The sequence below is a fragment of the Paenibacillus sp. FSL H8-0260 genome (assembly GCF_045040625.1).
Taxonomy (GTDB): domain Bacteria; phylum Bacillota; class Bacilli; order Paenibacillales; family Paenibacillaceae; genus Paenibacillus_AQ; species Paenibacillus_AQ odorifer.
The window spans coordinates 5,016,659-5,074,329 of record NZ_CP150298.1 but is presented as its reverse complement, the minus strand read 5'-3'; the positions used below and the strand labels follow the sequence as shown (position 1 = coordinate 5,074,329).

The window sequence follows — 57,671 nt, the reverse complement described above, 5'->3', positions numbered from 1 at the left end:
TATATAATACGCTTCACCTCAATGCTTCCAAACACAAAGTACAGTTTGACCATTAAATGTATATCTGTATATAAAAGAAAAAACACTCCTGACAATGGAGTGTTTTATTATTATTCAAATTTATTTGAAGTCCATGTAGCAATTCCATTCATTGGACATGCAACAACTAGCCAGTTATCAGATTCTACTCCCACCTGCCAACATTCATACTTCTCATGAAAACCAATAACAAATAGTATGCTACCTGATTCAAAGCTTATAATTAAATGTGGAGTGCTGTCTCCCAATTGTATATCTATAATCTTTTCACGTCTCACCTTTATGATCTGACTGTATTTTTCTTCCTCAGAAACATCTGCAATTTGGCTTTCATTACTAGGGTATTGAGAGGGAACTGAATCAAATATAGTCCACTTTGATTCAATGTTCAGGTACAGTTGACCAGCTAAATCATCGAACTCGTTCAGCGAAGTCCCTATTTTCTTTATTCATTCCGTTCCCCAGCTCTTTTCATCAACGTATAAGCCCGAATCATTACACCATATCTTGGATTTGTTGGTGTTGGCTTTTCGCTTCAAATTTCGCGTTTTGGCATTTTGCTCTCATCCATGTACAGCAGATTCCAGCGGTGACCGTCCAGGTCGGCAAATCCTGCGCCGTACATCCAGCCGTCAGTCTCACTTGGCTTGCCAAAGATGTTTCCTCCAGCAGCCTCTGCTTTTTGGACAAAGGCATCTACTTCTTCTCTGCTTTCAGCACCAATGGAGAAGATTACTTCAGCGCTATGGGAAGTATCTGCGGTTTTTGAACCAGTAAATTTCTCAAACGCCGCATCCGGGAACAGCAGAATTGTTGTTTGACCTATAACAAGCTTAGCTCTCTCGTTACCAACACTCACCGCTTGGAATCCAATCTCATTGAAAAAGGCAGTTGACCTCTCAACATCTTTGACTGGCAGGTTAATCCAAATCTCCTGTGACATGGCTGTAGCCTCCTAATATATTTTCATTCCTACTATACTCTACTTCTGGCAGCAGAAGCGATCTCTTTCGCATCTCACCTTTAGTTGAAATACTCGATAGTTTTCTCAATAAATGCCTTGGCCGATTTTGTCAGAAAACGGTCGGACCGATGAATGATCTCAAAGTGACGATATGGCGGATCGTCTGTAATTCGGATGCAGCGTAGTGTTGGTTCATTCATTGCTTGGATCAAACGGTAAGGCAGCAATGTTCCTCCGACGTTGGCTTTCACCAAGCTAATAATGGAAGTTGCCGAACTGGTCTCCATGATCGTATTTAAGCTGAATCCATATTTTCGGCAATAGCCATCAACCAATTCTCTGCCTGTAAATCCTTCGGGGAACATCACAGTTTGGATATTACGCAGTTCCTGGATTACAATCGTGCTTCGTTCAGCCCAATCATGATTCTCAGAAACGACAAGTACATATTCTTCACTGCACAAGGGAATGCGTACAAGCCGATCATCTGGAGCAGAGGTGATCTCGATCCCGATGTCTACTTCATTATCCAGTACTTGATTCAAGACGTAGATCGAAGAGATAAGCTTCAGCTGCACCTTGGGGAATCGCGTATGAAAATTCACGAGCAATGGGGTGAGCCGATAGTCCAGATCGGAAGGGAGAACACCAATTACCAACCGACCTCGTTGATCATTGCGTAATTCAGCTAACGCATCCTGGGTATTCTGTAAATGCCGAATCATCTGTACACAGTGCTCCAAAAACAGATTTCCTGCTTGAGTCATCACAATCTTTTTGCCGACTCGGTCAAATAAGGGAACTCCGAGTTCATCCTCAAGCGCGCGTATTTGTTGACTCAACGTAGGCTGAGATATGCCAAGCTTCTCAGCTGCTCGTGTAAAATGAAGCTCCTCACACACAGCAATGAAGTTTTCCATCTGACGAATCTCCATATGAATGACCTCTAATCATTGGTTTTAGTAATCATTTTAATAGAAACAATAGTATTGTTCAATCATTCTAATGATTCTATACTTAATCGTGCACCGCCCAAAGATCTGTTATTAACAAAGGGTCATGGGAGAATGCAACGATACTACCATGAGGTGATTCATAATGAAACTTTTTTATATCGTCTTGGCGCTTATCCTGGCTTCACTGAATTTACGGCCACCCATTACATCCATTTCTCCTCTAATGAGCATCATTCAGAATGATCTGGGTATAAGCGGGATTACCGCCAGTTTGTTAACCACACTTCCGGTATTATGCATGGGCATATTTGCTCCGTTCTCCGTACGATTAAGCAGAAGGTGGGGAAATGAGGGCGCAATTGTTCTGGCTTTAATCCTCATTGGGTTAGGTACGGGATTACGATGGTTTGTTGGTACAACTCCTTTGATGATGTTCACTTCTTTTCTTTCCGGTGTAGGAATTGCATTGGCAGGGCCGCTGTTGTCCAGTTTTATTAAGCAGTACTTCCCTGACCGAGTGGCATCCATGGTGGGTATTTACTCTACAGCGATGGTGATGGGGGCCAGCATTAGTGTGGGACTATCGGTCCCGCTGCAGCATACGCTGGGTGGTTCGTGGAGAGGCTCGATGGCTGTATGGGCATTACTCGCAGCTATTGCATTGCCGATTTGGTTAAGATTAGCCTGGTCTGCGCGCACAGATCGACAATCCGGTAAAATCTCGAGTGTACTTAATGCACCACTTCCGGTGAACAACAAACGTGCCTGGGTGCTGACATTATTCTTCGGGCTGATGGCAGCGATCTTCTATTCGTTGACCGCTTGGCTTGCGCCAGCAATCCAAAGCCAGGGGTATAGTCAAGAGACGGCCGGCAAAATCCAAACTTTATTTACCTTGATATCGCTGCCCTCTACTTTGTTCATTCCGATGCTTGTACATCGTTACCAAAGACGTGTATTCTGGCTTGTCGGGTGTGCAATATTAGAGTTGACGGGTGTCTTGATGCTGAACCTATCCGTTAGCCCCTGGCTCGCGGCGATTCCTCTCGGTATTGGGGCGGGTGGGCTGTTCCCGATTGCACTGATGTTGCCCATTGATGAAACAAGCAATGCTCAGGAAGCCAGTAGCTGGTCCGCAATGACCCAATCTGGTGGCTACATTCTCGGAGCGTTTGGGCCGCTAGCGATTGGCTGGCTCCACGATGCAACAGGCAGCTTCGTTCAAGCATTCTATGGTTTGGCTGTAATCATCGTGCTTCAGATTATCGTTCAAATGGCTATAGGAAATAAAAAAAGTTCTCCATCCATTTCTCGTCTCCATTAAAGGTTTCGTGTGATACTTCATGTTGATCAATTAGTGAAGTTGTGCTTGCATGGACCTATGAACGTACGTGGTGTAATTCAACTAGCAGGCAGGATAATGGAAATGAACTGTAGAAAAAAAACTATAAATGAAAGTGACAAAAGTGGAGAATTCTACCGACAGTTGAATAAAGCGCCTATGAAAATTCAACCACCGCTTGATAGGATTGCGTTTGAGGAAATGCTATGCTGTTTTCGACAGTGCGCACTGTACATTTTGTTTTATTGGAGGTATACAATGCTCGACTTGCGTAAAATTGGAGCTTATATTTCGAAGCTTCGCAAAGACCAGGATTTGACCCAATTGGAACTTGCCGATCAACTGAATGTAAGTCATCAAGCGGTATCGAAATGGGAACGGGGCGACTCGCTACCGGATATCGGAACGCTTCCGCAGTTTGCGAGGTTATTCGGCAAAACGGTAGACGACATTTTAAATGCAGGAGACAACTCAGAAAATCGGGAGCACCAGCACCTAGGAACGATAGTTGAGGAGATCGCAGAGAACAGGCCGGACCAAGTTGCAGAGATGGTCAATACCGGTGAGATGAAGGTGGAAGAGCTTGTAGAAGTAGCACCGTTTGTAAAAGCAAGCGCTCTGCATAAGGTTACAGAACGATTAGACAGCAGCGTCCTTAAGTTAGACGTGATCATGCGGCTGGCTCCGTTCCTTGGAACAGATACATTGGATGAACTGGTTCGTCAGGCAGAAGAGGGCGAAATTGTGTGGAATGCCATTACTGGACTCGCTCCGTTCGTCAGCAGCGACACATTAAGCCGACTGGTAGATAAATCGATTGACGGTTCCTTAGAAGTGCACAATCTTGTTGGAATTGCCCCGTTTCTTGAAAGAGAACATGTAGATCGGTTGGTTCAACAAGCAGAAGAGGGTAGCTTGAGCTGGCATTTCGTTCAAGGGCTGGCACCCTTTATTAGCAGAGAAACGTTAAGCCGCTTGGTAGACCGGGTTGCAGATGGCACTATTGATGCGAACCGGATCATAAGCCTCGCACCTTTTCTGGACAGGGAAAATCTCGAGAAGTTAATTAGTGGAGTCGAAGCTGAACATCTTAGCCCAGATCTGCTGGCAAGCCTTGCTCCTTTCGTCGATCAAGGGACATTGAGTAGAATGGTGACAAACTTATTAAATAAAGTAAAGTAGACACGTATATCGGAGATTGGTGATGCATAGGCAATGGCGTTAAGCTAACGGGAAACGCTAGTTCCATAAACACGATAAAGGCAGCCCGTCAGTAAATGTGATCGGCTGCCTTTATTCAACTAACGGGCAAGTTACCTTAATAAACTAAGTGGTGGATAAAATATAAATATAAGAGTTCTCTCCCGAACTATTAGAAAAAGTCATGGTACGATGTCCTTATTCGGTTGTTTCAGGGGGAGTGAGGAGAACATGTTAAATACTCATGATGTTGCAATAGAAGCATTAACTTGTTATTCGATTACTTATCAATCAATAGCTCATATTGGCCAAAATGCAAACACCATTTATAAAGTGACAGATAAGGAAAGTAACTGCTATAGTTTGCGGATACATCTATCAAAAAATGATTCGATGGAAAGTATTTGGTCTGAGGAAAAAGTCATTCATTCAGAAATGATTTGGCTGGAATCATTAATAAATGATACTGATCTGGTGTTACCGTCACCTATAAAAAATAACATTGGTGAATATGTTACTAAGATAGCTGACATGAACTGTACATTGGTAAAATGGGTAGAGGGTGAACAAAAACAATTTGTTCCAACAGTCAATGATGCCGAGTGCGTAGGTGAATTGATCGGAAAGCTTCATAAACAATCATCTATTTGGAAGGTTCCGCAATCATTTACTAGACCATCCTTTGATAATACTAGAATTTCACAATCATTAGAAAAGCTCAAACAGCTTGCTGACGGTGGTGAGCTCAATAAAAATGATGTGGAAATTCTGCAATTGGCCGGTGAGCGTGCAATTTTAATGATGAACGATATAGAAAGAACACCTGGCAACTGGGGGATAATTCACGCAGACTTGATTCCAGGTAATTATGTGTTTCATAAACAAGAAGCTAGAGCCATTGATTTTGGAGCTTGCGGGTTCGGATATTATTTATTCGATTTAGGTTGGGCACTTTCTTATATCCACCCAGCGTTCAGAAGCCAGTTGCTAGAATCATACGCCAAACAATTCGGCCTGCCTCATAACTATGTTCAACAGTTAGAAGGCTTCTTTGTAGCTGCCCAACTCGAAACAATGAATTTTTGGCTTGGGTTGCCTGAATCTAATGAGTGGTTACCCAGTCACATTAGTAGATTAGCAAGTCGGGAATTTAAGTTATATGTAAATAAAAAAGAATTTCTTTTTAGTGGGACTCCTTACTGGGAGTAAGTTGTTCCACTAACGGGAAACGTTGTCTCAAATCACGATCAGCCAGCTGCGTGATCAGCTGCCCTTTGCGCGATCTTGATCGTATCGGACCGTATTGCAGCTATTCCAGCATATGGGTTCATATTGCGAAGGTTTCGGACTGTATAGCTCTTATTGCCCTTGATTTGCGTAGAAAAGAAGTACATTTGAGCGAATAGCTGCAACTGAGTCCGATAGTGTGGCAAAACGAGCTGAATTGTGGAAATAAGAGCAACTGAGTCCGAACAGTTGGTGAAAAGAACGCCGCCTGCCAAATTTGCTCCTAAACGTGCTACCCAGTGTTTAAACTAGCCGCCTATAGCTCAACCTAGCTACACCGTGCGCAGAATTAGCTACCTATAGCCCAACCTAGCTACTCCGTGCGCGGAATTAGCTACCTATAGCCCAACCTAGCTACTCCGTGCGCAGAATTTGTTACCTGTTGCTCAAACTAGCCGCCTATGTCTCGAAACTAGCTGCCTTTTGCGCGATCTTGATCGTATCGGACCGTATTGCAGCTATTTCAGCATATGGGTTCATATTGCGAAGGTTTCGGACTGTATAGCTCTTATTGCCCTTGATTTGCGTAGAAAAGAAGTACATTTGAGGGAATAGCTGCAACTGAGTCCGATAGTGTGGCAAAACGAGCTGAATTGTGGAAATAAGAGCAACTGAGTCCGAACAGTTGGTGATAAGAACGCCGCCTGCCAAATTTGCTCCTAAACGTGCTACCCAGTGTTTAAACTAGCCGTCTATAGCTCAAGCTATCTACACTGTGCGCGGAATTAGCTACCTATAGCTCAAGCTAGCTACTCCGTGCGATAATTGAAGGATGGGCAAAGGTGAAAACGTTTATTGGCTTATAACGCACCAATTAAACCTTGGAAAGAAGCTTAATATAAACAAGAAGGCAGCCGATCAACACGATCAGCTGCTTTTGTTCATCTAAGAGTAATTTCTCAAATAAATAAAAGCATCCTTGACTTTCCCCTGCACGGGAAACTGTATACTCACTTTATGTTATAGATTGGAGATGATATTTTGTTCAAAATTAGTGCATTTTCTAGGCTAAGCAAGGTATCCTTAAAAACACTGCGTTATTACGACCAGATTGGCATACTAAGGCCGAAAAAAGTGGATCAGGATACGTGCTACCGTTACTATTCCGCAGATCAGCTCCTTGAGCTCAACCGAATTTTAATCTATAAGGAATTGGGTTTTACATTGCCTCAAATTAAACAGCTGCTTCAGGAAAATATTTCATTAGAAAATATTCAAGGCATGTTTAAGCTGAAAAGAAGCGAAATCCAGCATATCATCGATACGGAACAAGCTAAACTCGTCAGGATTGAGGAACGTATGCAGCTTATAGAAAAAGAGGGGCAATTCGAAACGGGTCAAGAAATCAGAGTCAAAGCAGAGGGTGCTCAATTGTTTCTTTATCAGAAAGCATGCGGGAAAGAAGAGGACATTCCGGATTTGCTTCGTCAATTTGATCAGTTTATAACGACGGAAAATCGTCAATTCATTCAAGGCCCTCAGGTTGTTTTGTGGAAAGAAGTCGAAGGAAAAGAGGATGAGTTTGAGTTTGAAGTCGGGTATTTTTTAACCTGTGAGCTGCGATCATTTCCAGAACCGTTTCAGCTACGGACTCTTCCTCCTGAACCGATGATGGCCACAATGGCTTTTCATTCAAATACTAGTTTTGATTGTGCGGCCTGTGTTCATTTAGCTAAATGGATTGAGAAAAACAACTATCAGATCAAGGAGAACGAACCGGGCAGGGAGTTATATTTACCGTTATCTCCAGAACGAGATGCACAATTCATAGAAATACAAATTCCCATTATAAATAGATAACAGAAGAAGTGGAGTGGGGGAAATTGAAAAATAAACGGATCATTTATATTCTGGCACTGGCTGTTTTTCTGATTGGAACCATTGAATATATTATTACAGGAGTTATTGAGATAATTGCTGTGGACTTGGGAGTATCTACTTCTGAAGTTGGATTATTGGTGACTGTGTTTGCCCTCTCTGCAGCCATTGTCGCTCCGGTTTTGATTGCATTAACGATCAATGCAGATCGCAAGAAACTACTAATGATCACCCTAGGTGTGTTTATTGCCAGCAACGGACTTATGTTTGTAGATCTTGCTTATGAAACAGTACTATGGATACGTATTATCCAAGGGGCTAGCGGAGGAGTCGCTACCGTTGTAGCCATGGCAATAGCGACCCGACTCGTTGAAAAAGAAAAAAGGGGCAATGCCATCGGTATCATTTTGATGGGGCTTAGCAGTTCACTAGTGCTTGGTGTTCCTGTGGGCACATTTTTTAGTGAGATGTTTGGATGGAGAGTGCTATTTGTTTTAATCGGATTATTAAGTATTCTTCCATTACTTATCATCTATAAAAAGGTTCCGGCAATCAAAGAAGAGGAAAAGGTTACCCTCAGAATGCAGCTCTCTATTTTAAAAAATCCAACCATTCTGATGGCCTTGGTTATTACGTTATTTTATGTCGGCGGCTATTCTACACTGTTTACTTATATTACGCCTTTCTTGCAAGCCACGTCCTCTCTTTCCATGACCGAAATTAGCGGTGTTCTGTTCCTGGCGGGCATTTGCAGCTTTGTCGGATCAAAGCTGGGCGGACAACTGGCAGATGCAAAGGGATCGAAATTCACCATTTGTCTCGGGCTCCTGTTACAAGGGACGACACTGCTTTTATTCGCTCTAGCCGGAGTCAATTTGTTGGTTTTAATCTTGGTTTTAATGATTTTTATGTTAGCAACGTGGAGTATTTCCCCGGCCCAGCAACTATATCTGGTTACTCTGGCGCCTCGAAATCCGGACATTGCTCTTAGTGTAAATACTTCGTTCATCCAATTTGGCTTTGCACTGGGATCTGGATTAGGCGGGTTAGTCATCAGTCGTACCTCTGTCCTATATTTGAATTGGTTGGGTTTTGCCGCTGTATGCATAGCTTTACTTCTTGCTAGCTTACTATTTAAAAAAATGAGCAGTAGGACTAAAACTACTATGGTTTAAATAAGAAATGGATTGGAGAACGACAAAGAGAACTTTATCGCCGAATTTTTCCAGAGCCATCTGGGACTGAGTATCAGCATTCCAATTTAATGGACAGAGCTGATGTTGAGTGTTTATTTGATTACTGTCAGATATTAGAAGCGATAACCTCGAAGAATTTATTTTTGAAGTCGAAACACATGTCGATTCATTATCTGAACTTTAAGCTAGAGTGAAACGATATCTTAATAAAAACAAGAAGGCAGCCGATCAACACGATCGGCTGCTTTTGTTCATCTAAGAGTAATTTCTCGAATGAATAAAAGCATCATTGACGTTTCTCAGCACGGGAAACTGTATACTCACATTATGTTGTAGATAGGAGATGACACTGCGTTATTACGACCAGATTGGCATACTTAGGACGAGAAAAGTGGATCACGATTCGTGCTATCGTTACTATTGGATAGTTCATGGCGGGAAGTTTGTCGGCCAAAAGTATTTTGGTGTTCTTGTCCGCGAGGGGTTCAAGGGTGCCCAGAGCGGCTAGCTTGTAGTAAAAGTACCGGATTCTATATCGTGGAGTCAGGCTGCTGTCAGCTGCCAGCTAAGCTAAGTGTAACTCCATTTACGTTACCGATCCCTAGGAAAGTCCAGCGAGAGAAAGTCACTGCCGCCAACCCCCACCAATGTTGGTCCTGCCTTTATTTGCGGGGCGCTCCTGAAGACCGGCTATGATGACCCGGATGTAATTCTGATTAAGGTCCATGCCGATGCAGTCCAATACTGGAAAAACAGGAACCTGGCTGAGAAGGTGATGCAAATGTTCAAGCGGATCACCAACCGGGATTCATCTGTAGGTCTCATTTGCTGTGCAGCCGGAAGAAATAAATGTCACGCCTGAGGCTACTCAAGTGTTATATCTATAGAAACAGAAGAAATAGAAGAAAGGAGACCAACGTGGATTCTATGGAAGAGAAGATTAGGAGAATACAGGCCGGAGATGCCCGCCTGTTCTCAGATGTAATCAAGCTGTACCAGCAGCGGATATACCTCTACTGCTTCCGGATGCTGAACAGCAGGGAAGAGGCGGAGGATGCGGTGCAGGATGTCCTGATTAAGGCCTATCAGAATATCGGGCAATACAAGCCGCAGGCGGATTTCGTATCATGGCTCTACAAGATCGCGTACCACCATTGTCTGAATCAGTTGCGGCGGCAGAAATTTCAGTTTCAATTGCGCAAGCTGCTCTGGCAGGAGGTTGCGGTGAACAGTGCCGAACAAATGGTCGAGGACCGCCTGTTCAGCGAGCCAGTCTCGACCGCCCTGGGGAAGCTGAATGTGGAAGACCGGAATTTGTTGATTCTGCGTATTTATGAAGATAAATCGTTTGCGGAAATCGGCGAAATTCTGGGTGTCAGTACGGCTACCGTACGCAAAAGATATGAACGGACCAAAGGCAAGCTTAAAAAGGTGTTGGAGAGAAAGGAGAAACAACTATGGACAAGAGTGAATTAACCTCGGAGGAGCGGTTTCTGAAGCACGGAGACCGGTCCGCCAATTTCATCCCCGTTGATGTTCATGAACAGGTAATGACAGCGCTCGGGCTTGGCGGGATCTTACCTGCTGCAGAAGAGCAGACCCCTCTGCAGACACTTCCGTCAAACGAAGGGGCTCCTAACGTTATGCGCAGGCTAAAGACAGAAGCCGGAACGGGGCGGAGCCGGAGGAGAATCCTGCGGATTCCGGTGCAGGGCTGGGTGGCGGCACTACTTGTAATGGTCTTGTTGGGCGGCGGTTATACCCAGTATTCCGGTGAACTCCGGCAGGGGGCCCAAATTCAGTACAAGGTGCTGCCCTATAAGCCACTTCTGGCAACGAAATCAGGTGGAATGATAGAGAAGCCGAATGAACCCTTGATTCCCTGGCCGGCCAAAGCGCAGCTGAGCAAAGAGGATGAACTCTACAAGATGAAATATGCAAAGGGCTACAATGCCATTGAGAAGTTGCTGCTTCCTGGAGAGTATGCCACCTATGTTATCAAACGTGAAGACGGGAAAGAAGAATCTCATCTTGGGTTATACTGCCCGCCGATCATAGTCAAGGACTATTCCACTTATAAGACCAGTGTTGAGAAGCACCACGCTCCCGAAGTGAAGCAACCGGGATATATGCCGGATGGGTATACCTTGGACGAGGCGTTTATCAAGCCTTCTTTTATAAAGGTCGAAGATGACAAGCAGTTTAAAGGCGAAAGCGAGATAGACCTAGGAGACAACTTCCGGATGACTTGGAAACGGGAGAAGGCGGAGAATATTGCCTATGATTCTTCTACACTTGTGTACAAGAAGGGGAAGATTCAGGTGAGAATCAGTGCCTCACGTGTTGATGAAAAAGCTACACCGGTAGAAAGCCTGCTGTGGACCAAAACGACAAAGGTGGAGAATATTGATATTGGCGGCAAGCAGCTCATTTATCTCGAACCTTCCAGCAACGAAAAGATTGACCTGGGGTATAAGTATAGACTAGTCTGGTCTGACCCGGAAGCGCAGATCATCTATAATGTGTCGGTTCGCCAGGAGAAATCTGAGTTGACCAAGGATGAGGTCATCCGTATTGCTGCCAGTATGATGAATTAAACGAACACAGATATTACGCTCAGGACTGTTTCGCTATCTATGATAGCGGGACAGCCCTCGAGCGTTTTTTGCATATGCGAAGCACTGCATATTCGTGAGATTTTATAAGAATTCTTGCATTGCTCTCATATGAACTTCCGATTCATATTATTAATGTAGCAATGTAGCAAGATAATGCAGATTATAGCCTCTCGGAATAAGGAGCAGCATGGAGGGGCTAAACCAGAGAAAGTGCATAATTAGAGCTGGAAAAGATGGATTATGAAAACCAGTTTCAAAAAAAGGGCAAACCTCAAGTGGGTACAGTGTGCTATACTGCTGCGCAATGTAACACTCGAAGTCTGCCCTCTATACATAAAGACCGTCTTCAGTGGTTCAAGTTTGTCCTCTATGTATAACGACAATCCCGCTGTTCTGTTTTCCAGTACAAGTGTAACACGACTGAAAATCAACGAGGAGGCTGAATAACGATGCGAGGCTGTATCAGCAAACGAAAGAATGAAACCTATGCATACACGATTGAACTCGGGAAACATCCTGTTACACAAAGGAGACGGTAGCGCCTCAAAGCCGGTTTTGCAACATGGAAAGATGCTGAACAAGCCCTAGTGCAGGCATTAGCTCATCTTGGACGGGGAAGTTACGTAGCGTTCCACTGCCCCAGCAGCAAAATTCAAGTGCTTTATGAAACCAATGAAAAAAGTGGTTGGTTTGACTGCGATAACCTCAAAGAATTTATTTTTGAAGTCGAATCACATGTCGATTCATTACCTGAACTTTACGCTAACGTGAAACGATAACACAATAACGACACACAGGCAGTCGGTCAATGGATCGGCTGCCTATGTTCAACTAACGGGCAGAATACTTCCAATATGTGGTATTCTAAGGTATGGGATTTGAACAGGGGGGAGCCATGTTGACGGAAATAAAATATCCAGTTAAGAATCCATCCAGAATTGGAACTATTATAGGCATGATTGCTCTTATATCGAGTCAATCTATTCTTGGATTGAGATTATGGAATCAGAGGGGGGTATTCTACACTTCGTTAACTGTGGTTCTTTTGTGTTTAGTTTTATTGTTACTCACATTGTACAGAACATTTTTTAAGAAACCAACGGAGTTATGCCTATCCAATGAGCAAATTATATTAAATGGAAATATGATTAATCCAAAGGATATTAAAGTGATAATGACCAGGGGGTACTTTAAACCTGTTATTGGGATATTACCTTACAGGAGGAAGATCGTCCCATTAGATATGGCATTTAGGTATTCAAAGGATGAAGATAAAGGTATCTCGGATTTAGAGAGTTGGGCAAAAATGAACAATGTTAAGATGGTCAATAAATCGTTTCAAACGTGGATATAAGTGTATTCAAAAGCACTATTCGGCAGTTAAATGCGGTATATATAGTACGATTATCCATAAGAGATGAGGTGCCTTTATCAAGAAGAAATATGCTTTTCTAATCGTTTCCATATTATTATTTGTGATGGCTTATACAAAACCAAGTAGTCAATATTATGATAATTACCTCCATAAGGTTCACGGTCTTAAATGTGACAGTTCCGAAAGCTCAAATTGCTTTCATACTATTAATGACTTGAAATCATCAAGTCTCACACATCAGATTATTTTTATGACAGCAGAAACAAAAATTTTTGGAGAGGCAGATAACAAAATACGAGTAATAGGTATTTTCAATCATTTTTTTGTGATAGAAAATCGTCTTCATCCTAAATCAGATAATAACAATAATATCGAAGTTCCGTTAAGCTAACGGGCAGGATTGTTTAGAAAGTCCCTGATTGTATTTACCTATGCTTACTGTTAATCTAAACAATAGAGATGCTAACAAAGGAGCATAAACCTTATCATGTGGAATACTCTGTAAAGATTAACAATTTGAAAGGATGCCTGAAATAGTGATTACACTATTTTATTAGGTGTGCTTTTCTTTAATCTTACAGGGTGTGCAGGGAAAGGTGTATCATATACCCATCCTGCGGATACCTGATGGTATTCGCTTTTATTCGTGGGAAAACGCATCTCTATTGATTCCTACCTGTTTATCCTTCTACTAGCGAGTGGAGGAACTTTATTATGCGATCGAAATTAGTCTTAATTGAGGGGATGCCAGGATCTGGCAAAACAACGACTGCTCAGCTCGTTCATGAAATTCTTACGGAAGTGAACATTACATCGCAGCTTTTTTTAGAAGGAAATTTGGAACATCCTGCTGATTATGATGGAGTCGCTTTCTTTAAGAAAACTGAATGGGATGAATTATTGAATACCCATAAAAAGTTTAAAGATTTGTTGAGTAATCTAATGATTCAACAAGATAACGATTACTTCCTAGAATATCGGAAAATAAAAAGTGAAGTCTGGTCAAGTTTTCCAGATGAATTGCATCGCGCAGTTTTTAAACATGATATTTATGAATTGCCGCTAGATCAGAATAGGAAACTTATAACAGAACGATGGACGAAGTTTGAGGATCGTGTTATGTATGGCGCAGACACCTTTATTTTTGATTGTTGTTTTATACAAAACCCTGTAACAATAGGCATGATTAAACATGCTGCGAAGAAGGAAGACGTTATAAGTTATGTTATTGAACTGGCAACAATTGTAGAGCGGCTGAATCCATTGTTGATATACGTACAGCAGAATGATCTTGATCATTCTTTCAGAAAGGCTGTAAAGGAAAGACCTCAGGAATGGTCAGAGGGATTTATTGAATATTACACGAACCAGGGGTATGGAAAAACACAAAATTATAAAGGGTTAGATGGAACACTGCAGGTTCTTAAAGCAAGAAGGGAACTAGAAAAAGAGATTTTTACCAGATTAAACATTACCAAGATAAAAGTTGATAACTCTTCTTATAATAAAAACGATTATAAGCAAGTTTTAGAGGGCATTTTATCAGAATATTATAAATCAACAAACTAATGAGAGATTGGATTCTAGGGATTGCAGGCTGAAAAAGAGGCAATCTATAAAGCTTACGGGAAACGATAGCTGAGGTGCATTGCCATGGCAATGCTCCTTTTTTATTTGTTGAAGTAACGGGCAGGATTGCTTCATCAATTGTCGAATCCTTTGCTTGAATATTTCTATAAGGGGGCGATGGAAATTAAGATACGAGAAGTTGTAGCAAATGATTATGCTGAAGTTGTTTTTTTATGGAATGATGTACTTGGTGTTCGCAATGTTAATATTGAAAATTTTCGAGTTACTATGGAAAACATGAATAAGGCTGGGAATTATAAAACATTCGTTGCATTATTTGAAAATGAAGTGGTTGGTTTTGTCACTATAGTTCAGGCGTTATCCGTAGGGTCTTCGAATGGTTATCTACATATTCAAGGGCTTGCCGTTAAAAAGGAATTACAGCATAGTGGGATAGGTACAGAACTACTAAGACACACTGAGAATTATGCTAAAGAAATGGGAATATCAAGTATTATTTTATGTAGCGGATTTAAGCGAACCGACGCCCATGCTTTCTATGTGCATAATGGCTATGACAAAGATTCATACTGCTTTGATAAGATTATTAAACTTGACTAATTTTGAATTAATTTACCGGGAAACGATAACTCAATAATGACACACAGGCAGGTCAGCGTGGGATTTATGTTGTTTATTCAGGAGGATTTTTGATTGTGGGTTATGAACAGGATTTTAAAAAAAGGGTACATGAAGTTATTAAACAGAAACAACTATGTTCAGTTATGAATGACACTAAGTGGGGAAACTTACAAAGTGATGTACTAAATAAACTACCTTTTACCCCTCCATATCAAGCTAAGTATGTCTTAGACGATATACTTTATCCAGAGAACTTCGAAAACGACGTCTGGTATTTAGGGGATTGGATAGAAGGACTTTCACCTTTTTTTTCTGTAGAATGGATACGGGTTAGACCAAGGTATCAGAAGCACAAGGGGAATCTGCTTCCTCCTGAATTAATTGACATAAGTAAAGAATTTCTTTCGATTTTACATGAATTAAGAATTCCGTATAGAGAAGAAAATAATACATTTTTCATTTATGGATATATATCAAATACAGACTCACTTTTCAAAGGTAATCAATTAAGCTAACAGGAAACGTTAATTTAATAAAAACATGTAAGCAGCCGCTCAAACAACCGGCTGCTTTTTCATTTAAACTTGGTTTGATTCCGGATAAATAAAAGTTGCAAAAAGGAAAAAGATTGCTACACTAAATTTAAACGTTATTTTAAATGTCATTTAAATTAAAGGAAATATACTTGGAGGTTGCGTATGGAGACAGACAAAAAGTTGGAAACAAAAGAGAAGATTATGCGTGCCACACTGGAGTTGACCAAACAAGAAGGCTTTGAAAGGATCACTATAAAAAAAATTGCAGAAGCCTCAAGCACGAATGTCGCTCTAGTTAACTATTACTTTGGGTCCAAAGAAAACTTGTTTAGCGAGTCCATCAAATTGATATTGAACAGCTTTCAGCATACCTTTGCCATACTTGACGATTTCTCTATATCCTCACGAGATAGATTGAGGCAATTTTTACTGGATTATTTGCAAGTGATCCTTCAATATCCCGAATTGCTCTCCAGAATCATCCTGATGGGCAAGACCGTTTTCTCCTCCCAGCATGAATATGGATCATTTTTGAATCTATTGGGGTTTCCTAAGATACAAAATACTTTAAGAGAGTTAACCGATGAGCAGCAGCCAGAGCACCTGATGACCATGACGATGCAGATTTTTGGAGCGCTTTTTCTACCGGCACTTATGAGTCCTATTCTAGAAACAGGAGCTTCCGTGAAGATAGCACCTATAGAGGAACAGATTGACCTGCTCTTTGCAAGATACTTTCATTAATAAACTCAGATTGAGGTGATTAAATGAATTTTTTAAGAAAATATTGGCAGGATATAGGACTATTCATTGGCATTGTTATATGCATGTATCTTCTAATGAATTGGGAAACAATACCGCGGATAAACAGCATATTATGGTTAAGCTTTGTGACGATCCTTCTTCATCAATTTGAGGAATACCGCTGGCCAGGGTACTTTCCAGGCATATTCAATATAGCCCTTTTTAAAAGTGAATCCCCTGACAACTATCCATTAAATAAACAGTCGGCAATGATTATTAATGTGGTCATCGCCTATGTGTTCTACTTGCTCCCTGTATTCTTCCCGTCAGTAGTATGGCTGGGGATGGCACCTGTTTTAATGGGCTTTTTCCAAATCATTTTCCATGGAGTCGTCATTAATATAAGAGCAAAAAGCATGTATAATCCAGGATTAGTCTCCGCAATTTTTGTACATTTGCCGGTGGGGATCTGGTACATCAACTACTTATATGAGCATCATTTAATAACCCTCTCAGACTGGATTTGGAGCGCAATTTATTTTGCCATAGCTGTTTATATTTTAATAGTGAAAGGAAATACATGGATGAAAAACAAAAACTCCATTCACAAATTTTCGCAAAAGCAATTATGGTCTTTTCATAAGTAGCTCCTCATAACCCACCAGAAGGTTCAGTTGGCCTTTAACTAAACACAGAACATTAATCCTATCGTTACTGGAGGTTGATGCACTGTGTTTTTTTCTGCGGATTTCTTCGTTTGCTTCGCGCTATGAAAATGTTGAAGTTAATATTCTGTTGAGGATCTCATCACTATCTGTTTACGATTCAGAGTTAGAGTTAGAGAAGGCCAAGCGAAAAAGGAGCTTTCTCATGAACACAGATCCTAAAGTGCTTATTGTAACTTCGGCATTTGGAGACGGGCATCTCAAAGTAGCAGAAGCGATTGATCATTCTTTTAGACGTAGAGGGATCAGCCGGATTGTCACCTTGGATCTTTTCGCTGCAGTCTACCCTACTCTGAATGAGCTGTCCCGCAGATTCTACCTGAACAGCACAGGTTATACTCAAGAATTTTATGGATTAGTGTACAAGTTGACGAGCAAGATGAACCCAGACCAGTTCATGGGCAGATGGATTCATTCTATGGGCAAGCGGAAAGTGCAAAGGATCATCGACGAGATCGGACCGGATATTATCATTCATACCTTTCCTTATTTGGCCGCTGCAGAGCTTGCATCAACAAAGGGGAGACGGATCCCCCTTTTCACTGTCATGACGGATTATGTGGTTCATGGCAGATGGCTTCATCCACAAACCACAAAGTATTTTATCGCTACGGAAAGCATGAAAGCAGAACTGATGTCATTAGGTATTGCTGAAGAAAAGCTTGTGGTTAGCGGGATTCCGATTCGTGAAGCTTTTGAACAGACTCAGGAACGTGAAGCCCTTTTACGTAAGCATGGACTAGATGGAAATCGGCATTATCTATTACTTGCGGCAGGGGCTTACGGCGTGTTGAGTGATATTAACCATTTAATAATAAGGGCGCTGCAGCTATCAAACTTCGATGTAATGGTATTGTGCGGGAATAATCATAAGCTCCAGATGGCTACGGAAGAGCTTTTTCAAGGGAATCCTCGGGTACATATACGGGGTTATACAGAAGAAATGCAGGAGCTAATGTGCATATCCTCCTGTCTGTTGACCAAAGCAGGGGGGATTACCTTGACTGAGGCGATGGCTCTAGCACTTCCTGTAATTGTCTATCGTCCGCTCCCCGGTCAGGAGGCAGGCAATGCAGAATGGTTGTTTGAGTACAATTTAATAGAGATTGCCCGAAACGGGGAGCAGTTAGTAGAGCAGCTTCAGAGATTGGAGCATCTGGGGTACAGGGATGAAAAGGTGCAGGATATGAAGAACTTTTCCCGGAAATCAGCCGCGGATGTTATCGTTACTGAGGCTTTAGAGGTTATCAAGCTGCGGCAGCCGTCTGTTTCAGCTGTAAAATCTATGATTGTTGAAGGGCAGGCGAAGACGATTCGTGGATATTATTAGCAAGGTAGGAAGACCACGCGTTGTGGGCCCTCTAATTGGAGGCTGGCTCGGAAGCTCGGGGAATGAATTGCTGCCTTTTCAAGTAAGCACCTGTTTATTTGATTATAATTATTTATTACCAGATAAAGGGTCGATAAGATGTTATTATTTGTATGGGTGAATTTATTGAAAATGCTGCTTTATTGTCATTGGGGAGGTCAAAATGTACACGAATCAGAAGTTAGAGGATATTTTGCATGAAATGCTAATCAAGTCTGTGGAAAATGAAAAGTTTCCGGGATTAGCGGCCGGAATCGTAAAGGACAACCAAGTTCTGTTTACTGGTGAATATGGGACGGCAAATTTATCGACGGGTGATCCTGTTGTTCGTGGCACTTTGTTTCACCAAGCCTCTGTCTCCAAAACCTTCGTAGCAACCGCCATTATGCAATTAGTTGAGCGTGGTAAGGTAGAATTGGATGCTCCCATCACTAAATACCTGTCATATTTTAAGTTAGAGGATGAGCGGTATCAAAATATAACAATAAGACAGCTTATGAATCATACCTCCGGTATGCCTGATGAGGAAGATTACGCGTGGGACCGCCCTGAATACGACGAGCAAAGTCTTGAACGATATGTAAAAGGGATAGGTCACCACAAGCTGTTAAGCCAACCGGGACAGAAATTTGCCTATAGTAATATAGGATATGAGATCTTGGGAGATATGATAGCAAAAGTCAGCGATATGAGCTTCGAGCAGTATATGGAAAAAAATATTCTGAAACCGACAGGAATGCAGTCCAGTTCTTTTTTTAAACAGGAGGTTGAAGCTTATATTGCTGCACCTCATGTGCTTGGAGCTACCCATGAATGTGATGGCTGCGTTAGTAGTGTTTTTCCATATAACAGGGCTCATGCACCTAGCTCCACTTTATATACCCATGCCGAAGATATGTGCCAATATCTGCTGATGCATCTAAACGGTGGAACAGCCGGGAACGGCAATGAAGTCCTCCAGCCAGGTAGCTATAATGAAATGTGGAAACCTCATGCACAAACGGGCTATGATCCGGAAAATGCACAGATAGGATTGGGCTGGTTTCTAGGAGAATATAAGGGTTCTCGTATTCTCTCACATTCCGGCTGGGATACTGGATTCTTAAGCAATCTGTTCCTGCTTCCTGATAAAAAAATCGCTATTTCTGTTATGAGTAATTGTGACTATGTCAACATGGGCAGTGTATGCTTCCCAATCCTTGATCTGTTGCTTGGCTCCAATATTTAGAACGAGTCTGTAAATGATTTTACAACTTCATAACAAGGGGCTTCGTACTTTATAACATTCGTATCTTAAAGTACATGTAAGTCAAGCCCACTTACACTATGGAGGTTATGAGAAATGAAGAGTAAAGATGTGAAATCAGCCCTCGGGGTGATCGCGATATCCAGTGGTCTGCTAGCCCTCACTGCTTTGGCAGTGCCCACAATCGTCGCTTATACTACAGTGAACCAGAATGTGTCTCAAGCGAACGTTTCCTACACGCAAGAACTCAACCAGAAGCCAGCTGTTCAACTGGCGAGTAGCCAGATCCCGGTACTTAAGGTTGCAACCAAAACACCGGTCTCGACGATCAAGTCGTATTTTGAGCGCACAGTCACTGCTGAAGAAATTAAGCAGATTAATGAGTATGCAGAGAAGGCCAGGCTCACTGGCAAGGATGAACAGCTTACGCGGCAATTTACGGACCAGGAGAATAAGCGGCGGATGTTATTGGATGATCAATACAAGTACGATGGCTTACGGCCCAAGCAGAAGTTACCTTTGAAATCAGGGAGTTCCGAATTTTATCTGGATCAAAGCAAATTTACCTATGTAATTCCTAAGCGCGAACTGACCGATGAAGAAATGCTGCAACTAATCGACTGGAATTATCGCTTTAATTATGTGGTAAGCCTCAATCTTGTCGTGGCACAGCCAGATAAGAAGGACATCAGTCAGGATGAAGCCCTACGCAGAGCAGAAGAGAGCGTAAGCCGTCTATTCGGTGTCGATCTCTCAAAGTTGCAGGCTCAGACCTCATATTATAAACCTTTTCCTGATTCGAAAGGGCAATGGTTCGTTAATTTTCTACCTTACCGTGCAGAGACACTGCGGGCTCAGGATAAGTCTTATTTCATGTATAATACGTTCGTTGATGCAAAGAGCGGAACCGTACTTGATACCACGATAGTGGACCTGTCCTATAAGAGAACTCCGATTACAGCAGCTATGAATAAACAGATTAGCCAGGATTCCAGCTGGCTTCAAGCCGCTAAATCCATTGTGGTGGACAAGCAGGGCGAGATCCGTGCGATAACCAGCTCCTCTATCATTAAAGACAGTGCATATGACAAAAGCGGAGTAGTAGCGGTCTTGGTCAAACTGAAAGACGGTAGCTCCTACACGGTAGAGCTGCGCTATCCGGAGAAGACTCTGCGTTGCCTGATCTATACACCGGTTTCCAAGTAATGAAGTGAACCAGCGTTATAAACTTCTTTAGTATTTACAACCTACAGCAAGCCCCACTCGGGGCTTGCTGCTCTGCATTTTGAGAGCTGGTGGATAACTATTGTGAGGGCAGGCATGGGTATAGGAATTTCTTTTTACAAGAAGGGATGGTTAGATGCTAGATATTAAATCCTTACAAGAATGCCCTCTTCGCCAAAATGAGCTTATTGAGTATGTCAAAGAACGATGGCCAAAAGTACAACAAGCTGTGCTCCCCAATATACAAGAAAGTTTAATCTCAACAGATGAGGAGTTCCCTTTTACATTTTTGCTGTTGAAACATGATGTAATCATCGGGTTTTATCAATTAATTAAGCAGGAATTTATAACTCGAAAAGATTTATCACCTTGGATTGCGCCATTGTTTATTGACGAAAGTGAGAGGGGCAAAGCACTGGGAGCCGTTTTGTTGGAGCATGCCAGAAAAATAGCTGGGCAACTAGGTTATGCAAAAGTCTACTTGGCGACGGATCATATTCTTTATTATGAGAAATATGGATTTAAGGAAATAGGTCTGGATAACTTCGAGTGGGGACGGCCCACCAAAATATATGAACATGACACTATTACATAAATGACCCAAATGACCCAAATGGAAAGCAGGAGTTATCATGGAACATATCTTCGAATTAACAAAAATAAAGAGTGAAGAAATAACGATACTCGAACTGCAGGATGCAATGGATAGAGGGGATGTTAGTTCTAGGGAACTTGTTATGTATTACATGTATCGGATAGCAACGTTTGACCAGAGTGGTCCCATGATAAACTCTATTATGGAAATGAATCCAGATGCGATTTATATTGCCGAGACATTAGATCAGGAAAGGAAATTAAGCGGAGCACGAAGTCTTCTACATGGTGTGCCTGTATTATTGAAAGGAAATATTGAAACGAATGATAAAATGCATACAACTGCGGGCGCATTAGCTTTGGAAAACCATGTTAGCTCGAACGATGCTTTTCTTGTCCAAAAACTAAGGGATGCTGGGGCCATTATACTTGCAAAAACAAATATGACGGAATGGGCAAATGGGATGTCATCATCCATGTGGGCTGGGTATAGCTCAATAGGAGGACAAACCAAAAATCCATACGGTGATCATTTTCCGGGAGGTTCCAGTACGGGTTCTGCCGCTTCCGTTGCAGCCAACTTTTCAACAGTAGCCGTGGGGACAGAGACGTCTGGCTCTATTTTAAGTCCAGCTGTGCAAAACGCAATAGTTGGTTTAAAGCCAACTGTAGGTCTAATAAGTAGATCAGGCATAATTCCATGGTCATATTCTCAGGATACAGCTGGACCTATGGCAAGGAATGTGACAGATGTTGCGATCTTATTAAATGCGCTTACGGGAAAAGATGAAAGTGATCCTGCTACTTGGAAAAATGAATATTCTACTATGGACTACACAGCATTTTTGGATAAAGACGGATTAAATAAAGCGACCATAGGCGTTTTTAGAAATGCTCTACCTAAGAATTATTGTGACATGGGTGAATATGATGAACATTTATTTAATGATGCTGTGGCTAAATTAAAAGGTTCTGGAGCCAACATAATAGAAGATATAGATATTCCATCGTTCCATAGAGAGTGGAAATATAACAAAATGAATCTTGAATTTAAGCATTCCGTTGAAAATTACTTATATAACCTTCCGGCTCAACTTCCTGTCCATAACCTAAATGAATTGATGGAATGGAACGAGCGGAATTCGGAAAAGGCTTTGAAATATGGACAAGATATGCTGAACTATCGATCACAGCTAGATAAACCGTTGAATCATTCGGAATATATAGTAGAGTCTATCTCTGACTTATATTATTCGCAAAATATGGGGATCGATCATGCTTTAGAAAAGTATGGATTGGATGCAATCCTGTTTCCTGCTTATGTCGGAGCTGATTTAAGTGCTAGAGCAGGTTATCCAACTATAGCAGTGCCCGCAGGCTTTCAAGAGAATGGAAGAGCCTTTGGGATCACATTTGCAGGAACGGCATTTAGTGAACCGACACTCATTCGGATTGCATTTGCATTCGAACAACAAACGAAACACAGGAAAATGCCGGCTCTAAAGAAATGAAAGATGAATTGAAAATTAGAAAAAGGTGCATTTACAAACGAACGTACGTTTGCTAATATGTTAATGTGGATAAAAATACCAAAGTGAAGAAAAAAGCGTTTGAGATTAGCAATCCATAAGAAACAACTCAAGTTGAATTCTGCTAAAATGTAGTTAATGTCTAATGTAGATATCCCTCATGAACAAAGGAGAACTGAAAATGAGAAAACTCGTTCTATTTCTTCACGCATCGCTTGACGGTTTTGTAGAAGGGCCGAATGGTGAAATGGACATTGGCTGGGTTTCCTACGATGCGGATTTGGAGAACCATGCGAAAGAAATTCTGAGTACTGCCGACACTGTCATTTGGGGACGCGGGACTTATCAGATGATGCACAGTTACTGGCCATCTGTCCCTTCGGACCCATCAGCTTCGCAGTATGAACGGAATCATGCCGAGTGGATCGAAAAGACAGCCAAAATCGTTTTTTCCACGACGCTGGAGAAAGTCGAATGGAATAATTCCAGACTCGTGAAAGAAGCTGTCGAGAAAGAGATCAATATCCTCAAACAGCAGCCCGGCAAGGATATGGTCATCCTCGGCAGTCCTAGATTCGCACACCACCTTATGCAGCTTGATTTAATTGATGAGTATAAAATTACGGTTTCTCCCGTCCTGATCGGTAAGGGATTGCCATTATTCCAAGGTCTCAAGGAGAAGAGAAATCTTAAGCTAATCGAAAACAAGACCTTTGATTCTGGAGCCATAGGTCTCGTTTACCAGACGGTAAGATGACCTTGCCACCTTAAGGTGATTGCTCACGGGGAACGTTATTGGAACGACAACAGCGGCAGTCTAAGACTTTATTTATCAAGTCTTGGTCCGCCGCTGCTTCTTTTAATGGATCCAGTCTAATACTTTATTTTTTCCAAACACTAATCAGATGTTGGTTCTTTCATAAACCATGAAATATGGGTGCATCGCTTACAAATAAGGATGGCAGCGTTTTTGTTCGCCCAGTCAAAGCCTAAAAATGATGCGCCGCTTGTGTTAAGCAGTTTATAATCCAGATCAAAAGTATCGTTTTGACAGCAAGGACAGGTTATTGGTGCGCCTGCAGCACTGTATCTCATTTTAAAAACCTCCTGTGGATTTGTATAATACTTTAACGTATTTGAGGTTATTCAGGTTTCGTGCACTTGAACTTACTAGTTAATTTGGGGTGAAGTTATGTTTAGCTGGACAAAAGCTTTGTCAAAGGTATGTGAACTTTATTTTTCATCCAAAATGAATTCGAATTTAGAATGGATCTTGGTTGGCTCGGTCGGTTCGGTTCTTCAGGGCTGTGAAATGACCCCAGGAGACGTTGATATTTATACAAGGAATAAGGAAGGGATTGACCAATTTGCAGAACTTCTTAAAGGATTTTCCCTTTTGGATAAATGTGAATTTCCTCATGGGGATAACTGGTTATCTTCTTTAGAAGAACCTACATTCACTCAAACCTTTTCTTCGGGATTTTCTTGGACAAAAGGGAGTTGGATAATCGATGGATTTAAGGTGGAGGTTGTTCATATTTCCAATTCAGCTGGAATTCCTGATTCTATGGATGGTGATGGGATATGGGAAGGTGGTCAATTCATTTGGAGCCATTTCAAAAACGTGATGATCGGACCGTATACTATTCCTACGGTTCCGCTAGAAATACAGTTGGAATCTAATTTAAGACGAAAAAGATCAGATAGGACACAAGCGATTATCGCTGCATTACAAAAAAATGGCTATGATAAAGAACTAATCGATAAAGCCTTGTCAAAGGAACACTTATCTTATTTTTATTCCCAAATTGGTTAGGCTGAGAAGGCGAGGGACTGATTTTGACCCATAATATTATTGAATACTGTTTAAAAAAGAACGGAGCAACAAAGGACTATCCTTTCGGATTCGATCCATTGGTGATTAAGATTGCCGGTAAAATGTTCGCGCTTATTTTTGAGAATAAGGGGAATTCTGCTTACATAAATCTAAAATGTGATCCGGTGATTGCAGGGAACTTGCGAGAGCAGCATGAGAGCGTTCGGCCAGGATACCACATGAACAAAAAACACTGGAATACGATTGTTTTGGATGGCTCCTTACCAGAGTCGGATATCTATTTAATGATTGATCATTCTTACGATAGGGTTGTCCAAAATCTTCCCAAGAGCCTCCGACAAACGATCTACTGAATATGGCATTAATTTGTCGTTTAAATGGTAATAGACTGGTATAATATGGTTTATAATCATGGAAAGGAGTTGTTTTTATGTCTGACTTTTTTAATTCAGGACCTAATCCCAATTTGTCGGACCCTGCAGGTCATAAAGCAAACCATGATGTAAATGCGCAAAAATATCATACTGAAGGCGTTCCTGGATTTTGGAGCGAGGTAACCAATCTGTTGATCGTTGTGGCTATAATTGCCGTCATTTTTTTAGTTATAAGGTTTGTTTTATGATTACCCTGGTTTAGAGTGAAGATATTGACTTTTAGGAGGCGGTTCCATTGGTAACTATCATTAGGTGGACAGAATTTAGAAGGATAACGCCTACTCGTCCATAAACTGCGTATTTCCTTCTTAATGAGGGTACTGGATGCAAGAATATAACATTAGTATAATGAAAGACTTTTCAAAGCATTACATTGACCAAATCCGGATATTAGAACAACTTTGCAAGACGTCCGACAGGTCAAGTTTGAGGGTGGGTATAGAAAGCCTTAAGGAGATAGACGGAGATGAGGCATTCTTGTGCCAGATCGATAACCAATTAGTTGGATTTCTCAGTTGGTATACTTCGGATGGCATTGAAGCTAATATTAACGGAATGGTTCACCCGGACTTTCGTCGCCAAGGGGTATTCCACGACTTACTGAAAAGTGCCGCATCAGATATGCAAATACAAGGCATACAAACTTGCCGTTTTAGGATACCTTCTAATTCTGAATCAGGGATGGATTATATCCGGCATTTAGGGGCAAGTGCTGCACCGTCTGAATTCCTCATGGTTTTTAATCGGGCACAAATCGCTGGATCAAGCCACTCCGGTTTAGTTGTGCGATTGGAAGAAGATCAGGATTTAGAGTTCATGGTTAAATGTTCATCACAAGCCTTTGATGATTCAGAGTCCTGGACTAGGAATTATTTAACTCGTACCAGAGAACCGGCACGGATTACTTACATTGCTGTGGACAACATGATTCCGGTTGGGATGATTAGAGTCAATGATTTAGATACAAATACTGCGGTTATACATGATTTTTGTGTGCTTCCTTCGTGTCAAGGCAGAGGATACGGTCGTGAAATTCTTTCAGAGGTAGTTAAAATCTTGCGAGATCAGAAGAATTCCCAGATTCGTCTTAGCGTGGTCACTCAAAATAGAAATGCATTATCCCTCTATCAGTCGGTTGGGTTCGAGGTGACTGCGGAGTTTAATTACTATGTAATTTCCGTCGATATGATTTGTTAAGGAAGCGGCGCTACTCATGCGCCTCTTCTTTTTTTATCATGCCCTTCTAATTATCACACTGAATCTAGCTATAGTTAATACTTATAACCTGTCATAGCGCATTGGTAGATCGGTATAGTCAGTCGGTTATGCTATATTAATTCTAATAATTTGTTTACGAGGAGATTAATATATGAGCATTCAGACCAAACCCCAAAAACGAACCGTTACTCCATTTCGATATGATATCGTGGGCAGCTTCCTGCGCCCCCAAGCGTTGAAAGAGGCTAGATTAAAATTCAAGAATGGTGAAATTACTGCCGGGCAGTTGAAGGAAGTAGAGAACGACGAAATCGTTAAGCTCGTGCAGAAACAAAAAGAGGTGGGGCTTCAAGCGGTAACTGATGGTGAATTCCGCCGCTCTTGGTGGCACCTCGACTTCTTCTGGGGACTTGACGGTGTAGAACGGACAATTATTGATCAAGGTTACCAATTTAACGGTGCAGAGTCCAGACCAGAAACAGCCCGACTGACCGGGAAAATAAGCTACAGCAGCCATCCTTTTGTTTCGCATTATGAATTTTTAAAAGATGCTGCTGGTGAGGACGTTGTTGCGCGTCAATCGATTCCTGCGGCTGCACAATTCCTGTTCGAGCTAGATCGGGCGGAAAACAAAGAAAGCACAAATGAATTATACCCGAATCGTGAAGAGCTTATCTCGGATATTGCCAAAGCATACAAAGCATCGATTCTTGCCTTCTATGCAGCGGGCTGCCGCTGTATTCAAATCGACGATTGTACGTGGGGAGCGCTTTGCGACGAACAGTTTATAGCGTTTATGAATCAGATTGGCGTGAACGTAGCTGAATATGCAAGCGAACTTGCAAAATTGAATGAGGAAGTTGTAACCGGTCTGCCGGAAGATCTTGTTGTAACGACCCATGTATGCCGGGGCAATTATGTTTCGACTTATGCTGGAGTAGGTGGAGGCTACGAGCCTATCGCGCAAACGCTTCTTAATATCAATAACTACTCGGGTTATTATCTGGAGTTTGATACCGAACGTGCAGGCGATTTCAAACCATTGCGCTTTTTGAAAGACAATCAGCAGGTTGTGTTAGGTCTGTTCTCATCCAAATTTGGTGAGCTTGAAAGCAAGGAGGATATTCTGAAGCGTATTGAGGAAGCGAAGCAATACGTTGATCTAAACCGGATTTGCCTTAGCCCGCAATGTGGCTTTGCTTCCACGGAAGAAGGCAACCACCTGACTGAAGAGCAGCAATGGCGTAAGCTTGCTTATATTAAAGAAATTGCTGAAGAGATCTGGAACTAACTTTAATTAAAAATAGACAGAGATAAAGATAATGCACCTTTAGCCATTCGGATGTTTATCCGTACAGTTAAAGGTGTATTTTGTTCTACAGCGATTTTACCGATATACTTGGCTAGTTCTATCTATACCGTGACGGAGGATTAGGGAAAACCTCCCTAATAAAAGCCGATAATTGCTCTAAATGAATGAAATTAAGGAATAACTCCCTAAAAACAGAGCAATATCAAGATTTACAGCCAAATCACTTAAATTTCAGGGAAGAATTCCCTGATTATTAGTCTGATGACCAGAATCCTCAGAATATTAGGGAGGTTTTCCCTAATTATCTCCAGGGCGAGCATATGATTGAGCTTTACGGAGTTTTTGTGCCACGCTCAGTATAAAAGAAATCACCCCCGTTTAATAAACGGGGGTGATTTAGCCTAAGAAGTAAGAGTGGCAGCTTTTAATTGTCTTTAGAGTGTCTTTCGCCAACCTGGAATTCATCGGCATGTTCAAACATATATTTCACGGTCAGAGGGTCTTGACCAGTAAGTTGTTTGAAGTCCTCCGTATAAACATCCATTTTTCCTTCACGAATAGCTTGTCCAAAAGTTACCATACCTTCTGAAGAAAAGGGGGCTTCGGAGCCTTCTTTAAATGCACCATCGGTGGTTCTAGGGACGCCCATTGCTTCGAATACGGCATAATTTTCTTCATCCGTATTTTCTTTGTAGGTGATATGATTGCCCGTTACTTCATTACCAATCTTAATGAAGTCGGTAATTGTCATCAATTCAAGCCCGTTGATATTTAGAATCGCTTCCTGATAGTTATTGGAGGCTAGGGCATACGCAACGGCTTTTGCGCAATCCTTCCGCGAGATATAAGCCATTTTACCGTCACCTTGATTGTTTGTTAATACCCCGTCACCCTTCACATACGTAAAGTAATTGGTTATCATGGCTTCCGCATATTGGGAATTCCGAAGGAAGATATAATCTAGCCCAACGCTTTGAATATAACGTTCGGTATACACATGGTCAATTTTTTCTACGCTTGGATTGCTTTCATCGGCTGCGTTGACCAAAGAAGTATAAATGATCTGTTTGACTCCAGCTTCTTTGGCAGCATCGACCACATTTTTTTGTGCATTTTGACGTTTCTCTCCAACAAAAGGCATGGAGATTAGAGCGAGTTTATCGGCATGAGCAAAAGCTTCGGCAAGGCCTTCCTTGTTATTAAAGTTGGTCACATGTGTTTCAATCCCTTGTTCCGCATATTCTTTCAAACATGCCGGATCGTAAGCGCAAAAAATGATTTGGTCTTTATCTACCAGCTCCAACAAGTATTCCGCAGCTTGCTTCCCTAGATTTCCATCGACACCAGTCAACAATAATTTACCCATGATCGTTGTCACTCCTTGTGGATATGATTTATACCCTTATAGTATGTGAAAAAAAGAACATAGTCTAACACATAAAACTTATGGTCGATTGCTAAATCCAATTTGGATTTGTTGCAGGAAGGAGGGCAAGGCCGGGTTTGTATTATTTTTGAGATAACCTGCTTCGATTGCAAAGGTATGGTGTGAATCATCTAAAGGAATTAGCCGGACTTCATCTTGAAGATAAGCGAGCTGATAGTTATCCGGGAAAAAGCCAATCAAATTCTCTGTGATGATATAAAACAATTCTGTCTCCACATCGTCTGCGGTTCGAAGAATGTTCGGCTGATAGCCGTCTTCAATTGCATGCTGGATCATTAGATGATAAGAGTTTCCAATAGCTGTTGGATTCAGCATGACTAGCGGATGTTCATATAACTCCTCTTTGGCGATCGATTTATGATGAAAGAGAGGATGGTGATGACTCACAGCTGCACAATAACGTCCCTTATATAAGGGATAGGTTACAATGTCCTCTTTTCCCTGAAACTCGGAATCAAAGGCAATAGCCACGTCGTAAATCCCTTTTAGCAAGTATTCTGCAATATCTTTTAGCAATACTTTATTCAGTTCCAGCTTAATATTCGGATGATGATCCTGAAACGAGGGAATCAATTTCAACAAACTTTGGATATCCGTCATCGCCGCATATTCGATACTCAGGGATTGCGTATTATACTTTTGAAAGTTTTCCATGCTCAGCTTCATATGATTATATTGCTTCCAGAGGATGAGGGCTTCGCCATAGAAAAGCCATCCGGCTTTGGTTGGCTCAATAGGGATCTGCTTTCTGTCAATCAATTGAATGTTGAATTCCTCTTCAAGCGCGGCGATTTGTTGACTAATGGTGGTCTGCGAAACATAGTTCTTTTTAGCTGTTTCCGTAAAATTTCTGCATTCCACGAGATCGATAAAATATTTAATCCTTCTTATGTTCATAGTATCCTCCGCCTGCCGCTGTTTGCTTTTATTATAACCCAGAAAGTAAAAAAGAGAGCCTCGTTTAGAGACTCCCTTTGTTGTACTACTCTTATTTTGTATAGTTATCGAAATAACCTTGGATATAAATCATTGGTGTTCCTTTATCGCCACTACCAGAAGTCAAATCAGATAATGATCCAATCAGGTCAGTTAATCTACGAGGTGTAGTCCCTTGGGCTTCCATCGCACCAACTAGATCATCATTTTTATTCTGGATGTATTTAGAAATGGCTTGTTTTAACTCTTCACCACGAAGATGAGAGAAGTTGTTATCGGCCAAGTATTTCAATTTTACTTCATTTGGTGTTCCATCAAGTCCGGCAGTGTAAGCAGGGGAGACAACTGGATCTGCGAGCTCCCAGATTTTTCCGACTGGATCTTTGAATGCTCCATCGCCATAAACCATAACTTCTACAGTTTTACCTGTAATTTCTTTGATTTTTGCTTGGATACCATCCACGATAGGCTGGCAGTTGTTTGGAAATAGCTTTACACTTTCTTCTGTAGCTTTGTTTGATCCTAGCAGACCATAAGCTTCGTTAAAGCCGCTGCCATCGATTGATTGCGTAAGAATATCATCCAAACCAAATACTTTTTCAGCACCGTTGTTTGTGAGAATGCGTTTGGTTCTGAAGCGAGTGTGAATATCGCAAGTTAATACATTTTTTGTATAGTTTAAAATGGTTTTTGGGTTGTTGGAGAAGATGACTTCACAAGCCACACCTTCAGCTTCAATTAAACCTTTATAATATTCAATATAGTCAACCCCTGTGAATGGGTGCTTAATATAGCCGAAAAACTCACGGAACTGAGCTTCTGTTAATACATCCGTCCATGGATTGATACCTTTAGCATCTAGTTCGTCGATGTCTACAAGGTGGTTGCCTACTTCATCAGCTGGATAGCTTAACATTAGGACTACTTTTTGTGCCCCTTTGGCAATACCGCGTAAGCAGTTAGCAAACCGGTTACGGCTAAGGATTGGAAAAATGACCCCTACAGTTTCTTCGCCGAATTTCCCCTTTATATCAGCAGCAATATTGTCAATCGTTGCATAGTTTCCTTGTGCCCGAGCAACAATGGATTCAGTTACGGTCACAATGTCACGATCTTCGATCGAAAAACCCTCGACTGTTGCTGCATTCAATACCGTCTGAACTACGATTTCTTCAATGTTATCCCCATTGTTAATGATAGGTCCGCGAAGTCCACGTACAACTGTTCCAACTACTCTTTCCAATATGATCTCTCCTCTAATAAGGGTATACTCTATATTATTAAAATGGTTTTAAAGCCTATATTACTATACCCTTTTAGAGCGATATAAGTAAAATTAATGTTTATAATATCTAATATAAAAATGATTTATAGTTAAGGAGGATTACAATTGGCGCGTGTGTTATTTATTAATGGTGGATCAGAGGGACATATTAATCCCACGATTGGCGTTGTGGAAGAGCTTATTTCTCGTGGCGAAGAGGTAGTGTACTTTTGTATAGAAGCTTATAGAGAACGTATGGAGATGACGGGGGCTACAGTACGAACATTTGACGATCAGAAATTTATACAAGCTTTTATCTCAGGTGGAAGAAATTATGTACTCGAAAGAATCAACGGTCTATTACTTACGACAGATATAGTTATTCCAAGCGTTCTTGAACAGATCAAAGGGGAGCATTTTGATTACATCATCCATGATTCTATGTTTGGTTGTGGACGTTTGTTAGCTCAAATTCTTAGGCTTCCGGCCATTAGCTCCTGTACTTCTTTTGCGCAGACAAAAGCAGCATTCGATGAAATGTTAGAACAATTTTATACTACAGTTCCTGCAGAAGTAACTAATCCTATAAAGGATAAATTCCAAAGCTTGACGCAAATGGTGAAGGGCAAATATGATGTGGACATCGAATCCCCTTATGAAGTGTTTTGTAATCCTGCCCCACTTACTATCGTTTATACAACTAGGGAGTTTCAACCTGAGGGAGAAGCTTTCGACCCGTCTTATATCTTTGTAGGACCCTCCATCTCTTCACGATTAGCTCCAGAAAACTTCGACCTCATGGCAATTAAGGGGAAAAGTCCAATTTACATTTCACTCGGCACAGTTTTTAACCAAGCCATTGAATTCTATAAACTTTGTATTGAAGCATTGGGGAACACGGAGCACACTATTGTGATGTCAATTGGAGATAAAGTCCAAATCACGGATTTAGGGGAAATTCCGCAAAACTTTTTCGTGAAAAATTATGTTCCACAAACGGATATCCTGCAATACACAAAGTTATTTATTACACATGGTGGAATGAACAGTATCAATGAAGGGCTTTATTACGGGGTTCCGCTAATTGTAATTCCACAAAGTGCGGATCAGCCAATAATTGCGGAGCAAGTCGTCCATGTCGGAGCAGGCATTAAGTTACAAATGCAAAGTTTAACTGCAACTCAACTACGAGAAGCCGTAGATCATATATTAAGCAATTTATCTTATAAAAAAGCTGTCTCTAATATCAGTGAATCGTTTCGGAACTCGGGCGGGTATCGACGAGCAGTTGATGAGATTGTTCGGGGAGGGGGAGTGGTATGAACAAAATGGACCGGTTGTTAGCTATAGTGCTTGAACTGCAGCGTAACAAAATGTTACGTGCGGAGGATTTGGCTGCTAAGTTTGAAACGAGCGTAAGAACGATCTATCGGGATATTCAGGCACTGAGTGAAGCGGGCGTTTCCATTATAGGAGCGCCAGGGCAGGGTTACTCCTTAATCGAGGGGTATTTCCTGCCACCCGTTAGTTTCACGCTGGACGAAGCAGTGACATTGCTTATCGGAACTGATTTTATCGAGCAGCGGTTTGATGCACACTATGGTAATAAGGCTAGAAGTTCTAAAGCAAAGATAGAAGCCATCCTGCCGGAAGCTATCCGCAGTCAAGCATCACAGATTCGCAAAAGTTTTCGTTTATTTGCATCCGCAGAAGATATAGCACCCATACAAGAGAAGGCATGTTTGGAAGCCATTCGTGGAGCGATATTGGAGGGAAGGAAAATAAGATTTCGTTATTCCAAAAGAATCGCCGAAGCCGATGGGAACCGTCAAAGTATTCGTACGGTTGCTCCTTATGGACTTGTGCTTCATCACGGGTCATGGGTACTCATCGCCTGGTGTGAATTGCGTCAAGACATCCGTCATTTCCGGTTATCCCGAATGAGGGAGCTTATTAATCTGGAAGATGAATTTATGCTGCCAGCAGATTTTCATCTGGAGGTATACCAACCTCCTGATGATCGCAACGTTCATGTGCTTATCTTAGTCCAAGCTGACATAGCCGATAAGGTAAGGGAATCAAATAATTTCTATATGGAAACTATTGAGGAGCATGCGGAGGGGGTACTTGTTACTTTTCGCGTTCGCGAGCCAGGGGAATTGCTGCAATGGGTGCTTGGCTGGGGAGGCGGTATGGTTGTGCTGGAGCCCGAATCTTTCCGTGATCAGGTTAGAAATGAAATAGAAATAATGTTAAAACGCTACTGACATAACGCTGTCAGTAGCGTTTTTGTATACTTGGACCATCAATGACTACAGGAGCTGATATATGATGATTACAACAAAAGAAGTCTTACAACGATTTGAAGAAACTTCGACATACTATATTCAAGAATTGGAGCGATTCAATCTGGAGCAGCTGAAGCAAAAGCCGAGTGAAAACGCCTGGTCCATCGGACAGATGTTTCAGCATCTCATTCACTCGGCGCTGTATATGCAGCTTCGTAATATTGATCAATGCCTTGTGCTAGACCAAGATCCCTTAGTAGCTCATGTGGGGAAAACTGAGGATGGTGCGGCTATATTTGCGCAAGGAAGCTTTCCGCCCATTCGTATTCAGGTTCCGCCTTCCGCCCAATATACGCCGGAGCAGCCGGAGAGCAAAGAACAATTAATTCAAGGGTTACGTACAGTCATTCAAAGAATGAGAGAGATCGAACCCTCTCTTGAAAAAGCGTCCAAACAAAATACCGTATCTCACCCGCGATTTGGTGGACTATGCGCGGAGGAATGGTTCCTACTTATTGAAATGCACTATCGTCATCATCTTCTGCAGCTGGAGCGGTTAAACAAAGAGTTGTTGTTTAATTCCATATTTGCACCTAAAGAAGGGTTCATCAATAACATTCAGGTTGTGAAAGGATCATAAAAAGAGTTTGAATGGTCTTAATTTCCTGAACCAAGCGTGGCCTGAACGTGATTCTTATATTCACTAGGATTAACACCAAAGTGTTTTTTGAATAACCGGGTGAAATAAAATTGATCGTGTATACCGATTTGCGTGGAAATTTCTTTAATGTATGGATTCCCTTTAAGTATTAATTCTGCAGCTTTTTCCATTTTCACAGTATTAATGTAGTGAATGATGCTTTGCCCCACTTCTTCTTTGAAGATTCTGGACAGATAGTTCTCACTTAAGTTGACATGCTTGGCAATCAGAGATAAGGTGAGCTTCTTCTGATAATGTGTGTTGATATAGTCAATCGCTTGTTTAACATCTCTATTGTGTGTAGTTACGATCTGTTGCTTTTGATGGGAGAATAGTTGGAACACAAGCTCCATTATAGATAGAACGTCAGTGGTACGTTTACTGCTGGCGATATTTTCTATATAGGTCTTCAAAAGCTTCGGATCCTCGACAATGAGATGGGCATCGCATAAGGGAAGATAATGCAGACAATTTACGATGAACTTTTTGGTTTCAGCAGGATTAATTTGCTTGGATTTACAGATGTCGAGAAATTGCTGAGTTGCTTGATTAACGGCTTCAACCCCTGAAAGCTTCCAGTTCTGAATTAATTGCGTCGAGAAATCATGTACATCCTCGAAGTCCAGCGTATCCTTTAAATGAACATCCTTTGGATCTATAATCGTTATTTCGTTGTAAAATTGGATTTGCAAGGATTCTTTACATCGCTCTAGGGTTCGTTTTGCTTCAGCATATCCCCGTACAGGATCAGAAAAAACAATAGTAGGGGTGATAGAAATATACATTTTGATTAACCGAATGACCCTCTGGATAAAGTCTGTGCGGATAATTTGATGATCGTCTAAGGTATCACAGGAGATTAGAAGCAGCAGCCCATTAGATTCTAGCTGAATAATTTCTAACTGATCTACGGTCTCCAAGATATCCAAGATAATGTTTTCAATAAAGGATACGGAGATGTGATTTTGTCTTTCGTTTTGGGTGGCGTTATTCTGCTCAAAAGTCACGTAGAATAAATAACAGCTGCTTTCGCTGAAAGCGAAACTTATAGCATCATGCTGATCAAGCTGCTGCACATCGTAATAAGGATCGGTGAAATAATCTTTTAGCAGCGCATTTTTCACGCTTTTTAAATTGTGCTGTAATAACTGTGTTTGGGTCTCCTGCTGCTGCCTAGATTGAAGCTGCTCTTGAATTAGCTTCGTAGATTTCTCCAGCAAATGGATCAAATCCCCCGTTTTCATACTAATCTTCAGCATATAATCTATAGCCCCAAGCACTAAGGCTTCACGAACTAACTCATACTCCCCGTGGTTGCTCGCCACCAGAATTTTTCCTGCAAACCCTCTGTTATTCAGTTCTTTTATCAGCTGCAGACCATCCATATTAGGCATTTTGAGATCTGTAATGATGATATGGGGATTAAACTTGTCTACAAGTGTTAAGGCTTCCACTCCGTCAGAGGCAGTAGCACAGATCATGTATCCAAGCTCTTCCCATGGAATCATGGTTCTGAGCGCGACTTTAACAATAGGTTCGTCATCCACTAGCATTACATTATACATAGGATACATAGTATCACCCCTTAAGTTCGTATGTTTGTTTAGGGATAATTAGGCGGCAGCAGGTTCCATGACCCATTGAGCTTGTGATGAACAGCCCGTAACTCTCACCGTATTGAAGTTTAATGCGATCGGCCACATTTGAAATTCCGATACCCGACAGATTGTCAGCTTTTTCAGATTTGGTGGTGTCAAACCCTTTTCCGTTATCGATGATCTCAATAATAAGGGTGTATTCATTTTTTGCGTATACCTTAATTTGGATTAGAACTTTTCCTCCTATATCTGTAACTCCATGAAGAATCGCGTTCTCTGCGATCGGCTGCAGGATGAGCTTGGGGATCATGCTCTGTAATAAAGACTCATCCAAGTCATATTCAATGTCAAACCTGTCGGCATAACGTATTTTTTGAATGGCAAAATAATGATCCAGATTGTTCAGCTCCTGCTTGATGGTGATTTGCTCATCTTGATCGATAATGGTACTACGCAGCAATTCAGCTAGTGAGGAGATGCCGTCGCTAAGGACGGGAACCTGGTTAATCATCGCCAGCCATCGTAAGGAGTTAAGTGTATTAAAAAGAAAGTGAGGATTAATCTGCGATTGCAGCATTTGCAATTCGAGCGAACGTCTTCTTTTCAGATCTTTCTTTTGATCCTTCATCAGCTGTTCCATTCTACTGACCATGCTGTTAATTCTATTGGCCAACACGCCCATTTCATCGTTGCTGTGATCTTCGATCCGGCTCGATAGATCACCATAAAAAATTTGATTGCAGAAGACGATGATTTGTTTGATTGGTTTCAGGATGCTTTTATACAATACGATAATAATTAGAATACACACGACTACAATGATGCTGACAACAATAAGTAGTCCAGTGGTGATTTTACTTGTCTCTGAATTGATATAAGAGAAGGGCACGGTAGAAATCATGTACCAGCCTAATTGATTATTGTTAATATAGGAGATTTGCTGCATTTTGCCATTGACCATGCCTTGGAAGGAATGGTTTTTCTTTGCCTCTTGTGTCTTGATTTGCTTAAAAAGCTCATCTTTATAATAGGGTTCTCCTAGCGGAGTATCCTTTTGATTCGAAGACATTACTTTTCCCTCCCTATTCATAATAAGGAGACTGGAACCTGTACCTAAATCCACACTGGAAAGAATGACTTTTGAAAATAACTCCCCACCAATAAAAACAAACACATGACCTAAGGGAACGCCAATGTCATCTTGATCAAAAATTTTCCGGCCCAAGACAATGGTATTGTAAGCGCGATAGCTTTTTACATAGTTAAGACTGTCATAGGGGGCATTCAGCTCTACTTGTTTCATAATTTCTTCATACTTAGGATTGGGGATGCCGTCGTAGCCTAATTCATAAATAGGTTGGTTCTTGGCGTCGATGACCCGAACGTTCTGGACATATCCGGGGTAGATGGTTCTATATAAATTGTCCATGGCATGATTAATGGCAGCATTGCTAGGCGCGGGTTCATTTGGTGCTGCCGATAAACGCTCCTGAATAATACTATTGGTAGAAACAGAGCCTGCAAGATATTGATAGTTGTTAAGTTCACTTAACATCGTTCGATTAAGCAGGGTTAAAGCCTGAAATGTGGATTTACTTAATTTATTGTTAATAGATTTGGAGTAAATGGTGTAGGAGTAGAAACCTATAAAGATGATTGGGATCACGGATACGATTAAGAAAATGACGGTTAAGCGATTTTGAATTTTAACCTTGCGCATGATTTGCGGAGGATTAGGAAAATGCAGCTTCCCTTTGCGTCGACTCAGGTGGATGACCTCCCATTCACTATCTTTTACTTACAAGTTAACATAAAAAGAACAATGGAATATATATGCAGCAGCGAAAAGTGAGAATAATCTATGGAATGGATAATATTATCCATTCCGTTAACGGCTAAGTTTACAGGTTATGTGACCCTGATGAATAAGCTTATACGAGCTTGCATTGGAAGATGGATAAGATAATACATAGGTAGGTTTGTATTGTAAATGTAAATATAGCGTAAATCCTTCTATACTTAGATTATTAAAAAAGCGTTTACAAGAATATCTTAAGGAGGGCGTTTATGAAAAAGACTATGAGTACATTATTAGCAGTAATGCTGCTAGGTGCGGGGTTGCTCGGCTGTGGGAACAGCAATAATAAACCTGCTGCCTCGAATGAATCTGATTCAACGAAAGCTACGAGCACCGCGCAAGCTACAAGTACAACGAACGCCGGGAAGACTAAAGAAGAACCTGCTAAAGATTTTGATAACAAGGAACTTAGCATTGCTGTATTCCAAGGGGGATATGGTGCGGATTATTGGAATGAAATTGTCAGCAAATTCGAAAGTGCTTATCCAGGTGTGAAAGTGAACATGACGATTAATCCTAAAGTTGGTGAAGTAATCCGGCCGCAGATTGTTGCGGGTAATCCTCCCGACTTCCTATCCGTTACAGATACAGAGCAAAGTGGCATCGTGCTTTCACTGATTAAAGAAAAGGGACTGCTAGATATCAGCGATGTATTTGAAAGCAAAGCGCTTGATAAAGAGGAGACGCTTAAGGATATGATTCTACCGGGGATGCTGGACAGTACAAGATTTCAGCCCTATCAAGATGGAAAGACGTACCTCGCACCTTTTAATGCTGGACCGATGGGCTTGATTTACAATAAAACACTGTTCACAGAAAAAGGCTGGAGTGTTCCTGAGACTTGGGAGGAGTTCTTTGCTTTAGGGGATGAGCTGAACAAAGAGGAGAACTATCTGGTTAATGCAGATGGAACCAAAACGAAGCGGGCTTTATTCACTTACCAAGGCATCTATCCGGATTATTTGGAGGAAATTCTCTACCCGGCCATTGCGAGTGCGGGGGGAAAAGAAACGCTGGATAAAGTCTTTGCTTATGAGGAAGGTTCATTTAAGAACGACACGATCAAAAAAGTACTGGATATTTTCTATAAAATCTCTAAAGACGGTTATCTGATGGACGGCACGGTTGCCTTGAACCATACACAGTCGCAGACCGATATGATGATGGGTAAAGCTTTGTTTATCGTAAACGGGAACTGGATGGAAAATGAAATGAAGGATTCACCTAGAGAAAATGGATTTGAATTTGGGATGACAACAGTACCTGTGTTCAATAAAGGCGATCAGAAGTATGTGCTTTCCAGCTACGAGCAATTCTCCATCCCTGCTAAGGCCAAAAATCCTGAGCTCGCTAAGGAATTCTTAAAGTTCCTGTATACCGATGAGTCTGTAAAACTATTTGCGGAAAAAGCGAATGGGGCGTATGCGCTTAACGATGCGAAGGAGCTGTCTAAGCCATTTTTGACTAAAGGTGTCTATGACATGTTTGAGGCTTATAATGGTTCCATTTCTATTTTACAGGGCTGGCAATCGTTACCGAAGGGTTCCAAGGTTAGTGTAGTCACCGAAATGTTCAAGAATACGGTCACACCAGTGATGACAGGCCAAATGACCACAGATCAATGGATGGATAATGTGGAAAAAGCTTTTGCACAGATTCGTAAAGAGAAAGCGGCTAGTAAATAATCTATAGTATCTCATGCAAATGCATCCTGTTAGGAATGGATAAGGTTATCTATGAACGGGATGCATTTTGTATGAAGAGGAGTGAGAAAGATGTCTGAAATGCAGCTGGCAGAAATAGCTCCTAGACAGAGGAAATCAAAGATTAGGACAGCGAAAACCAGAAATCCTAAGCTATTCATAGCGGTATGCACGATTCCAACGCTCCTGTTGACCCTCGTATTTATGATTATTCCAACCTTTCGGGCATTTTTTATGTCTTTTACGGATGCTACCGGGATGAGTGATGAGAACAAGTTTATCTTTTTGGATAACTATAAATATATGTTTCAGGATGAGATGTTCCTCAAAGCTCTGAGCAATACATTTAAACTGATGCTGGTCGTGCCAGTGATTACATTGATTTTTGGGCTGGTGCTCGCTTTTTTATTAACGCAGACGAAGCTGAAGGAAAGAGGATTTTACCGAACCGTATTTTTCTTTCCTAGTATCATCTCATTGACGGTAGTCGGAATTATCTGGTCCTTTGTGTTTCATCCCAATATGGGCATTTTGAATAATATTCTGGGGAGCATCGGATTAGATCAACTGAGCAGACCCTGGCTTGGAGATAGCCGAACAGCATTGTGGTGTGTAGCCGTTACACTGATCTGGCAAGCGGTTGGTTATTATATGGTCATGTATATCGCTGCGATTGATGGGATTTCTGCGGATGTGTTTGAATCGGCGACTATTGATGGTGCGGGATATTTCCGGAAGCTTACCAGTATTACGATCCCTCTGCTAAAAGATATTATTGGCATTACTTTTGTGTTGTCTCTGGCAGGTACGATCAATTTAAGTTTTATAGTTGTAACTGTAATGACTGGTGGTGGTCCGGCAGGTGGAACTACTGTTTTACTCCACTACATGTACACGCAGGCCTTCCAGAATGCGAACTTTGGTTATGCCATGGCTATAGCTATATTTACGCTGGTGTTCGCCTTTGTGCTTTCTTTTCTGTCCAGACTACTTACAAATCGAGCAGAAGGGTAGGGGAGAAGGATGACGAGCAATCAACAGAGTCTTCTAAAAATGAATATTGCTAACTGGATCACGCGGCTGTTTCTGATTGTAGCCACCATTGTTTTGTTATATCCGTTTGTATGGAATCTTTTAGCCTCATTTAAAAGCAATACAGAATTTCTGACAGACCCCTTCTCCTTTCCACAAGCCCTACACTTCGATAACTATGTACGTGCTTTTCAGAAATCCAAGATGGGGAGTTATTTCCTGAACTCTATCTTTCTTGTGGTGTTATCCACGGCGATTTTAGTTATTTTTGTGGTTCCTATGGCTTATGTCTTAACGAGATTTAAGTTTTGGGGCTCTAAACTAATCCTTAACCTTTATATGGCCTGTATTTTTCTGCAAGCCTCCTACATTATGGTTCCTTTATTTCTGCAGGTGAATTCGTTCGGGATGTTAGACAATCGCGGGATGCTCAGTTTGATCTATGCTGTTCTGCAGTTTCCCTTTGCCATCTTTGTATTAAGTGGATTTCTGAGGTCCGTTCCTAGAGATTATGAAGAGGCCGCTAAGATTGACGGTTGTGGCAACACGGGAGTGCTCGTCAGAATTATTGCACCGCTTGCTAAACCGGGCATTGTGACGGTCTGTATGCTGGCAGCGATGGGCTTTTGGAATGAGTATCCGCTGGCATTGGTCTTAATTCAAAGTGATAGCAAAAAAACATTGCCAGTAGGTTTAGCCAATCTTTTTGAGGTTCAACGTTATGCTACTGATTGGAGTGCACTTTTTGCCGCGCTGATCCTAGTGCTGATTCCAACGATTCTTTTATATGTGATAGGACAAAAGCAATTGCTCCAAGGAATAAGCGCAGGCGGAATTAAGGGCTGAACAACAAAGATATGGAGGGAAGTTACGTGGACAAAGGAAGATTTACACTGCCTGGTGAAACAGGGATGGAAGAGGTCATAGCCGATCTCGTCGAAAGATGGGGTGTAGATGCCGTACGTGACAGTGATGGCACGAATCTATCGCAGGACATTCTCGATATGGGTCTGCAAATTTATTCAACGCTTTGTCTTGTCCGTGAGGACAATGAGTGGGCGAAGCAGCATCCGCAATATAGACAGCAGATTTATCTGATGTCTGCTCCAGTAATAGTAACTTCAAAGGTGAAGACCATCGATATTATGGCTGATTATTTTGCCGAGCAATTTATTCCTAACACAGATGTGGATATAAAAAAATATTGGCAGGTTGTAAACCGGACTACAGGAGAAGTATTACCTTCTGAATGTTGGAGTTACGCAGAGGGAATTGTCACACTTGAACAGGCGGCACAATTTCACAAGTATACGGTCAGTTTCTTGGCCTACCAGAAATGGGAGCCGGTCTCCATGTACAACCACATCACGAATGATTGGGATGAGGAGCATCGTTTACCGTTGGATGTTCGTTACCCCGAGGCTCAAGGGCATGTTTTGAAGGTGCTGGAGGATTGGCTAAAGAAACATCCCAAGACTGATATCGTACGTTTTACGACCTTCTTTTATAATTTTGATTTGATTTTTAACAAGGGAGGTAAGGAGAAACAGGTGAATTGGTTTGGCTATCTGAGTTGTGTAAGTCCACTTGCGTTAGAGCAATTCGAGCAAGCTTATGGGTACCGATTGACTGCAGAAGATTTTGTGGATCAGGGGCGATATAACACACCATTTAAGAACCCGACCCAAAGATATATGGACTGGATGGACTTCAATCAGAAATTCATCGCAGGTTATGCGAAACAATGTGTAGATAGGGTGCATGATTTCGGGAAGAAAGCGATTATGTTTTTTGGGGATCACTGGGCTGGTACAGAGCCTTATGGCAAATATTTTCCGGAGATCGGGCTCGACGCAGTGGTAGGGGCAGCAGGAGATGGCGTTACAACCCGTATGATTGCGGATATACCTATTAAGGATACCGAGGCACGTTTCTATCCTTATTTCTTTCCTGATGTCTTTTTTGAAGGGGGAGACCCTGTCGGAGAGTCCATGCCGATCTGGATCAAATGCCGGCGTGCGCTCATGCGTAAACCAGTTGGCAGGATGGGGTATGGCGGATATTTAAGTCTAGCGCATCAATTTCCGGATTTTATAGATCATGTGACAGAGATTGCAACGCAGTTCAAAGGGATTCATGCCAATGCAGAAGGGACACAGCCTTTTAAAGCTCCTTTTAAAGTGGCGGTTCTGAATACTTGGGGCTCCCTTCGAAGCTGGCAGACACATCAAGTGGCTCATTCATTATGGAATCAAAGATGTTACTCCTACATAGGGGCATTAGAGTCATTGGCGGGCTTGCCGTTCGACATTGAGTTTATAAGCTTTGATGACATCAGGTTAAGTGGGATTGATCCTAGTATCGGTGTGATTATTAACGCCGGTGATGTACACACCTCTTGGAGCGGTGGAGATCAATGGAGCGATCCGCAAGTTGTGGCAACAGTTCGTGAGTGGGTGGAGCAAGGGGGCGGTTTTATTGGGATTGGTGATCCATCAGCTTATGAACATCAAGGGGTTCTTTTTCAACTAGCGGATATTCTAGGTGTTCAGAAGGAAATTGGATTTACAGCAAGCATCAATAAGCCCAAGGTAACGCCTGTGCAGGGTCATTTCATAACGGAAGATCTGGAAGGTGAGATTAATTATGGTGAAGGGATGACCATGATTTATCAAGCGGAGGCCGGAGCAGAAATATTGGACGTGCACCAAGGCAGCTGCAATCTTGCCGTGAATTCATTTGGTCGGGGGCGGGGCGTTTATATCGCGGGGCTTCCCTATAGTGTTCAGAATACCAGACTACTCAGCCGAGCGATCTTTTGGGCTGCACATCAAGAGAAGCAATTGTATTCATGGTTCTCAGTGAATCCGAATGTTGAATGTCACGCGTATCCTGAGACGGGTCGATATTGTGCCGTAAATAACACTGCCGAGATCCAAAAGACAACGATCCTGATGGACAACGCTGTGATCCAAGAAATAGAGTTGCGTGGGATGGAAAGTGTGTGGCTGGATATGATTATGTAAGAGATTTGTTCGCCTTCTCCTATTTTGAGATCACACACTAGGAGTCAGCCGTAACTACGGCGAATAATTAGACTTCCGGCGCTGTTATCTCCTACTTTCCTGAATTGTACCGCCTCACTTGAGTGATTGGGGAATTTCTCCCTGAAATTCCGGAATATTTGGTCATCAGACTAATAATCAGGGGAAATCTCCCCAAAGTTTAGCTGATTCGTTAGCAATTATAGTTATTCCTCTTATTATTAGGGAGGAATTCCCTGAATTCATTCATTTAGAGCGAATATTGGCTGTTTTCAGGGAGTTTTTCCCTAATAAGTTTTAGAGCCGTCCCCGCATACTGCATTAACGCAGAAAACACGAACGTTCGCCGCCCCGCATATTGCACATCTCACCGTACAATGTATATTGTTTATCGGCCCCCACAGGTATCACACAAAGCAGGTGACCCATCACCCTCAATGTTTTTGGCAAGTTTTTCTTACTTGGATTGAGATATCTTGAGTTTTCCGTATCTAGAGTATCCGGGACATTTTGCGATAAGCCCGCGGAGAAATCCCCTCATTTGCGGTAAATACCCTGCTGAAATAATGGATATCAGGATAACCAACCTTATCCCCGACCTGTTCAATCGGCCAATCCGTTTCACGCAGCAGCTTGCGTGCTTCTCGATGCCGGATGGAACGGAGATATTCACCAGGAGGCATGCCAGCTACCTCACGAAATAACTTGGAGAAATGGTCTTCATGCATATTCATGGCACCAGCCATGGATTTATTGCTCCAGCGGTCTGCTAGCTTTGAATCCATCTCATCGATTAAAGCTCTGATCCGCCCGGTATGAACGGAAGATTTAGCTGCATTCCGGGAGCTTTGTGTTCGGAGCAGCGAGGTTAGAATGCCGAGCAGTAACCCCCGACAGACCCATTCATAACCGGCAGGCCGCATCGTAAATTCATACACGAGCTGTTCCATCGCATGGATACATTCGGGTGGCGGGGTATAAATGGGCTCCTGTGACAATGGCATAAAAGGAGCGGTCACAGCTTCCAAGGCAAACTTCTCGTCCATAACCTCCTCCTCATTGACCAGCATGTCTTCATCGCTTGAAATAATCGATTCCCCAAAAAAATCAAAATGGATCCCAATGAGTTTGGTTTCCGAATCTGAGACAATCGCATTCTGATGATATACCCCGGAAGAAAGAAATATCAGTTGTCCTGAATTCAGAATATATTCCTCCGTATCCATCTTTGTTGATAACTTCCCCTGGCGAACGTATAGCAGCTCGAAATCATACAACCTTCTTCTTGGAAAGAGGCAAGGTGAGAGGGTTTGAAATTGTGCGTAGTGAATGCCAGGTGACCACTCCCGGGAAGGGACCTGTTTTCTCAGAGGATAACGGGGTTCTTTTTCAGCCACGAATAAACCTCCCATACAGTATAAAATGAATTTTTAAATAGACCGGAATCGTTCAACAAATCTCTTGTTCACCTAAATAAATCTAACTTACAATCTATTATAATATAAATAAATCAAGGATATAAGCGCATTTAGGGCAGAATCTTAAAAAACGGAAAATAACAAATTTGAGGAGGATTCAGATGAAAAAGGGAATAAACATTTGGTCGTTTCGCGAAGGTACTGAGATCGAAGAATGTGCACGTCTGGCTAAAGCGGCAGGTTTCGACGGAATTGAGTTATCTTTGAATGAATCGGGTGAACTTGGCCTGCAAACCACTGTGAAAGAAGCTATTAAGATCAAAAATTCCATTCAGGAGATGGGGTTAGAAATTGCAGGACTGGCGACAGGACTATATTGGTCATATGCCATGACAAGTGAATCCGCGGCGAACCGGACGAAGGCTATCGATGTATGTAAAAAACAATTGGAGCTGGCAGCAACACTTGGCGTAGATACGATTCTTGTCATTCCTGGTGCGGTTGGTGTGGATTTTATTGAGGGCTGTGAAATAGTCGATTATGAAAAAGCTTATGATCGAGCCTTGAAGGCGATCAGTGAACTGGCTCAAGATGCAAAAATGGCGGGTGTTTCTATTGGGATTGAAAATGTGTGGAATAAATTCCTGCTGTCTCCGCTCGAATTACGTTCTTTTATAGATGCTGTAGGCTCCAATTATGTAGGTTCCTATCTGGATGTAGGGAATATCGTTCATTCTGGTTATCCAGAGCAGTGGATACGGATTCTAGGTCATAGAGTCAAGAAGGTGCATTTCAAAGATTACCGCCGGGCAGCCGGAGGACTTCATGGATTTGTTGATCTACTTGCTGGGGATGTGGATTATCCTGCTGTTATGGAAGCACTGCAAGAGATCGGCTACAGCAATTATGTTACTGGAGAAATGATACCGCCATATACGCATTATTCGGAGCAAATCATTTTTAATACTTCTGCAGCGATGGATGCTATTTTAGGACGCACTAGTTACTAAGTTTAAGAGAGGTGAAGGCTGTGCTCAGAGTGGGGCTGGTGGGTTTTGGATTTATGGGCCGAATGAACTTTGATCAGTATGTTCAATTGCAGGAAGACGGCCATCCGATTTCTCTGGTTGCCATTTGTGACCCGCAGATTAAAGTCCTTAAACATACTAAATCCGCGGGGAATATGAACACAGCCCACGAGGTATATGATTTATCCCCTTACAGCCTTTATGAGAATTTGGAGCATATGCTCGAAAAAGAAGAACTAGATGCTATTAGCCTTGCAGTACCTACGTACTTGCATGCTGAAATGACTTGTTCGCTGCTGGAACGAGGGTATCATGTGTTCTGTGAAAAGCCGATGGCGAGACATTCCGCAGAAGCTTGGAAGATGGTAGCGGCGGTGCAAAGCAGCGGAAAAAAATTGCTGATTGGTCATTGTCTTCGCTTCTGGCCGGGATATGAATATTTGAAGGGGATTATAGCTAGCGGTGAGTTCGGTGGAGTGACAGAGGCTTATTTTTACCGGGGTTCCGGTGCTCCTAAAGGGTGGTTGGTCAATGATGAGCTAAGTGGCGGCTGTATGCTGGATATGCATGTACACGATACGGACATCATCCATCACTTGTTTGGGAAACCGGATAAAGTATCAACGCTTGGGCGGAAGGTTTTACCGGGAAGTGGCTATGATATCGTCTCCACTCATTATTTTTATCAGGATGGAAAAGTGGTCAATGCCCAAGCGGACTGGACACTGGAAGGCGACTTTGGTTTTTACATGGGCTATCGGATTAATTTTGAACGGGGAAATGTAGTCTTTGATGGCGCGGAAGTTAAGGTAAATCCTAATCGTCAACCGGGGTTCATTGCGAAGCTTTCTTCGCATACCGGATATTACAGAGAGTTGGTATATTTCTTGAAAATCATCCAGAACGATGAGCCAGTGACCCTATGTATGCCCGAAAGTGCTGCCCAGTCCATAGAAATCATTGAGGCTGAAATCCAATCGGCTGATCAGGAAGGGGCCTGGATACGGATACGTTAAGTAACATACTTTTAGTAAAGGAGACTTCACGATGTTGAAAATAGGTTTGATCGGCTTTGGATTTATGGGCCGGATGCATTTTGATAATTATGTGCGCTTAACGGAAGAGGGGCAGCCCATTGCCCTTAAAGCCATCTGTGATTTGCGAATTGAGGAATTAAAGGATGGAAAAGCAGGCGGGAATATGAGCACTGCCCAGGAAGTCTATGATTTGTCAGCTTACAATCTATACGATGATCTGGAGAAAATGATAGCCAGTGAGGAACTGGATATGATCGACATTGCGGTTCCTACTTATCTGCATGCGGAAATGACTTGTTCGCTGCTGGAACGTGGATATCATGTTTTTTGTGAGAAACCGATGGCTAGAACTTCCGTACAAGCGCTGGAAATGGTGGAAACGGCAGCCCGCTGTGGGAAAAAACTGATGATCGGACATTGTCTCCGTTTTTGGCCGGGGTATGAATATTTAAAAGAAGTGATAGAGAGCGGGCAGTTCGGTCAGGTCACGGAAGGGTATTTTTACAGGGGATCTGGTGCTCCTAAGGATTGGTTTCTTGATGAGACACTAAGCGGTGGAGGCATTATGGATATGCATATTCACGATACGGATATGATTAACTATCTGTTCGGCAGACCGGATAAAGTATCATCCTTAGGACGTAATGTCCTTCCGGGTAGCGGATATGATATCGCATCGACTCACTATTTTTATAAGGATGCAAAAGTAATTAATGCTCAGGTGGATTGGACGCTGGAAGGTGATTTTGGTTTTTACATGGGGTACCGGGTTAATTTTGAACGTGGAAATATAGTGTTTGATGGCAGCGAGGTCAAGGTCAATCCGAATGACGGGGCAGGCTATTTAGCGGAACTTTCACCGGATGTTGGCTACTATAGAGAGCTTGTATATTTTCTGGATGTTATTATCCAGGATAAGCCTATTATTATTTGTACGCCAGAGAGTACAGCGGAGTCTTTAAGAATCGTGGAAGCAGAAATGAAGTCAGCGGATGCTGAAGGCGAATGGATTGTGCTAGATTAGTTGTGTGTAGAGTGAATAAGGACGTGAGCTGGAAGAGGATCATTCACAATGACCTTTTTCCAGTTCACGTCCTTTTGTCATCGCTGAAATTTGGTGTTGTCTCTTGCATAATGGGATACTGATCCGTCATATCTTCTCAGCCGTACTTGTTCGTCAGAGAACAGTTCAACAATTCCTGAAGCAACCTCTGAATACATTCGATCAGGATCAAGCTGTAGCGCAGAAATATAGGTTTGGGATAAGGCAGCTATAAAAAAATCAATATTTTTCACTAATGTTTGTGGCATGTTATTCCCTCCGGTGACATCTTGTACATGATGATATTTTAACCATAGGAGTTATTTTACCATGATTTATCGTTGAGTTTTAGGAAGAATTCTTTGGTAAAAGTCGAAAATATGAGAAATTTGGTTGAAATTGTATTTAAGATCGTCTTTAATGAAACGAAGAGGGTAATTTTACCACTCTAAATAAATTAAGGGGATTACATAATGAAAGACTATGAAGTGCTGGAAATTAACAAAAAGAGTTTTTTTAAAACAACTATCTATTTTATGATCATTCCTACACTGCTATTGTTTATAGTAGGTTTAGGGATGGTGGTGGTCGGGCTTATCATTAAAGAGACGTTTATTGTTTTTATGGGTATCCCTTATTTGATTATGCCGGTTATTTTGATACTCATTTATGGGTTGGTGGGTATGCTGGTAGCGCTGGTATATAACAAGCTGGCGAAGAGATTCGGAGGACTAGAACTGAAAATAGTGGAGAAAGACCCTCCGGTTGAAGCAAACTATTTACCATAACCCGAAGTTACTAAAGGGCAGGTATTGCGATGATTTCGCTACCTGTCCTTTTTTATTTTTAATTTGAAAAGAAACCGGGGAATGGATATGATTTGGATAATGAAAGGATGATTGCCAGATGACCGAACCGACACAAAGAGCCAAGGAGCTGTACATTCAGTTTTTGGGTCATTTTTTAAATATGCATAAAGCAGGAGTACTTAAGGAGTACAAGAGTTTTGAAATTCCAAGAGAAGTGGAGCTGGAATGGCTGCAGGAATGGGCTACGGAGCACGTCAAGCAGTTGTCGATACGGGACTGGGATGCGATTACGATACTGGAATCCATCTCGCGGAATTATCAGGATAGCTGGATTGTGGAAAAAGTGGCTTCTTTTGCTTCGAGGAATATTATGAGCGCTGATAGTTTGGTTAGACTGATTTATGCGGAAAAAATGCTTGAAATCATTCGTTCTCATAACCAAGTGATCACAAAAGAACTGTTATTTCAAGGCTGTAAGGTTGCTGTACAAATTCTCGAGGATGTAATCTCACAGCCGCTGGTCATTGATCCTGGACACGAACTTAAAGAACATAACCTTAAAGATAAGCGCGCGTTAAACAGTCGAGCCCGACAAGGGATTGAAGAGGTGAAGGTACTTATTAATTCTTAGCTGCCAAAGTTGACATACTGTTGTCAAATTGGGTGTGCTACGATTTCATGACAGAATCAAGTCTGCTGATTTAAAAAAGAAAATGAGGGATTATCGAATGGCTGAACCTTTAAAAGCAATGTACAATGAACAATTTCTGCGTGAGTTCGGCGAAAAGATTCGTGGCGTACATAATGTCTTCGAGACAGAGGCATTTGTAAGCTCAGCCATGACTGAACCGTGGGAAACGCTTGAGCTGAAGGCGAGAATGCGGCGGATCACCGAGACGTTGGGCAGCCACTTACAGCTTCCTTATGAGGAAGCGCTGGCTATCCTATTCGCCATTGCTAATGATTGTGTAGGATTTCCTTATTTGATTTTTCCGGATTTTGTTGAGGTATATGGCCAGGAAGACGATCATTGGGAATTGTCTATACAGGCGCTGGAAAGATTCACAGCGAAATCATCGGCTGAATTTGCAGTTAGGCCGTTTCTCTTACGGGAACCAGAGCGCATGATGGCTCAAATGCTGGTATGGGCGGAGCACCCTGATGAGCATGTACGTAGGCTGGCTAGTGAGGGCTGTCGGCCTCGTCTGCCTTGGGGACAGGCGCTTCCCATGTTCAAGCTTGACCCGGCGCCGGTATTACCTGTACTTGAGCAGCTTAAGGCGGATACATCCCTGTATGTGCGTAAAAGTGTCGCTAATCATTTGAATGATATTGCGAAGGATCATCCGGAAGTGGTGCTCGATACCGCTCGGCGCTGGAAGGGAACACATCCCGATACAGACTGGATTGTGCGGCACGGCTGCCGTTCTTTGATTCGTAAAGCTGAGCCAGAGATTATGGCTTTATTCGGATACGCAGAGCAGACGGACGAAGCTGCTCCACTTATAACGAGTGCCTTCATTCTATTGGAACCTTCAATCCTGACCATTGGCGAAAGCTCTGAATTACAGTATAAGCTTCAAGTTCGTGAGGGAGCTCCGGCACGGATTCGGATTGAATACGGAATCTATTTCGTGAAAGCGGCAGGTCGAACCTCCCGTAAATCTTTTTTGTTATCGGATAAGACCGTACCTGGAGGTACAATTCTGTCAGGTAAACGGACACATCGTTGGGCTGATTTAACAACTCGGCGTCATTATCCAGGAGAGCACCGGATTGTGCTGCTGGTAAATGGGCGAGAAGTGGCGGAAGTGGGGTTAGAACTTAAAGGGGGTGCTAATATATGAGAAAAGAAGTTTTGATGTTTCTATCCAATGGCTACGCTGATTGGGAAAGCGGATATATTAGTGCCGAACTAAATAAGCCGGAAAGTGAATATAAAGTAAGCACAGTTGCTTTAACTAGCGACAATGTCAAATCTATGGGTGGATTTACTGTTGTACCTGACTATACTATAGACAGTTTACCTGCTCAGTATGAAATGTTGATTTTAATCGGGGGCACAGGCTGGAAAGATAATTCAGCTATTACTCCAGTGATTGAAAAATGTTTACAGGAAAGTGTACCTATAGCCGCAATATGTGACGCTACAACTTTTTTGGCTGAACATGGCTATTTAGACAACATACCGCATACCGGAAATTCATTGGATTATTTAAAACAAAATGCTCCTAATTATAAAGGAGAAGCAAATTATATAGAAAAACAGGCAGTTTCGAGTGAATATATTATTACTGCTAATGGCACAGCTTCTTTAGAATTTGCAAGGGAAGTTATGAAGAAGTTAGAGGGTTTCCCAATCGAAGCCGTCGAGGGATGGTACAAATTTTTCAAAGATGGTTTTTATCAAGAATAAGGGTGTATATAAAAAAAAGGTGGTCTCAAGTCTTAACGACTTCAGATCACCTTTTTGGGGTTGAAGCTTATTTTTTCACTTCTGTAACACCAGTTACTTTTCCTTGATCGGATGAATTAAAGGTGGATTTATATTGATCGTTTGCGAAGTAGACATTGCCTTCAACGGTTGCGTTCACCAGGGTAAAACCATCCGCTTCTACGTATACATCTCCAATAAAGGTTCCGCCTTGGATGCGGGCGTTTTTACTCTTGATGGTCAATTTTGGAGCAGTCAGTTTAAAGGAGTTGGTGATGTTGTGATCCGCATCTTGTGTGTATAGAGCAATTTTTCTGGCGGGTTCCTCTTTATTCATGAATTCTCCATCCACCACGAGATCTTCGGTGAAGGTTAAGTCTTTAAGTGTAGCAGCAATCCAGGTTCCTTCTGGACTGATGGCGCGTTTGAAGGCTTCTTCATTATCTACTACGGAAGCTGAGGTTACAGCATCTGTGGTGTTATTTTGATTATTAGCGGTGCCTGTATTATTAGTGGTTCCCGCATTATTCGTGTTCTCAGGAGTGCTTGTTGCAGTAGCATTATTGGCATTGTTTGTTGCATTTCCACATCCGACCATTAACACAAAAGCAAATACCGCAGCAACACTTGCTATCTTTCTCATCTGTATAACCTCCCTAAGTAATTGTACTGATATCCTTCGAGCTTACTATAGAGTGATTAGTTAGTAATTTACCAATCAATCTACAAATGGTAATATAGGCCTGGACATCTCTGGCGTATAGTATGACCTGAAAAATGTGATTTATCCGATGAATTCACGAGCAATATGGATTACAATAAGTACAGGCAGTAGAAAAGGAGCATTATCCATGGCCAAACAGAAATATTATGTAGTCTGGGAAGGTAAACAACCGGGAGTCTATAGCACTTGGGCAGAATGCCAGGCACAGACAGATCATTATACCGGTGCAAAATATAAATCCTATGAATCTAAAGCAGCAGCTGATGCGGCATATAAAGCGGGCTGGAAGGGGAATTGGGGAACAGGGGCAGCTGGAGCAGCAAAGTCTAAGGGGACAAGTTCTTTTAAACGCAGTGCTACAGTAGAGACCTCTGAGGAGATTGATTACAACAGTATTTCAGTAGATGTGGGGACTCGTGGTAATCCGGGGCCTGTTGAATATAAGGGTGTAGATACACAAACGGGAGATATCATTTTCTCCTGTGGTCCGATCAAAAAGGGCACTAATAATTTAGGCGAATTTTTAGCGATTGTTCATGCCTTGGCGTTGTTAAAGAAAGAGGGAAGCGATAAAACGGTCTACAGTGATTCAGTAAATGCAATGAAGTGGGTGAAGCAGAAGAAGGTGGCAACAACCTTGCCGCGCGATTCTTCAACAGAGGAAATTTGGGTGCTTATTGATCGGGCAGAGCGTTGGTTGCAAACCAATACATATGACAATAAGGTGCTCAAGTGGCAGACCAAAGAGTGGGGCGAGATCAAAGCGGATTATGGTCGGAAATAAAAAAGCTATATCGCTATGGTTTCGGTTAAAGGAGGAGTTTGGGGATGTTTGGCAACGATTGGGATGAGGTATTGCAGGATGAAATGCAAAAGCCCTATTTTCTAAAATTAATGGACGCACTAACACAAGAATATAAGGAACATACCGTTTATCCGCCAAAAGAATTATTGTTCACAGCGTTGAAATTAACGCCTTATAAGGAGACCCGTGTAGTTATTTTAGGTCAAGATCCTTATCATGGTCCCGGACAAGCGCACGGACTAAGCTTCTCTGTAAATCCGGGGGTACGTATCCCTCCGTCACTGCGCAATATTTATGCAGAGCTGAAAGAGGACGTCGGTGTACCTGTTCCGAACCACGGCTCTTTACTGCACTTAGCAGAGCAGGGAGTGTTGTTGCTGAACACCGTGCTGACGGTACGTGAGGGTGAGGCTGGTTCGCATAAAGGTCTGGGCTGGGAGACATTCACAGACACTATTATGCAAAAGCTAAATGAAAGATCTACGCCCATGGTGTTTATATTATGGGGAAGTCATGCGCAGAAAAAAGGCGCATTCATCGACCAAAGCCGGCATAAGGTGCTGCAATCGCCTCATCCAAGCCCACTTTCATCGCATCGTGGATTTTTTGGCAGTCGTCCGTTCTCAAAGACCAATCAATTTTTAGAGTCGCAGGGAATGGCAGGAATAGATTGGTTCATTCCGGACTTATAATTTATGGAGTGATGCGAAGGGGAGGTAGCTATGAAGCATTGGGTAGGTAAACCCGTTATAATGTACTGCGGAGAGAAACCTTATACCATTATGAAGGGAATCCTGCGCAAATGGGACCTTTCCGCATCGGTGGCGGTGATTGGCCATCAGGAAATTGCTGTGCCGTTTCGGGATATTGTTGTTATTAAGGCTCTGGCTCCAAAAGAAAGAGCGCTGCCTCCAGTTCTCCATTCCGTGGGTTATGTGATGAGGGATCGGCAGCAATTTGACAATGCAGTGTATTTTAAATCGGCGGTTAGTGTCTGGAAAGAAGATCAGCTTATTGCCTTTAATACGATTATTACCTCACATACGAAAGGTTCAGTTACTCTTCAGAACGGCCAAAACCTGATGAAGGGCAATCACATCTTTGTAGTTCGTTCTTTACGAGGGTGATTTCAGGCACCTGTAAAGAATAAAAAAGGGTACGACTCCGAGTGATTGGAGACGTACCCTTTTTTATTTTATAGATAAGCTCCGCCCGTTCACGAAGTAGATTACAACCGTTATAGCTCCTCTTTTTTGATAGGCTCAGTTTCATCTATCCGGTCTGCAATAATAATCTCATACACGCGCAGGAAAACAATTTTTATAATCATATAAACAGGGAGCGCAATAAGAACTCCGATAATACCGTAGAAGTCTCCACCTATAAGGACAAGGATGACCGTAGTCAGTGGATGAACATCCAATGATTTTCCGTAAATAATCGGTGAGAGTACATTATCCTGGATCTGCTGGGCAATGAAGATTACAACCAGGGACCATATGGCCATCGTCGGTGATTCAATGAAACCCACTATAATTACCGGAATCGCTGCTAAGAATGATCCCACATATGGAATGAAGTTAAGGGGCACTGAAATTACGGCGAGCAACAGGGAGTAAGGCAGTCCGATGATAAGGAACCCTATATATAACATAATACCGAGTACGACATTTAGCACCACGCGTGTGACGATGAAGCTGCTTAAGGCGCTGTCGATATCTCCAAACATCTCTTGGCCTTCCTTACGATATTTTCTCGGAATTAAGCCTTGAAGTTTAGGCGATAGCTTATAGTCATCTTTTAGCATGTAGTACAGAATGATGGGCAAAGTTGCAATTAACACTACAATGCTGGATACAACGCCGATCAAATTGGACATGGAATTGGTAACCCAGGTAATAGTATCGCTAAGAAATTCTGATAAACGGGCTGCGACGTCGGAATCCCCTTTGAAAAAACGCGAAAGTGTCGGATTCTCCCTCAATGCATTGAACTGATCCTGCAAACCTTGCACGAGGTAGGGAGTGTTATCAATAAAGTTCTGAATTTGTTCTTGCAGTGTCGGCCAGACTAGAATCCAGAAGAGGACGAACAAGCCGGCAATCAGAAAATAAATGAGCAGGATGGAGAACGCCCGGTTTAATTTTCTTTTCTCAAGGATTCTTACTAACGGACGCAGCAGGTAGTACATGAACCCTGATAACATCATGGGAACAAGTAATAATTTGAAAATGGCACCCAGTGGGGCGAAGAGAAACATTACTTTGGAGCCTAAGTACAAAATCAGTAAAAAGGCGATAATAGCAAGGCTTGTCCGAAAATACTTCTGTTGTGGCAATAAAAACATCCCCCAAAATTCAAATTTATGTCTATGTAGTTTAATAACCCTAATTTACAAGTATTGATTCAAAAGCGGGCAATTCCTTTTAGGTAGTTCTTGGCATACCCATATAGAGGTTCTAGTTACAAAGGTTACGCCAAGTAAAAAGTTCGCAATTTAACAAGGGGGTATAACTATTTCTCTGCTTTTTCACAGATTATCTTGACTTTCGTCTATGAGATTTTCTAGTGGATAAAGTGAAGATTTCAGGAACTACATCTTCGCCTCCGGTTTCTTTGGTAACTTGTCTTGCTTTAACAAGAGATAAAAAGGAAAAAATCTCACCTAAGGCTACAAGTCCAGCTGCGATGATCTCATAATCCTCAGCGCTAAGTTCTGCGGATTCCACTGGATTATTGTTATTGGTGGTCCCATTCTTATTAGCATTGCTGTTGCCTTTATTTCTCCCGCTGTTTCTTCCATTGGCCATTTCTGATCACCCGCTTTTCCCGGTATGTATTATTAATATGTTATAAATGCCGCATATGAGATAGGCAATTCGGATGTAATTTTGCACTGTCTCTTTTTAGCACTTTACACAGGATGAAAACGCTGTTAAAATCATAAACGAGCACAAACGATCAATAACGGTCATATATAATCGATTAACGGTCAATAAAATTCATAGATGAGCGCAAGGAATTGCACAGGTCGCGCTGTCACATAAAGGAGCGAGCCACGATGATGTTTGAGGAAGAGAGAAAACAAAAAATCGTGCTTTTTGTGGAAAAAAACTCCAGAGCTTCTGTACAGGAGCTAAGTCAGGAAATGGGCGTATCTGAGTCTACTGTGCGCCGTGATCTGAAGGAGCTGGAAGAAGCCAAACTATTAAAGCGTACTCATGGCGGAGCGGTTTCCCTGCAGAGCGTCAATTTTGAAGCGGCTTATCCTGATAAGGAAGACCATTTATTGGATGAGAAGCAACGGATTGCCCGTAAGGCCGTGGAGATGATTCAGGAGGGGGACGCAATACTGCTTGATGCAGGAACAACAACACTGCAGATTGCCAGAGAGCTGAAGAACTTTTCGAATATCAAAGTCATTACGAACTCGATTATGGCGCTGAATGAGCTGCGGGATTGCCGCAATATCGAAGTCTCAATTACAGGCGGTATGCTTCGCCCGGATACGATGGCTTTTGTTGGACCGATGACAGAACGTTCCTTAGATATGGTGAGAGTAGATAAAACTTTTCTTGCCACTAATGGACTGGATTTGCGGGAAGGCATCACAACTCCGAACATGTTAGAGGCAGCTACAAAACGCAAAATGATCGCAGTCGCCAAGCAAGTTATTCTACTGGCAGATCACAGTAAGCTGGGGCAGATATCCTTTAGCAAGGTTGCAGATGTGACGGAAATGGATCATTGCATTATAGATTCAGGAGCGTCTGACAAATTCATCCGTGAGATCACGCAATTGGGTGTGGATTTCACGCTGGTATAAATTTTATATAGGATAAGCAATTATGAATTACCGTGTGATCGTTTGGAGAAATTACAGATGCCGTACTTGTGATCGGTAATCTATGGCTTAGAAAACCAACATAATTGAGGGATAATCATGATCTATACTGTAACGCTTAATCCTTCCATTGATTATATCGTGGAAGTGGAAGATTTGAGACTGGGTGACTTGAACCGGATGAAACGTGATTTGAAGCTTCCGGGAGGGAAGGGAATTAACGTATCCCGAGTGCTTAATCAGCTTGGGGTTCAGAATAAGGCTATGGGATTCCTTGGAGGCTTCACCGGCCGATATATTGAGGATTGGTTACACGAAGAGTCAATTTCAAGCGATTTCGTGTTTGTTTCTGATGATACGCGGATTAATATCAAGCTCAAGCATGGAGAGGAAACGGAGATTAACGGTGTTGGACCCGTCATTCATGATCCTGAAGCCAATACACTATTGCAAAAGCTGGCTGCCCTGAACGCGGAGGATGTAGTGATTTTGTCGGGAAGCGTTCCCCCATCACTGGGTGCAGATTTCTATGACAAGCTTATAGCTGTGTGCAAACAGAGCGGAGCGGAATTCGTCATTGACACTACTGGTGCTGCACTTCAAAAAGCACTGGCGTATCAGCCATTGCTGGTTAAACCGAACCATCATGAGCTTGCAGAGCTGTTCGGCGTAACCATAGATACGAGGGAAGAGATTATTACTTATGGACGCAAGCTGCTGGATGCAGGAGCGAAAAATGTACTGGTTTCCATGGCGGGTGAAGGGGCTTTGTTCATTACGGAGCAAGGGGTATACCACGCCAACGCACCATCAGGTAAAGTGAAAAATTCTGTAGGTGCAGGAGATTCCATGATCGCTGGTTTTGTAGGGACACTGTCTTTGACAG

58 protein-coding genes (2 of these 58 running past the window's edge) are annotated in these 57,671 nt (G+C 42.1%); 45 read left to right on the top strand and 13 right to left on the bottom strand.

The features are described from left to right. Positions 1 to 7, top strand: partial view of a DUF6678 family protein gene (locus MHI51_RS22690; RefSeq protein ID WP_218640442.1) — the 3' portion only. Its footprint begins 323 nt before the window's first position; the window shows 7 of its 330 coding nt (coding positions 324–330); the start codon falls outside the window, past its left edge; the stop codon is at positions 5 to 7. Between the two features lie 567 nt (positions 8 to 574). On the opposite strand, the gene MHI51_RS22685 is transcribed toward MHI51_RS22690, so the two are convergent. Both MHI51_RS22685 and MHI51_RS22680 read right to left on the bottom strand, forming a co-directional pair. Then, positions 575 to 982: a VOC family protein gene (locus tag MHI51_RS22685; RefSeq protein WP_076218440.1), complete on the bottom strand. Its 408-nt coding sequence runs from the start codon at positions 980 to 982 to the stop codon at positions 575 to 577. 80 nt (positions 983 to 1,062) lie between these two features. Beyond that, positions 1,063 to 1,923 (bottom strand): LysR family transcriptional regulator, encoded by an 861-nt coding sequence (locus MHI51_RS22680; RefSeq protein ID WP_248548368.1) that lies wholly within the window; start codon positions 1,921 to 1,923, stop codon positions 1,063 to 1,065. Between the two features lie 178 nt (positions 1,924 to 2,101). On the opposite strand from MHI51_RS22680, the gene MHI51_RS22675 reads away from it, so the two are divergent. The 20 genes from MHI51_RS22675 to MHI51_RS22580 all read left to right on the top strand — a co-directional run bounded on the left by MHI51_RS22675 (position 2,102) and on the right by MHI51_RS22580 (position 23,730). After that, positions 2,102 to 3,283, top strand: a complete 1,182-nt coding sequence (locus MHI51_RS22675) for a CynX/NimT family MFS transporter (RefSeq protein WP_076218442.1) — start codon at positions 2,102 to 2,104, stop codon at positions 3,281 to 3,283. 276 nt (positions 3,284 to 3,559) lie between these two features. Continuing rightward, positions 3,560 to 4,483, top strand: a complete 924-nt coding sequence (locus MHI51_RS22670) for a helix-turn-helix transcriptional regulator (protein WP_076218443.1) — start codon at positions 3,560 to 3,562, stop codon at positions 4,481 to 4,483. Positions 4,484 to 4,732: 249 nt separating this feature from the next. Further along, positions 4,733 to 5,710 (top strand): phosphotransferase enzyme family protein, encoded by a 978-nt coding sequence (locus tag MHI51_RS22665; RefSeq protein ID WP_076218444.1) that lies wholly within the window; start codon positions 4,733 to 4,735, stop codon positions 5,708 to 5,710. Positions 5,711 to 6,769: 1,059 nt separating this feature from the next. After that, positions 6,770 to 7,588, top strand: a complete 819-nt coding sequence (locus MHI51_RS22660) for a MerR family transcriptional regulator (RefSeq protein ID WP_076194965.1) — start codon at positions 6,770 to 6,772, stop codon at positions 7,586 to 7,588. A gap of 23 nt (positions 7,589 to 7,611) precedes the next feature. Beyond that, positions 7,612 to 8,781: an MFS transporter gene (locus MHI51_RS22655; RefSeq protein ID WP_405173280.1), complete on the top strand. Its 1,170-nt coding sequence runs from the start codon at positions 7,612 to 7,614 to the stop codon at positions 8,779 to 8,781. A 649-nt stretch (positions 8,782 to 9,430) separates the two neighbouring features. Beyond that, entirely contained in the window at positions 9,431 to 9,664 is a 234-nt protein-coding gene (locus tag MHI51_RS22650) for a pyridoxamine 5'-phosphate oxidase family protein (RefSeq protein ID WP_143759939.1), read from the top strand. Between the two features lie 65 nt (positions 9,665 to 9,729). After that, positions 9,730 to 10,278, top strand: coding sequence for an RNA polymerase sigma factor (locus MHI51_RS22645; RefSeq protein WP_076279283.1), 549 nt, complete (start codon positions 9,730 to 9,732; stop codon positions 10,276 to 10,278). Then, on the top strand, positions 10,260 to 11,399 hold the full coding sequence (locus tag MHI51_RS22640; protein ID WP_076277406.1) for a DUF4367 domain-containing protein: 1,140 nt from the start codon (positions 10,260 to 10,262) through the stop codon (positions 11,397 to 11,399). The genes MHI51_RS22645 and MHI51_RS22640 overlap by 19 nt, the downstream gene beginning before the upstream one ends. A gap of 916 nt (positions 11,400 to 12,315) precedes the next feature. Continuing rightward, positions 12,316 to 12,774 carry a hypothetical protein gene (locus MHI51_RS22635; RefSeq protein ID WP_076184229.1) on the top strand — a complete coding sequence of 153 codons (459 nt, stop codon included), beginning with the start codon at positions 12,316 to 12,318 and terminating at the stop codon, positions 12,772 to 12,774. A gap of 735 nt (positions 12,775 to 13,509) precedes the next feature. Further along, positions 13,510 to 14,364, top strand: a complete 855-nt coding sequence (locus MHI51_RS22630; RefSeq protein ID WP_405173279.1) for a hypothetical protein — start codon at positions 13,510 to 13,512, stop codon at positions 14,362 to 14,364. Between the two features lie 177 nt (positions 14,365 to 14,541). After that, positions 14,542 to 14,985, top strand: coding sequence for a GNAT family N-acetyltransferase (locus MHI51_RS22625; RefSeq protein ID WP_076279211.1), 444 nt, complete (start codon positions 14,542 to 14,544; stop codon positions 14,983 to 14,985). 95 nt (positions 14,986 to 15,080) lie between these two features. Further along, positions 15,081 to 15,521 (top strand): DUF6678 family protein, encoded by a 441-nt coding sequence (locus tag MHI51_RS22620; protein WP_081386470.1) that lies wholly within the window; start codon positions 15,081 to 15,083, stop codon positions 15,519 to 15,521. 183 nt (positions 15,522 to 15,704) lie between these two features. Further along, positions 15,705 to 16,286 carry a TetR/AcrR family transcriptional regulator gene (locus MHI51_RS22615; protein WP_076184227.1) on the top strand — a complete coding sequence of 194 codons (582 nt, stop codon included), beginning with the start codon at positions 15,705 to 15,707 and terminating at the stop codon, positions 16,284 to 16,286. A gap of 23 nt (positions 16,287 to 16,309) precedes the next feature. Next, the gene (locus MHI51_RS22610) at positions 16,310 to 16,933 is read left to right on the top strand and encodes an HXXEE domain-containing protein (protein WP_076217969.1); all 624 of its coding nucleotides are present in this window, start codon (positions 16,310 to 16,312) and stop codon (positions 16,931 to 16,933) included. Positions 16,934 to 17,156: 223 nt separating this feature from the next. Then, positions 17,157 to 18,341: an MGDG synthase family glycosyltransferase gene (locus tag MHI51_RS22605; RefSeq protein WP_342410024.1), complete on the top strand. Its 1,185-nt coding sequence runs from the start codon at positions 17,157 to 17,159 to the stop codon at positions 18,339 to 18,341. Positions 18,342 to 18,543: 202 nt separating this feature from the next. Then, the gene (locus MHI51_RS22600) at positions 18,544 to 19,608 is read left to right on the top strand and encodes a serine hydrolase (protein WP_076217967.1); all 1,065 of its coding nucleotides are present in this window, start codon (positions 18,544 to 18,546) and stop codon (positions 19,606 to 19,608) included. Between the two features lie 114 nt (positions 19,609 to 19,722). Continuing rightward, positions 19,723 to 20,832: a hypothetical protein gene (locus MHI51_RS22595; RefSeq protein ID WP_076217966.1), complete on the top strand. Its 1,110-nt coding sequence runs from the start codon at positions 19,723 to 19,725 to the stop codon at positions 20,830 to 20,832. 154 nt (positions 20,833 to 20,986) lie between these two features. After that, a complete protein-coding gene (locus tag MHI51_RS22590; RefSeq protein ID WP_405173278.1) occupies positions 20,987 to 21,445 on the top strand; it encodes a GNAT family N-acetyltransferase in 459 nt (152 codons plus the stop codon). A 37-nt stretch (positions 21,446 to 21,482) separates the two neighbouring features. Then, positions 21,483 to 22,955, top strand: a complete 1,473-nt coding sequence (locus MHI51_RS22585) for an amidase family protein (protein WP_405173277.1) — start codon at positions 21,483 to 21,485, stop codon at positions 22,953 to 22,955. A 199-nt stretch (positions 22,956 to 23,154) separates the two neighbouring features. After that, positions 23,155 to 23,730, top strand: a complete 576-nt coding sequence (locus tag MHI51_RS22580) for a dihydrofolate reductase family protein (protein WP_076279205.1) — start codon at positions 23,155 to 23,157, stop codon at positions 23,728 to 23,730. 140 nt (positions 23,731 to 23,870) lie between these two features. Here MHI51_RS22580 and MHI51_RS22575 read toward each other — a convergent pair whose 3' ends face one another. After that, a complete protein-coding gene (locus MHI51_RS22575) occupies positions 23,871 to 24,068 on the bottom strand; it encodes a hypothetical protein (RefSeq protein WP_036683067.1) in 198 nt (65 codons plus the stop codon). Positions 24,069 to 24,165: 97 nt separating this feature from the next. Here MHI51_RS22575 and MHI51_RS22570 point away from each other — a divergent pair, with 97 nt between their 5' ends. The 5 genes from MHI51_RS22570 (at position 24,166) to MHI51_RS22550 (ending at position 27,753) form a co-directional block, all read left to right on the top strand. Beyond that, a complete protein-coding gene (locus tag MHI51_RS22570) occupies positions 24,166 to 24,789 on the top strand; it encodes a hypothetical protein (RefSeq protein ID WP_405173276.1) in 624 nt (207 codons plus the stop codon). Between the two features lie 23 nt (positions 24,790 to 24,812). Further along, positions 24,813 to 25,163: an MmcQ/YjbR family DNA-binding protein gene (locus MHI51_RS22565; protein ID WP_076217962.1), complete on the top strand. Its 351-nt coding sequence runs from the start codon at positions 24,813 to 24,815 to the stop codon at positions 25,161 to 25,163. Between the two features lie 77 nt (positions 25,164 to 25,240). After that, entirely contained in the window at positions 25,241 to 25,432 is a 192-nt protein-coding gene (locus MHI51_RS22560; RefSeq protein WP_076104342.1) for a hypothetical protein, read from the top strand. A gap of 244 nt (positions 25,433 to 25,676) precedes the next feature. Beyond that, positions 25,677 to 26,441: a GNAT family N-acetyltransferase gene (locus tag MHI51_RS22555; protein ID WP_405173275.1), complete on the top strand. Its 765-nt coding sequence runs from the start codon at positions 25,677 to 25,679 to the stop codon at positions 26,439 to 26,441. Positions 26,442 to 26,613: 172 nt separating this feature from the next. Continuing rightward, positions 26,614 to 27,753 (top strand): 5-methyltetrahydropteroyltriglutamate--homocysteine S-methyltransferase, encoded by a 1,140-nt coding sequence (locus MHI51_RS22550; protein ID WP_076217960.1) that lies wholly within the window; start codon positions 26,614 to 26,616, stop codon positions 27,751 to 27,753. A gap of 445 nt (positions 27,754 to 28,198) precedes the next feature. Here the strand turns inward: MHI51_RS22550 and MHI51_RS22545 are convergent, their stop codons facing one another. The 3 genes from MHI51_RS22545 to MHI51_RS22535 all read right to left on the bottom strand — a co-directional run bounded on the left by MHI51_RS22545 (position 28,199) and on the right by MHI51_RS22535 (position 31,400). Next, complete coding sequence (locus MHI51_RS22545; protein WP_076279201.1) at positions 28,199 to 29,140, bottom strand: NAD(P)H-binding protein; 942 nt, start codon at positions 29,138 to 29,140, stop codon at positions 28,199 to 28,201. Positions 29,141 to 29,218: 78 nt separating this feature from the next. Further along, positions 29,219 to 30,118 (bottom strand): LysR family transcriptional regulator, encoded by a 900-nt coding sequence (locus MHI51_RS22540; protein WP_076217958.1) that lies wholly within the window; start codon positions 30,116 to 30,118, stop codon positions 29,219 to 29,221. A 91-nt stretch (positions 30,119 to 30,209) separates the two neighbouring features. After that, entirely contained in the window at positions 30,210 to 31,400 is a 1,191-nt protein-coding gene (locus MHI51_RS22535; protein WP_076130227.1) for a coenzyme F420-0:L-glutamate ligase, read from the bottom strand. 147 nt (positions 31,401 to 31,547) lie between these two features. Here MHI51_RS22535 and MHI51_RS22530 point away from each other — a divergent pair, with 147 nt between their 5' ends. The 3 genes from MHI51_RS22530 (at position 31,548) to MHI51_RS22520 (ending at position 34,349) form a co-directional block, all read left to right on the top strand. After that, on the top strand, positions 31,548 to 32,744 hold the full coding sequence (locus tag MHI51_RS22530; protein ID WP_076277396.1) for a macrolide family glycosyltransferase: 1,197 nt from the start codon (positions 31,548 to 31,550) through the stop codon (positions 32,742 to 32,744). Next, positions 32,741 to 33,688, top strand: a complete 948-nt coding sequence (locus tag MHI51_RS22525; protein ID WP_405173274.1) for a helix-turn-helix transcriptional regulator — start codon at positions 32,741 to 32,743, stop codon at positions 33,686 to 33,688. Before MHI51_RS22530 ends, MHI51_RS22525 begins: the two co-directional genes overlap by 4 nt. A gap of 67 nt (positions 33,689 to 33,755) precedes the next feature. Next, the gene (locus MHI51_RS22520; RefSeq protein WP_342410919.1) at positions 33,756 to 34,349 is read left to right on the top strand and encodes a DinB family protein; all 594 of its coding nucleotides are present in this window, start codon (positions 33,756 to 33,758) and stop codon (positions 34,347 to 34,349) included. A 17-nt stretch (positions 34,350 to 34,366) separates the two neighbouring features. Here the strand turns inward: MHI51_RS22520 and MHI51_RS22515 are convergent, their stop codons facing one another. Together MHI51_RS22515 and MHI51_RS22510 are read right to left on the bottom strand one after the other, a co-directional pair. Next, positions 34,367 to 35,983, bottom strand: a complete 1,617-nt coding sequence (locus MHI51_RS22515) for a response regulator (protein ID WP_076277395.1) — start codon at positions 35,981 to 35,983, stop codon at positions 34,367 to 34,369. A 4-nt stretch (positions 35,984 to 35,987) separates the two neighbouring features. Next, positions 35,988 to 37,727 (bottom strand): sensor histidine kinase, encoded by a 1,740-nt coding sequence (locus tag MHI51_RS22510; protein WP_076104348.1) that lies wholly within the window; start codon positions 37,725 to 37,727, stop codon positions 35,988 to 35,990. A 347-nt stretch (positions 37,728 to 38,074) separates the two neighbouring features. On the opposite strand from MHI51_RS22510, the gene MHI51_RS22505 reads away from it, so the two are divergent. From MHI51_RS22505 to gnpA, 4 genes are all read left to right on the top strand, one after another. Then, positions 38,075 to 39,550: a carbohydrate ABC transporter substrate-binding protein gene (locus MHI51_RS22505; protein ID WP_076277394.1), complete on the top strand. Its 1,476-nt coding sequence runs from the start codon at positions 38,075 to 38,077 to the stop codon at positions 39,548 to 39,550. Between the two features lie 90 nt (positions 39,551 to 39,640). Beyond that, complete coding sequence (locus MHI51_RS22500) at positions 39,641 to 40,582, top strand: carbohydrate ABC transporter permease (protein WP_254857029.1); 942 nt, start codon at positions 39,641 to 39,643, stop codon at positions 40,580 to 40,582. 9 nt (positions 40,583 to 40,591) lie between these two features. Further along, positions 40,592 to 41,446, top strand: coding sequence for a carbohydrate ABC transporter permease (locus MHI51_RS22495; RefSeq protein ID WP_076217953.1), 855 nt, complete (start codon positions 40,592 to 40,594; stop codon positions 41,444 to 41,446). A 26-nt stretch (positions 41,447 to 41,472) separates the two neighbouring features. Then, complete coding sequence (gene gnpA, locus MHI51_RS22490; RefSeq protein ID WP_405173273.1) at positions 41,473 to 43,626, top strand: 1,3-beta-galactosyl-N-acetylhexosamine phosphorylase; 2,154 nt, start codon at positions 41,473 to 41,475, stop codon at positions 43,624 to 43,626. 509 nt (positions 43,627 to 44,135) lie between these two features. On the opposite strand, the gene MHI51_RS22485 is transcribed toward gnpA, so the two are convergent. After that, positions 44,136 to 45,041, bottom strand: a complete 906-nt coding sequence (locus MHI51_RS22485) for an AraC family transcriptional regulator (protein ID WP_076217951.1) — start codon at positions 45,039 to 45,041, stop codon at positions 44,136 to 44,138. 182 nt (positions 45,042 to 45,223) lie between these two features. On the opposite strand from MHI51_RS22485, the gene MHI51_RS22480 reads away from it, so the two are divergent. The 3 genes from MHI51_RS22480 to MHI51_RS22470 are packed head-to-tail and all read left to right on the top strand — an operon-like array spanning position 45,224 to position 48,151. Then, on the top strand, positions 45,224 to 46,072 hold the full coding sequence (locus MHI51_RS22480) for a sugar phosphate isomerase/epimerase (RefSeq protein ID WP_076217950.1): 849 nt from the start codon (positions 45,224 to 45,226) through the stop codon (positions 46,070 to 46,072). A 20-nt stretch (positions 46,073 to 46,092) separates the two neighbouring features. After that, the gene (locus MHI51_RS22475; protein ID WP_076217949.1) at positions 46,093 to 47,106 is read left to right on the top strand and encodes a Gfo/Idh/MocA family protein; all 1,014 of its coding nucleotides are present in this window, start codon (positions 46,093 to 46,095) and stop codon (positions 47,104 to 47,106) included. Positions 47,107 to 47,137: 31 nt separating this feature from the next. Then, positions 47,138 to 48,151: a Gfo/Idh/MocA family protein gene (locus MHI51_RS22470; protein WP_076217948.1), complete on the top strand. Its 1,014-nt coding sequence runs from the start codon at positions 47,138 to 47,140 to the stop codon at positions 48,149 to 48,151. Between the two features lie 77 nt (positions 48,152 to 48,228). Here the strand turns inward: MHI51_RS22470 and MHI51_RS22465 are convergent, their stop codons facing one another. Further along, complete coding sequence (locus MHI51_RS22465) at positions 48,229 to 48,438, bottom strand: hypothetical protein (RefSeq protein ID WP_076217947.1); 210 nt, start codon at positions 48,436 to 48,438, stop codon at positions 48,229 to 48,231. 204 nt (positions 48,439 to 48,642) lie between these two features. Between MHI51_RS22465 and MHI51_RS22460 the strand changes: the two genes are divergently transcribed. The 4 genes from MHI51_RS22460 to MHI51_RS22445 all read left to right on the top strand — a co-directional run bounded on the left by MHI51_RS22460 (position 48,643) and on the right by MHI51_RS22445 (position 51,394). Next, positions 48,643 to 48,957, top strand: coding sequence for a hypothetical protein (locus MHI51_RS22460; protein WP_076217946.1), 315 nt, complete (start codon positions 48,643 to 48,645; stop codon positions 48,955 to 48,957). 118 nt (positions 48,958 to 49,075) lie between these two features. Next, positions 49,076 to 49,609, top strand: a complete 534-nt coding sequence (locus tag MHI51_RS22455; protein WP_076217945.1) for a hypothetical protein — start codon at positions 49,076 to 49,078, stop codon at positions 49,607 to 49,609. 97 nt (positions 49,610 to 49,706) lie between these two features. Further along, positions 49,707 to 50,825: a DNA alkylation repair protein gene (locus MHI51_RS22450; RefSeq protein WP_405173272.1), complete on the top strand. Its 1,119-nt coding sequence runs from the start codon at positions 49,707 to 49,709 to the stop codon at positions 50,823 to 50,825. Beyond that, positions 50,822 to 51,394 carry a type 1 glutamine amidotransferase family protein gene (locus tag MHI51_RS22445; protein WP_405173271.1) on the top strand — a complete coding sequence of 191 codons (573 nt, stop codon included), beginning with the start codon at positions 50,822 to 50,824 and terminating at the stop codon, positions 51,392 to 51,394. The genes MHI51_RS22450 and MHI51_RS22445 overlap by 4 nt, the downstream gene beginning before the upstream one ends. A 67-nt stretch (positions 51,395 to 51,461) precedes the next feature. Here MHI51_RS22445 and MHI51_RS22440 read toward each other — a convergent pair whose 3' ends face one another. Beyond that, positions 51,462 to 52,055: a hypothetical protein gene (locus tag MHI51_RS22440; RefSeq protein WP_076130242.1), complete on the bottom strand. Its 594-nt coding sequence runs from the start codon at positions 52,053 to 52,055 to the stop codon at positions 51,462 to 51,464. A gap of 208 nt (positions 52,056 to 52,263) precedes the next feature. Here MHI51_RS22440 and rnhA point away from each other — a divergent pair, with 208 nt between their 5' ends. Genes rnhA through MHI51_RS22425 form a run of 3 tightly spaced genes read left to right on the top strand, consistent with a single transcriptional unit; the run spans position 52,264 to position 54,068 of the window. Then, positions 52,264 to 52,920: a ribonuclease H gene (gene rnhA, locus MHI51_RS22435; protein ID WP_076184205.1), complete on the top strand. Its 657-nt coding sequence runs from the start codon at positions 52,264 to 52,266 to the stop codon at positions 52,918 to 52,920. Positions 52,921 to 52,964: 44 nt separating this feature from the next. After that, the gene (gene ung, locus MHI51_RS22430; RefSeq protein ID WP_076130244.1) at positions 52,965 to 53,633 is read left to right on the top strand and encodes a uracil-DNA glycosylase; all 669 of its coding nucleotides are present in this window, start codon (positions 52,965 to 52,967) and stop codon (positions 53,631 to 53,633) included. Between the two features lie 30 nt (positions 53,634 to 53,663). Continuing rightward, positions 53,664 to 54,068: a hypothetical protein gene (locus MHI51_RS22425; protein ID WP_036683006.1), complete on the top strand. Its 405-nt coding sequence runs from the start codon at positions 53,664 to 53,666 to the stop codon at positions 54,066 to 54,068. A 110-nt stretch (positions 54,069 to 54,178) separates the two neighbouring features. Here the strand turns inward: MHI51_RS22425 and MHI51_RS22420 are convergent, their stop codons facing one another. Continuing rightward, positions 54,179 to 55,288 carry an AI-2E family transporter gene (locus MHI51_RS22420; protein WP_076130245.1) on the bottom strand — a complete coding sequence of 370 codons (1,110 nt, stop codon included), beginning with the start codon at positions 55,286 to 55,288 and terminating at the stop codon, positions 54,179 to 54,181. A 190-nt stretch (positions 55,289 to 55,478) separates the two neighbouring features. Then, a complete protein-coding gene (locus MHI51_RS22415; RefSeq protein WP_076130246.1) occupies positions 55,479 to 55,751 on the bottom strand; it encodes a hypothetical protein in 273 nt (90 codons plus the stop codon). Between the two features lie 251 nt (positions 55,752 to 56,002). Here MHI51_RS22415 and MHI51_RS22410 point away from each other — a divergent pair, with 251 nt between their 5' ends. Further along, positions 56,003 to 56,767 (top strand): DeoR/GlpR family DNA-binding transcription regulator, encoded by a 765-nt coding sequence (locus tag MHI51_RS22410; RefSeq protein ID WP_339244350.1) that lies wholly within the window; start codon positions 56,003 to 56,005, stop codon positions 56,765 to 56,767. A gap of 117 nt (positions 56,768 to 56,884) precedes the next feature. Continuing rightward, a protein-coding gene (gene pfkB, locus MHI51_RS22405) for a 1-phosphofructokinase (protein ID WP_405173270.1) crosses the window boundary here: on the top strand, positions 56,885 to 57,671 show its 5' portion. The gene runs 125 nt beyond the window's last position; only the first 787 of its 912 coding nucleotides appear in the window; the start codon lies at positions 56,885 to 56,887; its stop codon lies off the right edge, out of view.

Excerpts from the sequence above, each read along its gene's own strand:
- MHI51_RS22685 (WP_076218440.1), bottom strand. The coding sequence starts at position 982 with ATGTCACAGGAGATTTGGATTAACCTGCCAGTCAAAGATGTTGAGAGG.
- MHI51_RS22680 (WP_248548368.1), bottom strand. The coding sequence starts at position 1,923 with ATGGAAAACTTCATTGCTGTGTGTGAGGAGCTTCATTTTACACGAGCA.
- MHI51_RS22675 (WP_076218442.1), top strand. The coding sequence starts at position 2,102 with ATGAAACTTTTTTATATCGTCTTGGCGCTTATCCTGGCTTCACTGAAT.
- MHI51_RS22670 (WP_076218443.1), top strand. The coding sequence starts at position 3,560 with ATGCTCGACTTGCGTAAAATTGGAGCTTATATTTCGAAGCTTCGCAAA.
- MHI51_RS22665 (WP_076218444.1), top strand. The coding sequence starts at position 4,733 with ATGTTAAATACTCATGATGTTGCAATAGAAGCATTAACTTGTTATTCG.
- MHI51_RS22645 (WP_076279283.1), top strand. The coding sequence starts at position 9,730 with ATGGAAGAGAAGATTAGGAGAATACAGGCCGGAGATGCCCGCCTGTTC.
- MHI51_RS22640 (WP_076277406.1), top strand. The coding sequence starts at position 10,260 with ATGGACAAGAGTGAATTAACCTCGGAGGAGCGGTTTCTGAAGCACGGA.
- MHI51_RS22635 (WP_076184229.1), top strand. The coding sequence starts at position 12,316 with ATGTTGACGGAAATAAAATATCCAGTTAAGAATCCATCCAGAATTGGA.
- MHI51_RS22630 (WP_405173279.1), top strand. The coding sequence starts at position 13,510 with ATGCGATCGAAATTAGTCTTAATTGAGGGGATGCCAGGATCTGGCAAA.
- MHI51_RS22625 (WP_076279211.1), top strand. The coding sequence starts at position 14,542 with ATGGAAATTAAGATACGAGAAGTTGTAGCAAATGATTATGCTGAAGTT.
- MHI51_RS22615 (WP_076184227.1), top strand. The coding sequence starts at position 15,705 with ATGGAGACAGACAAAAAGTTGGAAACAAAAGAGAAGATTATGCGTGCC.
- MHI51_RS22610 (WP_076217969.1), top strand. The coding sequence starts at position 16,310 with ATGAATTTTTTAAGAAAATATTGGCAGGATATAGGACTATTCATTGGC.
- MHI51_RS22605 (WP_342410024.1), top strand. The coding sequence starts at position 17,157 with ATGAACACAGATCCTAAAGTGCTTATTGTAACTTCGGCATTTGGAGAC.
- MHI51_RS22600 (WP_076217967.1), top strand. The coding sequence starts at position 18,544 with ATGTACACGAATCAGAAGTTAGAGGATATTTTGCATGAAATGCTAATC.
- MHI51_RS22595 (WP_076217966.1), top strand. The coding sequence starts at position 19,723 with ATGAAGAGTAAAGATGTGAAATCAGCCCTCGGGGTGATCGCGATATCC.
- MHI51_RS22590 (WP_405173278.1), top strand. The coding sequence starts at position 20,987 with ATGCTAGATATTAAATCCTTACAAGAATGCCCTCTTCGCCAAAATGAG.
- MHI51_RS22585 (WP_405173277.1), top strand. The coding sequence starts at position 21,483 with ATGGAACATATCTTCGAATTAACAAAAATAAAGAGTGAAGAAATAACG.
- MHI51_RS22580 (WP_076279205.1), top strand. The coding sequence starts at position 23,155 with ATGAGAAAACTCGTTCTATTTCTTCACGCATCGCTTGACGGTTTTGTA.
- MHI51_RS22575 (WP_036683067.1), bottom strand. The coding sequence starts at position 24,068 with ATGAGATACAGTGCTGCAGGCGCACCAATAACCTGTCCTTGCTGTCAA.
- MHI51_RS22570 (WP_405173276.1), top strand. The coding sequence starts at position 24,166 with ATGTTTAGCTGGACAAAAGCTTTGTCAAAGGTATGTGAACTTTATTTT.
- MHI51_RS22560 (WP_076104342.1), top strand. The coding sequence starts at position 25,241 with ATGTCTGACTTTTTTAATTCAGGACCTAATCCCAATTTGTCGGACCCT.
- MHI51_RS22550 (WP_076217960.1), top strand. The coding sequence starts at position 26,614 with ATGAGCATTCAGACCAAACCCCAAAAACGAACCGTTACTCCATTTCGA.
- MHI51_RS22545 (WP_076279201.1), bottom strand. The coding sequence starts at position 29,140 with ATGGGTAAATTATTGTTGACTGGTGTCGATGGAAATCTAGGGAAGCAA.
- MHI51_RS22540 (WP_076217958.1), bottom strand. The coding sequence starts at position 30,118 with ATGAACATAAGAAGGATTAAATATTTTATCGATCTCGTGGAATGCAGA.
- MHI51_RS22525 (WP_405173274.1), top strand. The coding sequence starts at position 32,741 with ATGAACAAAATGGACCGGTTGTTAGCTATAGTGCTTGAACTGCAGCGT.
- MHI51_RS22515 (WP_076277395.1), bottom strand. The coding sequence starts at position 35,983 with ATGTATCCTATGTATAATGTAATGCTAGTGGATGACGAACCTATTGTT.
- MHI51_RS22510 (WP_076104348.1), bottom strand. The coding sequence starts at position 37,727 with ATGCGCAAGGTTAAAATTCAAAATCGCTTAACCGTCATTTTCTTAATC.
- MHI51_RS22505 (WP_076277394.1), top strand. The coding sequence starts at position 38,075 with ATGAAAAAGACTATGAGTACATTATTAGCAGTAATGCTGCTAGGTGCG.
- MHI51_RS22500 (WP_254857029.1), top strand. The coding sequence starts at position 39,641 with ATGTCTGAAATGCAGCTGGCAGAAATAGCTCCTAGACAGAGGAAATCA.
- MHI51_RS22495 (WP_076217953.1), top strand. The coding sequence starts at position 40,592 with ATGACGAGCAATCAACAGAGTCTTCTAAAAATGAATATTGCTAACTGG.
- MHI51_RS22480 (WP_076217950.1), top strand. The coding sequence starts at position 45,224 with ATGAAAAAGGGAATAAACATTTGGTCGTTTCGCGAAGGTACTGAGATC.
- MHI51_RS22470 (WP_076217948.1), top strand. The coding sequence starts at position 47,138 with ATGTTGAAAATAGGTTTGATCGGCTTTGGATTTATGGGCCGGATGCAT.
- MHI51_RS22465 (WP_076217947.1), bottom strand. The coding sequence starts at position 48,438 with ATGCCACAAACATTAGTGAAAAATATTGATTTTTTTATAGCTGCCTTA.
- MHI51_RS22460 (WP_076217946.1), top strand. The coding sequence starts at position 48,643 with ATGAAAGACTATGAAGTGCTGGAAATTAACAAAAAGAGTTTTTTTAAA.
- MHI51_RS22455 (WP_076217945.1), top strand. The coding sequence starts at position 49,076 with ATGACCGAACCGACACAAAGAGCCAAGGAGCTGTACATTCAGTTTTTG.
- MHI51_RS22450 (WP_405173272.1), top strand. The coding sequence starts at position 49,707 with ATGGCTGAACCTTTAAAAGCAATGTACAATGAACAATTTCTGCGTGAG.
- MHI51_RS22445 (WP_405173271.1), top strand. The coding sequence starts at position 50,822 with ATGAGAAAAGAAGTTTTGATGTTTCTATCCAATGGCTACGCTGATTGG.
- MHI51_RS22440 (WP_076130242.1), bottom strand. The coding sequence starts at position 52,055 with ATGAGAAAGATAGCAAGTGTTGCTGCGGTATTTGCTTTTGTGTTAATG.
- rnhA (WP_076184205.1), top strand. The coding sequence starts at position 52,264 with ATGGCCAAACAGAAATATTATGTAGTCTGGGAAGGTAAACAACCGGGA.
- ung (WP_076130244.1), top strand. The coding sequence starts at position 52,965 with ATGTTTGGCAACGATTGGGATGAGGTATTGCAGGATGAAATGCAAAAG.
- MHI51_RS22425 (WP_036683006.1), top strand. The coding sequence starts at position 53,664 with ATGAAGCATTGGGTAGGTAAACCCGTTATAATGTACTGCGGAGAGAAA.
- MHI51_RS22420 (WP_076130245.1), bottom strand. The coding sequence starts at position 55,288 with ATGTTTTTATTGCCACAACAGAAGTATTTTCGGACAAGCCTTGCTATT.
- MHI51_RS22415 (WP_076130246.1), bottom strand. The coding sequence starts at position 55,751 with ATGGCCAATGGAAGAAACAGCGGGAGAAATAAAGGCAACAGCAATGCT.
- MHI51_RS22410 (WP_339244350.1), top strand. The coding sequence starts at position 56,003 with ATGATGTTTGAGGAAGAGAGAAAACAAAAAATCGTGCTTTTTGTGGAA.